Origin of the sequence: Paenibacillus sp. FSL K6-1096, assembly GCF_037977055.1 — a bacterium.
Classification (GTDB): Bacteria; Bacillota; Bacilli; order Paenibacillales; family Paenibacillaceae; genus Paenibacillus_AQ.
Window position 1 is genome coordinate 5,075,092 of record NZ_CP150274.1, and the last position, 56,665, is coordinate 5,131,756.

61 protein-coding genes and 5 tRNA genes (2 of these 66 running past the window's edge) are annotated in these 56,665 nt (G+C 53.5%); 52 read left to right on the plus strand and 14 right to left on the minus strand.

Going from position 1 to position 56,665, the window contains the following annotated elements; genetic code table 11:
* Positions 1-4 carry the final stretch of a hypothetical protein gene (locus MHI24_RS22475; protein WP_340021750.1) on the plus strand. 167 nt of this gene lie to the left of the window's left edge, so 4 of the gene's 171 nt are visible here — the last part of the coding sequence; the start codon falls outside the window, past its left edge; it ends in the stop codon at positions 2-4.
* Between the two features lie 189 nt (positions 5-193).
* Here the strand turns inward: MHI24_RS22475 and cmpA are convergent, their stop codons facing one another.
* Positions 194-331 carry a cortex morphogenetic protein CmpA gene (gene cmpA, locus MHI24_RS22480; RefSeq protein WP_340021751.1) on the minus strand — a complete coding sequence of 46 codons (138 nt, stop codon included), beginning with the start codon at positions 329-331 and terminating at the stop codon, positions 194-196.
* A gap of 121 nt (positions 332-452) precedes the next feature.
* The gene (locus tag MHI24_RS22485) at positions 453-812 is read right to left on the minus strand and encodes a hydrolase/acyltransferase (protein ID WP_340021752.1); all 360 of its coding nucleotides are present in this window, start codon (positions 810-812) and stop codon (positions 453-455) included.
* Positions 813-931: 119 nt separating this feature from the next.
* Here MHI24_RS22485 and MHI24_RS22490 point away from each other — a divergent pair, with 119 nt between their 5' ends.
* Positions 932-1,417 (plus strand): SprT family protein, encoded by a 486-nt coding sequence (locus MHI24_RS22490; RefSeq protein WP_340026757.1) that lies wholly within the window; start codon positions 932-934, stop codon positions 1,415-1,417.
* Here the strand turns inward: MHI24_RS22490 and MHI24_RS22495 are convergent.
* Positions 1,410-2,048: a pentapeptide repeat-containing protein gene (locus tag MHI24_RS22495; RefSeq protein WP_340021753.1), complete on the minus strand. Its 639-nt coding sequence runs from the start codon at positions 2,046-2,048 to the stop codon at positions 1,410-1,412. The genes MHI24_RS22490 and MHI24_RS22495 overlap by 8 nt on opposite strands.
* 10 nt (positions 2,049-2,058) lie before the next feature.
* Complete coding sequence (locus MHI24_RS22500; protein WP_340021754.1) at positions 2,059-2,487, minus strand: Lrp/AsnC family transcriptional regulator; 429 nt, start codon at positions 2,485-2,487, stop codon at positions 2,059-2,061.
* A 139-nt stretch (positions 2,488-2,626) separates the two neighbouring features.
* Between MHI24_RS22500 and MHI24_RS22505 the strand changes: the two genes are divergently transcribed.
* The 15 genes from MHI24_RS22505 (at position 2,627) to MHI24_RS22575 (ending at position 14,423) form a co-directional block, all read left to right on the plus strand.
* Positions 2,627-3,379, plus strand: a complete 753-nt coding sequence (locus MHI24_RS22505; RefSeq protein WP_340026758.1) for an MBL fold metallo-hydrolase — start codon at positions 2,627-2,629, stop codon at positions 3,377-3,379.
* Between the two features lie 114 nt (positions 3,380-3,493).
* Positions 3,494-3,569, plus strand: a tRNA-Asn gene (locus MHI24_RS22510).
* Between the two features lie 6 nt (positions 3,570-3,575).
* Positions 3,576-3,664 (plus strand) — tRNA-Ser (locus MHI24_RS22515).
* A 311-nt stretch (positions 3,665-3,975) separates the two neighbouring features.
* A complete protein-coding gene (locus tag MHI24_RS22520) occupies positions 3,976-4,980 on the plus strand; it encodes a Gfo/Idh/MocA family oxidoreductase (protein WP_340021756.1) in 1,005 nt (334 codons plus the stop codon).
* A gap of 42 nt (positions 4,981-5,022) precedes the next feature.
* Positions 5,023-5,946, plus strand: coding sequence for a helix-turn-helix domain-containing protein (locus MHI24_RS22525; protein WP_340021757.1), 924 nt, complete (start codon positions 5,023-5,025; stop codon positions 5,944-5,946).
* Between the two features lie 13 nt (positions 5,947-5,959).
* Positions 5,960-7,042 carry a Gfo/Idh/MocA family oxidoreductase gene (locus MHI24_RS22530; RefSeq protein WP_340021758.1) on the plus strand — a complete coding sequence of 361 codons (1,083 nt, stop codon included), beginning with the start codon at positions 5,960-5,962 and terminating at the stop codon, positions 7,040-7,042.
* A gap of 440 nt (positions 7,043-7,482) precedes the next feature.
* A complete protein-coding gene (locus tag MHI24_RS22535; protein WP_340026759.1) occupies positions 7,483-8,388 on the plus strand; it encodes a branched-chain amino acid ABC transporter permease in 906 nt (301 codons plus the stop codon).
* A gap of 12 nt (positions 8,389-8,400) precedes the next feature.
* Positions 8,401-9,369 (plus strand): branched-chain amino acid ABC transporter permease, encoded by a 969-nt coding sequence (locus MHI24_RS22540; protein WP_340021759.1) that lies wholly within the window; start codon positions 8,401-8,403, stop codon positions 9,367-9,369.
* A complete protein-coding gene (locus MHI24_RS22545) occupies positions 9,338-10,120 on the plus strand; it encodes an ABC transporter ATP-binding protein (protein ID WP_340021760.1) in 783 nt (260 codons plus the stop codon). The genes MHI24_RS22540 and MHI24_RS22545 overlap by 32 nt, the downstream gene beginning before the upstream one ends.
* Before the next feature lie 4 nt (positions 10,121-10,124).
* Entirely contained in the window at positions 10,125-10,826 is a 702-nt protein-coding gene (locus MHI24_RS22550) for an ABC transporter ATP-binding protein (RefSeq protein ID WP_340021761.1), read from the plus strand.
* A gap of 76 nt (positions 10,827-10,902) precedes the next feature.
* Positions 10,903-12,099 carry an ABC transporter substrate-binding protein gene (locus MHI24_RS22555; RefSeq protein WP_340021762.1) on the plus strand — a complete coding sequence of 399 codons (1,197 nt, stop codon included), beginning with the start codon at positions 10,903-10,905 and terminating at the stop codon, positions 12,097-12,099.
* Between the two features lie 50 nt (positions 12,100-12,149).
* A complete protein-coding gene (ald, locus tag MHI24_RS22560) occupies positions 12,150-13,283 on the plus strand; it encodes an alanine dehydrogenase (RefSeq protein WP_340021763.1) in 1,134 nt (377 codons plus the stop codon).
* A gap of 175 nt (positions 13,284-13,458) precedes the next feature.
* Positions 13,459-13,533, plus strand: a tRNA-Glu gene (locus MHI24_RS22565).
* A gap of 57 nt (positions 13,534-13,590) precedes the next feature.
* Positions 13,591-13,673: transfer RNA gene (locus MHI24_RS22570), tRNA-Leu, on the plus strand.
* Positions 13,674-14,150: 477 nt separating this feature from the next.
* Complete coding sequence (locus MHI24_RS22575; protein ID WP_340021764.1) at positions 14,151-14,423, plus strand: hypothetical protein; 273 nt, start codon at positions 14,151-14,153, stop codon at positions 14,421-14,423.
* Between the two features lie 125 nt (positions 14,424-14,548).
* Here the strand turns inward: MHI24_RS22575 and MHI24_RS22580 are convergent, their stop codons facing one another.
* Positions 14,549-14,746, minus strand: a complete 198-nt coding sequence (locus tag MHI24_RS22580) for an XRE family transcriptional regulator (RefSeq protein WP_340026760.1) — start codon at positions 14,744-14,746, stop codon at positions 14,549-14,551.
* Between the two features lie 145 nt (positions 14,747-14,891).
* Here MHI24_RS22580 and MHI24_RS22585 point away from each other — a divergent pair, with 145 nt between their 5' ends.
* The 3 genes from MHI24_RS22585 (at position 14,892) to MHI24_RS22595 (ending at position 15,903) form a co-directional block, all read left to right on the plus strand.
* Entirely contained in the window at positions 14,892-15,290 is a 399-nt protein-coding gene (locus tag MHI24_RS22585; protein WP_340021765.1) for a helix-turn-helix transcriptional regulator, read from the plus strand.
* A 29-nt stretch (positions 15,291-15,319) separates the two neighbouring features.
* Positions 15,320-15,736 carry a helix-turn-helix transcriptional regulator gene (locus tag MHI24_RS22590; protein WP_340021766.1) on the plus strand — a complete coding sequence of 139 codons (417 nt, stop codon included), beginning with the start codon at positions 15,320-15,322 and terminating at the stop codon, positions 15,734-15,736.
* 84 nt (positions 15,737-15,820) lie between these two features.
* A tRNA-Leu gene (locus MHI24_RS22595) sits at positions 15,821-15,903 on the plus strand.
* A gap of 132 nt (positions 15,904-16,035) precedes the next feature.
* Here the strand turns inward: MHI24_RS22595 and MHI24_RS22600 are convergent.
* Complete coding sequence (locus MHI24_RS22600) at positions 16,036-16,515, minus strand: glutathione peroxidase (RefSeq protein WP_340021767.1); 480 nt, start codon at positions 16,513-16,515, stop codon at positions 16,036-16,038.
* A gap of 187 nt (positions 16,516-16,702) precedes the next feature.
* Between MHI24_RS22600 and MHI24_RS22605 the strand changes: the two genes are divergently transcribed.
* The 13 genes from MHI24_RS22605 to MHI24_RS22665 all read left to right on the plus strand — a co-directional run bounded on the left by MHI24_RS22605 (position 16,703) and on the right by MHI24_RS22665 (position 28,925).
* Positions 16,703-17,122 (plus strand): organic hydroperoxide resistance protein, encoded by a 420-nt coding sequence (locus MHI24_RS22605; RefSeq protein ID WP_340026761.1) that lies wholly within the window; start codon positions 16,703-16,705, stop codon positions 17,120-17,122.
* Positions 17,123-17,290: 168 nt separating this feature from the next.
* A complete protein-coding gene (locus MHI24_RS22610) occupies positions 17,291-17,569 on the plus strand; it encodes a hypothetical protein (protein ID WP_340021768.1) in 279 nt (92 codons plus the stop codon).
* A 76-nt stretch (positions 17,570-17,645) separates the two neighbouring features.
* On the plus strand, positions 17,646-18,065 hold the full coding sequence (locus tag MHI24_RS22615) for a thiol-disulfide oxidoreductase DCC family protein (protein WP_340021769.1): 420 nt from the start codon (positions 17,646-17,648) through the stop codon (positions 18,063-18,065).
* A 197-nt stretch (positions 18,066-18,262) separates the two neighbouring features.
* Positions 18,263-19,426, plus strand: a complete 1,164-nt coding sequence (locus MHI24_RS22620; protein ID WP_340021770.1) for a hypothetical protein — start codon at positions 18,263-18,265, stop codon at positions 19,424-19,426.
* The gene (locus MHI24_RS22625) at positions 19,423-20,694 is read left to right on the plus strand and encodes a CpaF family protein (RefSeq protein WP_340021771.1); all 1,272 of its coding nucleotides are present in this window, start codon (positions 19,423-19,425) and stop codon (positions 20,692-20,694) included. Before MHI24_RS22620 ends, MHI24_RS22625 begins: the two co-directional genes overlap by 4 nt.
* Before the next feature lie 56 nt (positions 20,695-20,750).
* The gene (locus MHI24_RS22630; RefSeq protein ID WP_340021772.1) at positions 20,751-21,551 is read left to right on the plus strand and encodes a type II secretion system F family protein; all 801 of its coding nucleotides are present in this window, start codon (positions 20,751-20,753) and stop codon (positions 21,549-21,551) included.
* Between the two features lie 18 nt (positions 21,552-21,569).
* Entirely contained in the window at positions 21,570-22,442 is an 873-nt protein-coding gene (locus MHI24_RS22635; RefSeq protein ID WP_340021773.1) for a type II secretion system F family protein, read from the plus strand.
* 12 nt (positions 22,443-22,454) lie between these two features.
* Positions 22,455-22,643 (plus strand): Flp1 family type IVb pilin, encoded by a 189-nt coding sequence (locus MHI24_RS22640; RefSeq protein ID WP_340021774.1) that lies wholly within the window; start codon positions 22,455-22,457, stop codon positions 22,641-22,643.
* Positions 22,640-23,305 (plus strand): TadE family protein, encoded by a 666-nt coding sequence (locus tag MHI24_RS22645; protein ID WP_340021775.1) that lies wholly within the window; start codon positions 22,640-22,642, stop codon positions 23,303-23,305. The genes MHI24_RS22640 and MHI24_RS22645 overlap by 4 nt, the downstream gene beginning before the upstream one ends.
* Before the next feature lie 71 nt (positions 23,306-23,376).
* Entirely contained in the window at positions 23,377-25,626 is a 2,250-nt protein-coding gene (locus MHI24_RS22650) for a hypothetical protein (protein WP_340021776.1), read from the plus strand.
* A 12-nt stretch (positions 25,627-25,638) separates the two neighbouring features.
* Positions 25,639-26,634 (plus strand): TadE/TadG family type IV pilus assembly protein, encoded by a 996-nt coding sequence (locus MHI24_RS22655; RefSeq protein WP_340021777.1) that lies wholly within the window; start codon positions 25,639-25,641, stop codon positions 26,632-26,634.
* Between the two features lie 25 nt (positions 26,635-26,659).
* On the plus strand, positions 26,660-27,172 hold the full coding sequence (locus tag MHI24_RS22660; RefSeq protein WP_340021778.1) for an A24 family peptidase: 513 nt from the start codon (positions 26,660-26,662) through the stop codon (positions 27,170-27,172).
* A 40-nt stretch (positions 27,173-27,212) separates the two neighbouring features.
* The gene (locus MHI24_RS22665; RefSeq protein WP_340021779.1) at positions 27,213-28,925 is read left to right on the plus strand and encodes a DUF6382 domain-containing protein; all 1,713 of its coding nucleotides are present in this window, start codon (positions 27,213-27,215) and stop codon (positions 28,923-28,925) included.
* A 1-nt stretch (position 28,926) separates the two neighbouring features.
* On the opposite strand, the gene MHI24_RS22670 is transcribed toward MHI24_RS22665, so the two are convergent.
* Together MHI24_RS22670 and MHI24_RS22675 are read right to left on the minus strand one after the other, a co-directional pair.
* Positions 28,927-29,829, minus strand: coding sequence for a TIGR01777 family oxidoreductase (locus MHI24_RS22670; protein ID WP_340021780.1), 903 nt, complete (start codon positions 29,827-29,829; stop codon positions 28,927-28,929).
* Positions 29,830-29,874: 45 nt separating this feature from the next.
* Positions 29,875-30,339, minus strand: coding sequence for a DUF2621 domain-containing protein (locus MHI24_RS22675; protein ID WP_340026762.1), 465 nt, complete (start codon positions 30,337-30,339; stop codon positions 29,875-29,877).
* Positions 30,340-30,510: 171 nt separating this feature from the next.
* Between MHI24_RS22675 and MHI24_RS22680 the strand changes: the two genes are divergently transcribed.
* From MHI24_RS22680 to MHI24_RS22745, 14 genes are all read left to right on the plus strand, one after another.
* On the plus strand, positions 30,511-31,638 hold the full coding sequence (locus MHI24_RS22680) for a deoxyribonuclease IV (RefSeq protein WP_340021781.1): 1,128 nt from the start codon (positions 30,511-30,513) through the stop codon (positions 31,636-31,638).
* 51 nt (positions 31,639-31,689) lie between these two features.
* Positions 31,690-32,586, plus strand: coding sequence for a formyltetrahydrofolate deformylase (gene purU / locus MHI24_RS22685; RefSeq protein WP_340021782.1), 897 nt, complete (start codon positions 31,690-31,692; stop codon positions 32,584-32,586).
* Between the two features lie 250 nt (positions 32,587-32,836).
* Positions 32,837-33,553 carry a hypothetical protein gene (locus MHI24_RS22690; RefSeq protein WP_340021783.1) on the plus strand — a complete coding sequence of 239 codons (717 nt, stop codon included), beginning with the start codon at positions 32,837-32,839 and terminating at the stop codon, positions 33,551-33,553.
* A 30-nt stretch (positions 33,554-33,583) separates the two neighbouring features.
* The gene (locus MHI24_RS22695; RefSeq protein WP_340021784.1) at positions 33,584-34,648 is read left to right on the plus strand and encodes a hypothetical protein; all 1,065 of its coding nucleotides are present in this window, start codon (positions 33,584-33,586) and stop codon (positions 34,646-34,648) included.
* Positions 34,645-36,096 carry an ATPase, T2SS/T4P/T4SS family gene (locus MHI24_RS22700; protein ID WP_340021785.1) on the plus strand — a complete coding sequence of 484 codons (1,452 nt, stop codon included), beginning with the start codon at positions 34,645-34,647 and terminating at the stop codon, positions 36,094-36,096. Before MHI24_RS22695 ends, MHI24_RS22700 begins: the two co-directional genes overlap by 4 nt.
* A 12-nt stretch (positions 36,097-36,108) precedes the next feature.
* Positions 36,109-37,158, plus strand: a complete 1,050-nt coding sequence (locus MHI24_RS22705) for a hypothetical protein (protein ID WP_340021786.1) — start codon at positions 36,109-36,111, stop codon at positions 37,156-37,158.
* An 11-nt stretch (positions 37,159-37,169) separates the two neighbouring features.
* The gene (locus tag MHI24_RS22710) at positions 37,170-38,039 is read left to right on the plus strand and encodes a hypothetical protein (protein ID WP_340021787.1); all 870 of its coding nucleotides are present in this window, start codon (positions 37,170-37,172) and stop codon (positions 38,037-38,039) included.
* A gap of 79 nt (positions 38,040-38,118) precedes the next feature.
* A complete protein-coding gene (locus tag MHI24_RS22715) occupies positions 38,119-38,328 on the plus strand; it encodes a hypothetical protein (protein WP_340021788.1) in 210 nt (69 codons plus the stop codon).
* Positions 38,329-38,333: 5 nt separating this feature from the next.
* Positions 38,334-38,477, plus strand: coding sequence for a hypothetical protein (locus MHI24_RS22720; protein WP_238652520.1), 144 nt, complete (start codon positions 38,334-38,336; stop codon positions 38,475-38,477).
* A 15-nt stretch (positions 38,478-38,492) separates the two neighbouring features.
* Positions 38,493-38,873 (plus strand): hypothetical protein, encoded by a 381-nt coding sequence (locus MHI24_RS22725; protein ID WP_340021789.1) that lies wholly within the window; start codon positions 38,493-38,495, stop codon positions 38,871-38,873.
* A gap of 20 nt (positions 38,874-38,893) precedes the next feature.
* The gene (locus MHI24_RS22730; protein ID WP_340021790.1) at positions 38,894-39,391 is read left to right on the plus strand and encodes a hypothetical protein; all 498 of its coding nucleotides are present in this window, start codon (positions 38,894-38,896) and stop codon (positions 39,389-39,391) included.
* Between the two features lie 96 nt (positions 39,392-39,487).
* Complete coding sequence (locus tag MHI24_RS22735) at positions 39,488-40,126, plus strand: hypothetical protein (RefSeq protein WP_340021792.1); 639 nt, start codon at positions 39,488-39,490, stop codon at positions 40,124-40,126.
* A 680-nt stretch (positions 40,127-40,806) separates the two neighbouring features.
* Positions 40,807-42,420 (plus strand): hypothetical protein, encoded by a 1,614-nt coding sequence (locus tag MHI24_RS22740; RefSeq protein WP_340021793.1) that lies wholly within the window; start codon positions 40,807-40,809, stop codon positions 42,418-42,420.
* Between the two features lie 748 nt (positions 42,421-43,168).
* Positions 43,169-46,321 (plus strand): hypothetical protein, encoded by a 3,153-nt coding sequence (locus MHI24_RS22745; protein WP_340021794.1) that lies wholly within the window; start codon positions 43,169-43,171, stop codon positions 46,319-46,321.
* A 24-nt stretch (positions 46,322-46,345) separates the two neighbouring features.
* On the opposite strand, the gene MHI24_RS22750 is transcribed toward MHI24_RS22745, so the two are convergent.
* Positions 46,346-46,987, minus strand: coding sequence for a hypothetical protein (locus MHI24_RS22750; protein WP_340021795.1), 642 nt, complete (start codon positions 46,985-46,987; stop codon positions 46,346-46,348).
* 236 nt (positions 46,988-47,223) lie between these two features.
* On the opposite strand from MHI24_RS22750, the gene tkt reads away from it, so the two are divergent.
* Complete coding sequence (tkt, locus tag MHI24_RS22755; RefSeq protein WP_340021796.1) at positions 47,224-49,272, plus strand: transketolase; 2,049 nt, start codon at positions 47,224-47,226, stop codon at positions 49,270-49,272.
* Between the two features lie 34 nt (positions 49,273-49,306).
* Positions 49,307-49,624, plus strand: coding sequence for a pyrimidine/purine nucleoside phosphorylase (locus MHI24_RS22760; protein ID WP_238652528.1), 318 nt, complete (start codon positions 49,307-49,309; stop codon positions 49,622-49,624).
* 83 nt (positions 49,625-49,707) lie between these two features.
* Here MHI24_RS22760 and MHI24_RS22765 read toward each other — a convergent pair whose 3' ends face one another.
* The 5 genes from MHI24_RS22765 to MHI24_RS22785 all read right to left on the minus strand — a co-directional run bounded on the left by MHI24_RS22765 (position 49,708) and on the right by MHI24_RS22785 (position 54,032).
* Positions 49,708-50,499: an ABC-2 family transporter protein gene (locus tag MHI24_RS22765; protein WP_340021797.1), complete on the minus strand. Its 792-nt coding sequence runs from the start codon at positions 50,497-50,499 to the stop codon at positions 49,708-49,710.
* A gap of 9 nt (positions 50,500-50,508) precedes the next feature.
* Positions 50,509-51,339, minus strand: a complete 831-nt coding sequence (locus MHI24_RS22770) for a hypothetical protein (protein ID WP_340021798.1) — start codon at positions 51,337-51,339, stop codon at positions 50,509-50,511.
* 27 nt (positions 51,340-51,366) lie between these two features.
* Positions 51,367-52,182, minus strand: coding sequence for an ATP-binding cassette domain-containing protein (locus MHI24_RS22775; protein ID WP_340021799.1), 816 nt, complete (start codon positions 52,180-52,182; stop codon positions 51,367-51,369).
* 407 nt (positions 52,183-52,589) lie between these two features.
* Entirely contained in the window at positions 52,590-53,066 is a 477-nt protein-coding gene (locus tag MHI24_RS22780; protein WP_340021800.1) for a GNAT family N-acetyltransferase, read from the minus strand.
* A 72-nt stretch (positions 53,067-53,138) separates the two neighbouring features.
* Positions 53,139-54,032, minus strand: coding sequence for an NAD(P)-dependent oxidoreductase (locus tag MHI24_RS22785; protein WP_340021801.1), 894 nt, complete (start codon positions 54,030-54,032; stop codon positions 53,139-53,141).
* A 274-nt stretch (positions 54,033-54,306) separates the two neighbouring features.
* Between MHI24_RS22785 and MHI24_RS22790 the strand changes: the two genes are divergently transcribed.
* From MHI24_RS22790 to MHI24_RS22800, 3 genes are all read left to right on the plus strand, one after another.
* The gene (locus tag MHI24_RS22790; protein WP_340021802.1) at positions 54,307-55,662 is read left to right on the plus strand and encodes a glucose-6-phosphate isomerase; all 1,356 of its coding nucleotides are present in this window, start codon (positions 54,307-54,309) and stop codon (positions 55,660-55,662) included.
* A 128-nt stretch (positions 55,663-55,790) separates the two neighbouring features.
* Entirely contained in the window at positions 55,791-56,423 is a 633-nt protein-coding gene (locus MHI24_RS22795; protein ID WP_340021803.1) for a YigZ family protein, read from the plus strand.
* A 3-nt stretch (positions 56,424-56,426) separates the two neighbouring features.
* Positions 56,427-56,665, plus strand: the 5' portion of a protein-coding gene (locus MHI24_RS22800; protein WP_340021804.1) for a TetR/AcrR family transcriptional regulator. It continues 343 nt past the right edge of the window; only the first 239 of its 582 coding nucleotides appear in the window; the start codon lies at positions 56,427-56,429; the stop codon falls past the right edge of the window.

Sequence of the window (56,665 nt, forward strand, 5' to 3'; positions counted from 1 at the left end):
GTAACGCCGAAGTCAAGCACGGACCAGAGACGGATGCCATGCCAAAAGCCACGATCCCTGAAGGGAATCGCGGCTTTTTTTGAAATATAAGAATGTATATGTTCCACACGATAATTTATCCTTATATTTCTCGCTGAAATGATACCGCCCTTAAAAAGGACGGCATAGCCGTTTCCACTTGAAACCACCCGGGTTATACGTTCTTCCGGATCATCTCATGGGAATCTGAGGTATTCCGGTAAAAGAACCAGCATTCGTTGAGCAGTTTGATCTGACGGCGGTCTTTTTTGAGATAGGCCTTCATGAGCTGTTGACGAAGCCACTGTGGCAAGGCGATCCCTCCTCTTACATACTACCTGTGTATAGATAGCATATGGGGAAAATCGCCCAAAGGTGCGTCATCGGCAATAGTTGTGCAAGCTGTAATTGATGATGGCTGTCCTATCCTGGCGTTACTGCACCCGTTCTTCCTCTTCTTCGTACCATTGTTCGAGCTGGGCCTGGAGCGCCCGGATTTCGGTCAGCAGTGAGATCAGCGGGTAATGCTCCTCCTTAATGGAGGCAAAAGCCTGCTCCAGCCGGTTAATATACGCCAGCCCCGACTCCAGGTGATGCTCTTCGCGCAGTAGCTCCAGCGCCTCACATTCGGCCACCGCCCGCGGCAGACCGGGTACATTCTCGGCTGTCAGCTTGTCGATTTCTTTGTTCAGGCGGAGATTCAGGGCACTTAACTGGTAAGCATACTCCTCCGGCATCTCCACGAATTGAAGCTCCTGCTCCTGCTGCATAATGACGTACCGCATTCTTGGCATAACACATTCTCCCTCCGGACTTGTCTTTCTTCTTGACAGTGTAGCGTATGGGCAAGTTACAATTCAAGTAGTGATCTAAATTCAGGCAGAGAGGACCGTGAAGGAACGCTATGACCAGTATGAGCAACGAAGAGCTGCAGCAATGGATTGAGCAGGTGTCGCTGAACAGCTTCGGCGTGCCTTTCCGGCATACGGCCAGCTTCAACAGCAGACTCACGACCACAGGCGGACGGTATTTCACCAAAAGCCATAATATAGAGATTAACCCCCGGCAGCTTGCCACCTACGGGCGGGAGGAGACGGAGAAAATCATCAAGCATGAGCTCTGCCACTACCACCTGCATCTGGCGAAGCGGGGGTATATGCACCGGGATGCCGATTTCAAAGCACTGCTCGCCCGCGTCGGCGGCAGCCGTTACTGCCAGACTCTGCCGGGCGCCCAGGCCCGCAAGCCGCAGCCGTACCGCTATAAGCTGGTGTGCATCACCTGTGCCAACGAGTACCTGCGCAAGCGCAGAGCCGATCCGGGACGTTACCGCTGCGGCCGCTGCTCCGGCAAGCTGAAGCTGGTTACCCTGGAGGCCGGCAAGGGGTCCGCTACTTAATAACAAGTCCAAGCAATCCGGCAAAAGAAGCCGCCTGCTCCGCAGAGATGATGCAGCCGTCCAGATCCTCAAGATCCACCAGGAGGCCGGTGAATTCGCAGTCGCTTAAATCGACACCTTTTAGCTTACAGCCCGCCAGCGTGGCCTGCTCCAGATTGCATTCCGCGAAGGTCAGGCCCTTAAGGCTGGACTGGTAATAATCCGCACTGACCAGCGAGCAGCGCTCGAAGGAGGCTCCCTTGAACTGGGCGAAGCGGAACACCGCATACTCCCCAATGCAGTCCGTTACCGCAACATTCTGAAACCGCGCCCCCGTGAAGTCCGTGCCGGTCAGCCGGCAATCCCTGAACACCGTCCGGTGCATGAAGGCATCGCTGAAATCTACGTTCGAGAGGTCGCAATGATCGAAGATCACATCGGTAAGCTCAATACGCTGCAGCGAGGATTCGGTAATGGTCACATTTTTGAATACCACTTGGTCAAAAGCTACCCGCTCCGCCTCCTGATATTCAATCAGCGCCCCTTCGATCAGGCAGCGGCTGTATTCATCTTTGGAGGCTAGAGCGTGAATAGACAGCGGCGGTAACAGTTCTGGTTCGGAGAGTCTCGGTGGTTCAATGATATCGCTCATCTTAGCCTCCTTATTTGATCTGGCCCATGTCCAGATTGACCCGGTAATTGCCATATTTCAATAGCTCGTCCAGAAAAGCGGTCAGCGCCTCCTGATCCACCGTGCGCACCCGCATCCAGTAACAGCCTTCCCCGCTGATGCGGTACAGCTCAGTGACACTTTCATGGGCCTTCGCAAAGGCTTGGAATGGCAGATGGGCATTATTGCTGCTGAGAAAAACGGTGATAAAGGCATGAATGTTCTGACCAATACGCAGCGGGTTCCACCGGATGGTGTAGCCTTCGATGATGCCAAGCTCCCGCATTCTGCGTATGCGTGCACCCACCGCCTGGCCGGTCAGATGGACCGCCGCCCCGATATCCTTGTGACTTAAGGTGGAGTCCCCGATAAGGAGCTGAAGGATGCGGTAATCGGTATTGTCGATGAGATGAGAGGTCATTTCCTTGAATTCCTTTCCGGCTGAAAGCAGAACGTAAGAATCTCTTTCGCGGCACAATGTCTTCTGTTCTTGCCTTAATCTATACTTATTGTATCAGAAGTTGAACATAAGGTAGACATCCAAGGAAGAGGTGCATATGATGAAAATCCAATTGATCCGCCACGCCACCCTGTGGCTGGAATACGGCGGTGCAACGTTTCTGATCGATCCGATGCTGAGTGCGCAGGGCGTGAATCCGCCGATTATGAATTCAGGCGATGACCGCCGGAATCCGCTGGTGCCTCTGCCGGGCCCTGTTCAGGAGTGGCTGGAGCCGGATGTGGTGCTGGTCACGCATTTGCATCCCGATCACTGGGATGCAGCAGCGGCAGAGCAGTTGTCCAAGGAACTGCCGGTGTATTGCCAGGAAGGCAACGGAGAGACCCTAACAGCCCAAGGATTTGAGCGTGTTACAGAGATTAAGGATAGCGGTTCTGCATCGTTCAGCGGTGTGACCCTGACACGTACAGGCGGGCGGCACGGAACAGGGGAGATTGGCGAGCTGATGGGCAAGGTCTCCGGCTTCGTGTTCCGGGCGGAAGGCGAGCCTGTGCTGTACCTGGCGGGGGATACGATCTGGTGTGAAGAGGTGCAGCAGGTGATAGACGAGCAGGCACCTGAAGTGATTATCGTTAATGCCGGAGGGGCACAGTTCCTGAGCGGAGGACCGATCACGATGAACGAACAGGATATTGTGGAGGTCTGCCATGCCGCTCCGTCCGCCTCTGTGATTGCCGTGCACATGGATACGATCAATCACTGTCACGTAACCCGGGAGCTGCTGAAGCAGCGCCTGGAACAGGAAGGCTTGTCCGGCCGTGTTGCCGTGCCGCTGGATGGGGAGTGGATCTAATTCTGAAGAGCCAGGCGGGATGTGGAGGAATTGTAAACGATCTCACAATCTCTCGTTTCCCGCTTGACTAACCTGAAGAATCATGATAAATTAGTCCTTAGTTCATGTGAATGTTCCCTGATAGCTCAGTTGGTAGAGCACTCGACTGTTAATCGAGTTGTCACAGGTTCGAGTCCTGTTCGGGGAGCCATTACTTGGAGAGATACCCAAGTGGCTATAAGGGGACCCTCTGCTAAGGGGTTAGACTGCGTAAGCGGTGCGAGGGTTCGAATCCCTCTCTCTCCGTTTGATATTACTTCCTTGTTAGGGATGAGAATCCTCAGTGGTTCGTTGGAGCATAAGCTTCGTTAGCAATGGCATCGCAATCTCTCGCGCAGCGAGAGTATCCCTCTCTCTCCCTTATAAAAGGAGCTCATATTGAGCTCCTTTTTTTACGTTCTTTTTGATGAAAACGGCTGAACCTCTGAACGATACTGCTTTCCTTGCAGATGTCGTAATTCCATATAATTGATGTCGCATTTATCTACTAAAAATCCTGCTTATTATATGATACTTTATAAGTGATGTCAGAATAATGTATATGGAGGTGCAGGTGAGTGAGCATTAGGATTGGCAAGATTAGCTATTGGCATGTACATGCCTGGGATTATACGAAGCAGGCTCAGGAGCATGGCGATACGGAAATCGCTGCGGTATGGGACGAGGACGCGGAGCGGGGCAGGAAGGCGGCAGAGAGCTTGAATGTCCCGTTTTATGATTCTTTGGAGGAGATGCTGGCCCAGAAGGATATCGATGCCGTGATTGTCGACGCGCCAACCCGGATGCATCGGGAGGTCATGATTGCGGCAGCCAGAGCCGGCAAGCACATTTTCACCGAAAAGGTTGTAGCTGCAACGCTGAGTGAGGTTAACGAAATTCTCTCAGCGGTCGAGGCTCATGGAGTGAAGCTAACCGTGTCCCTGCCGCGGCTAAATGACGGTTATACATTATCGGTTACAGACATTCTAAGCCAGGGACTGCTTGGAGAGATCACTTATGTCAGAGTCCGCTTATCCCATAACGGCGCAACGGCCAACTGGCTTCCTGAGCATTTCTATAGCCTTGAGCAATGCCAGGGCGGGGCTTTGATTGATCTGGGATGTCATCCCATGTACCTGACCAGACTGTTTCTGGGTCAAGAGGTGACCGGGGTAAGCGCGAGCTTCGGATATGTGACGGGCAAGGAAGTGGAGGACAATGCGGTAGCGACGCTCTATACGGATTCGGGAGCGATTGGTGTGGTGGAAGCCGGCTTCGTAAACAGCTACTCGCCTTTTACCATTGAAGTGCATGGAACGGAAGGAACTCTACTCTATGGAACGCCTGAAGCGAAGCTGCTCGTCAGAAGCAATAAAGCGGCAGATCAAGGGGCTTCCTGGAACGATACGCCTGTGCTGGCCAATCGTGATAGCGCTTTTAAGCAGTGGGTTGCCCACATCCGGGATAACACGGTTGCTTCTGACAATATTCAAGCGGCAACGGAGCTTACCCGGTTAATGGAGGCGGCGAATCTCTCGGCAAAGGCAGGACGGGTGGTCCGGTTAGCCGAGCTGAAGTCCTAATCGCTTATTTGGTACAGAGTGTAGCTTAAGCAGGAGGTTAATATGAGCCCTTTTCCCTTCGAGATCATGTTTGAGAAGATGGATCTGCTGGAAAGACTGGATATTTCCATCCTGTGGGGACATTATGAAATTTCCGTGCTCCGGTTTCATTTGACCTCTTTTCCGCCGGGGAAGGTCATTGATTTCCATAACCATGCTGAATTTGAATTTCATTTCATACCGCGGGGCAAGGGAACGGTCATTCTTGGCGATCAGCGGTTTCCTTTATCGGAGGGAATGCTCTATTTGACCGGACCGGGAGTCATGCACCGCCAAGAAGCGGATGCAGATGAGTCGATGGAGGAGCTGTGTCTGCATGTCAATATTGCGGAGAAGCAGAGAGACGATGCAGATCCATGGGAGGTTGCGGAAGCGGAGGAATGTGTGGAGAAGCTGAGGAGGCTGCCGCTTATCCCTGCGCAGGATTATCACAGGGCGATGAAGTGTTTTCTGGAAGCCTATGAGGCCTGTGACGGCAAGCTCGCGGGATATTACACCTCCATTAAGCATCTCGTGATCAGCATTTTGCTGAAAGTAACCAGAGCTTATGATGCAGGCGGAATGGGAGCCGCGGCACCCGTACGGGATATGGTGACCTACCGCTATCAATATGCCGTTCAATACATGGAAGCGAATTATTCAGCAGCCGTGACGCTGGAGAATGTGGCGGAGAAGCTGAATATCAGCTCCAGGCAGCTGCAGCGGATTTTTAAGCAGATTCATCCGGAGCAAACCTTCAGCCGCATTCTTGAAGAGATCCGGTTGCAGGCGGTGTGCAGCAAGCTGGAAGCCAGTAACCTGTCCATCGAACAGATCGCGGAATCCGAAGGATTCACCAATGCGACCTACCTGCATTCGGTATTCCGCAAGCGGCTGGGCATGACCCCGGCGGCATACCGCAAGGCCCGAAAACTACATGAACAGTGAGGATGAGATGGCGATGAGCAAAGTGTATCGTGTTGGCGTGATCGGCTGTGGAGGAATTGCGAACGGGAAGCATCTGCCTGCCTTAAGCAGACAGGATAAGGTTCAAGTGGTGGCTTTTTGCGATATTATCAAGGAACGGGCTGAGGCGGCTGCTGAACAATACGGCAGTGCGGATGCTGCTGTCTATACGGATTACAAGGAATTATTGAAGGATGCTTCCATTGATATTGTTCATGTACTTACTCCTAATGACGCGCATGCGGAAATATCCATTGCGGGCTTGGAAGCGGGCAAGCATGTAATGTGTGAGAAGCCCATGGCCAAAACTGCGGCAGACGCCAAACGTATGGCTGAAGCAGCGAAGCGTACAGGGAAGAAGTTAACCATTGGGTATGACAACCGTTTCAGACAAGACAGCTTGTATCTGAAAAAAGTCTGCGAAGCAGGCGAGCTTGGCCATATCTATTATGCGAAAGCCCATGCCATCCGGCGCAGAGCGGTTCCAACCTGGGGCGTATTCCTGGATGAGGAGAAGCAGGGAGGTGGCCCGCTGATTGATATCGGAACCCATGCGCTCGATCTGACGCTCTGGATGATGGATAACTACAAACCGAAGGTTGTACTGGGGACCAAATACCATGAGCTCTCCCAAAAAGAAGACGCTGCCAACGCCTGGGGACCCTGGGACCCGAAGAAATTCACCGTGGAAGACTCTGCGTTCGGGATGATAGTGATGGAGAACGGCGCAACGATTACGCTGGAGGCGAGCTGGGCGCTAAATTCGCTGGAGGTGGATGAAGCCAAGTGTAGCTTAAGCGGAACCGAAGCGGGTGCGGACATGAAGGACGGTCTCCGGATTAACGGGGAGAAGCATAGCAAGCTATACACGAATAAAGTTGAGCTTGGTGCCGGGGGAGTAGCCTTCTATGACGGCAAAGAAGAGAAAGCTACGGATATCGAATTAAGAAAGTGGATTGAAGCGATCGAACAGGATAAAGATCCGGTCGTCACTCCTGAACAGGCGTATGTGGTTTCCCGGATTCTGGAGGCAATCTATGAATCGGCCCGGACGGGTAAGGCCGTATATTTGGACTAACGTTACACGGCCCAGCAGACTATATCTTACAATAAGCCGTACCTCCGATGCTGGGGGGCGGCTTATTTGCCCGTTCAACCCGTTACCCCTTTAATAAATTGAAGGAATGATGCTGTAAAGAGACAAATGTTATATTAATTCCGCAGAAAAGAAGTATTGTATAAGAAAAGGAAGCAACTTCTAAAACATCCCTTCTCCAAAATCCTCGGTTTTTCTCCTGTTTTCTGCATGATTTTCAATAACCTACAGAAGTCTATTTAATCCTACATATATCATGTTATGTAATATAACACCAACTATTGAAATTTGTTTTAATTAGTGCAAAAAATAGTGACGATTCGTAGGCCTTGTGTTAATATAAATGACATCATAATCCAAGAAACAAGAAGCACCACAGAGAAAGGGGTTATTACAATGAATATGAGGAAAAGGGGATGGCGATGGAGTACTTCATTCAGCAGCTCATTAACGGAATCTCGGTAGGCAGTATTTACGCTCTGATCGCCCTTGGCTACACGATGGTGTATGGAATTATCAAGCTGATCAATTTCGCACATGGCGATGTGTTTATGGTCGGGTCCTTCATTGGACTGTACAGTGCCAAATATCTGGCCAGCGCCGGATTGCCGCCGATACTGGTTCTGCTTCTGTCGCTTATGATCTCGATGACGATCAGTGCATTGCTGGGGATCAGCATCGAACGTCTGGCCTACAAGCCGCTGCGCAAGTCCACCCGGATTGCCGCACTGATTACAGCCATCGGGGTGTCCTTCCTGCTCGAATATACCGGGGTACTGATTCTCGGGCCGCAGGCCAAGGGCTTCCCGGATATTATGGATAAGAAGCAATATCACCTGTTCGGTTCCTCCATTCAGGTCGAATCCAATCAGATCATGATTCTGCTAACAACGATAATTCTTATGCTTGTACTGCAATATATCGTCCGGTACACCCGGACAGGCAAAGCCATGCGGGCCGTATCCTTCGATGTGGAAGCCGCGCGGCTGATGGGCATCAACGTGGACCGCACCATTTCAGCGACCTTCGCCATCGGTTCGGCACTTGCCGCTGCAGCCGGCGTGATTTTCGGCATGACGTACAATTCGGTGGACCCGCTGATGGGGGTTATGCCGGGGCTGAAGGCTTTTGTCGCAGCGGTGCTGGGCGGGATCGGAAGTATCCCTGGTGCGCTGGTCGGCGGGCTGCTGCTCGGAACGGTAGAGACGGAGATTTCTTCCCTCGGGTTCTCCTCCTGGCGTGACGGAGTGGCGTTCGCAGTACTGATTCTAATCCTGATCTTCAAACCATCCGGGCTGTTCGGCAAGAATGTCCGGGAGAAAGTGTAGGTGGAGGGGGCCATGAACAAGCTCAATAAAAAATTCTGGCTGGGCATTGTCGCCGCCTTCGCATTCTATGGAATTGTCAAAGTTCTTCTAACAACGGGTGTACTTAGCGATGTGAATCAGTCCATGCTGCTGCTGATTGGTGTCAACATCATGCTGGCCGTATCGCTTAACCTGATTACCGGGATTACCGGGCAATTCTCCATCGGGCACGCCGGATTCATGTCTGTCGGTGCGTACACCTCGGCGATCCTGACCCTGGATTATAATGTGCCGTTCGTTCCGGCGATTCTGGCGGGCGGACTGCTGGCTGCGGTCTTCGGCGTACTGATCGGAATGCCGACACTGCGGCTCAACGGGGACTATCTGGCGATTGCCACACTGGGCTTCGGCGAGATTATCCGCATTATTATGCTGAATACAGAATATGTCGGCGGGGCTTCGGGGCTGAGCGGCATTCCGGCCAAAACCACCTGGACCATGCTGTTCCTGTTCACCCTGATCTCGGTCGTATTGATTCATAACTTTATCCGTTCCACCCACGGCCGGGCTTGTATTGCAATCCGCGAGAATGAGATAGCCGCTGAGGCGATGGGCATTAACACGACACGCTACAAGATTATTGCTTTTACCATCGGGGCATTGTTTGCCGGTATGGCGGGCGGCTTGTCGGCGCACACCTTCTATGTCATTACTCCGGGCAGCTTCAACTTCCTGAAGTCGTTCGAGATCATCGTTATGGTGGTGCTCGGGGGGCTGGGCAGCACGGCAGGCGCGATTGTCGGCGCGGTGTTTGTGACCCTGCTGTATACCTTCCTGCGCGAATTCCCGGAATGGCGCATGATTATTTACTCAATTGTGCTTATTCTGATGATGATTTTCCGTCCAAGCGGCCTGCTTGGCGTAAGCAAGTTCTCATTCGGCAAGTTCGGCAAAAAGGAGGCGAAGGCGCATGACGCAATCAAAACCAGCAGTACTCCTTGAAGTGAAGGAGGCCAGCCGGTCCTTCGGCGGACTTAAGGCAGTCAGTGAGGTTTCCCTTCATATTGATAAAGGCGAGCTGATCGGCCTGATCGGACCCAACGGTGCGGGCAAAACGACACTGTTTAACCTGCTGACCGGCGTATACCCGCCATCCTCCGGCAGAATCATGCTCAACAATGAGTCGATCGGCGGGATGAAGCCTTACAAGATTAATCATAAAGGGGCTGCGCGCACTTTTCAGAATATCCGCTTATTCACTGCCATGACGGTCCTGGAGAATGTCAAAATCGCCTTCCACCAGCACGCCCGGCACTCGTTGTTCTCTTCGATGCTACGCCTGCCGAAGCACTTCAAGGGGGAGGACGAGATTACCCGCAAGGCGATGGATATCCTCAAAATCTTCAGCCTGGCTGACCAGTGTGATGAGGTGGCGAGCAACCTGAGCTACGGGAATCAGCGGCGGCTGGAGATTGCCCGGGCGCTTGCGGCCGGACCAAAGCTGCTGCTGCTCGATGAGCCGGCAGCCGGGATGAACCCGAATGAGACGCGTGATCTGATGAATCTGATCGCCTGGATCCGGGAGGAATTCGACCTGACCATTCTGCTGATTGAGCATGATATGTCGCTGGTAATGGGCGTCTGCAACCGGATCTACGTTCTGGACCGCGGAATCCTGATTGCTGACGGCACTCCGGCGGAGATCCGCAACAATCCGAAGGTCATCGAAGCGTATCTGGGACAGGAGGCGTAGCGCCATGCTTACAGTAGAAGGAATCAACGTATATTACGGAGCGATTCATGCCTTGAAGGATCTTAGCATCACCGTGAAGCAGGGGGAGATCGTGACGCTCATCGGGGCCAATGGCGCCGGCAAGTCTACGCTGCTCAAGACTCTCTCGGGGCTGCTGAAGCCGAAGACGGGCAGTATTGCTTTTCTGGATAAATCCATTGTGAATCAAAGCGTTCAGGCGATTGTCAAAGAAGGGCTGATCCATTGCCCGGAGGGCCGGCGCGTATTCGCCAATATGTCGGTCGAAGAAAACCTGGAATTAGGCGCTTATCTGCAGGATGGAAGCAGCCTGGCTGCTGACTTCGAGCATGTCTACCGCACCTTCCCGCGTCTCCTGGAGCGCAAGAAGCAGCAGGCCGGGACACTGTCCGGCGGGGAGCAGCAGATGCTGGCGATGGGGCGCGCCCTGATGGGCCACCCGAAGCTGCTGCTGCTGGATGAGCCTTCGATGGGACTGGCGCCGCTGCTGGTCCAGGATATTTTCCGGATCATCAAAGAGGTTAATGACGCCGGAACCACCGTGCTGCTGGTCGAGCAGAATGCCCATCAGGCACTCAAAATCGCAGACCGGGCTTACGTACTGGAGACAGGCAGGGTCGTCCTTGAAGGGGATGCCCAGGCGCTGGCCGACTCTGACGAGATCAAAATGGCTTATCTGGGGCACTAGCAGATTACGCCGCTCTTACAGCAGCATCACAGAAACATCAAATATAAACTAATCAATCGGGAGGCTGGGAGAAACTATGAAGAAAATTGGGGCCATTATCTTGTCAACAGTATTGACTGCGGTATTAGCATCCGGCTGCGGCAACAACACAGAGAACAGCGGGAATTCTGCAAGCGGCGGGAACTCGGCCGGAGGCACCATCAAAATCGGGGCTGACCTGGAGCTTACAGGCGGTCAGGCTTCTTTCGGCGACTCCGCCTCCAAGGGCGCGAAGCTGGCGGTGGACCAGATCAATGCGGCAGGCGGTGTACTCGGCAAGCAGCTTGAACTGGTAGTGGCCGACAATGCGTCGAAGTCCGAAGAAGCTACCCAGGCGGCGCAGAAGCTGATCACCAATGACAAGGTTGTGACCATCATCGGCGCATCGACTTCGACCAACACGCTGGGGATCGTTCCGGTAGCTACGGAGAAGAAGATTCCGCTGGTCTCGGTAGGCGCTACGAATCCGAAGGTAACCGTGGATGAGCGCAGCGGCAATGTGAATGAATATGTGTTCCGCGCGGCATTCATCGATCCGTTCCAGGGTGAGGTAATGGCTAACTTTGCACTCGATTCCCTGAAGGCGAAGACGGCGGTTATCTATACCGATACTTCTTCCGACTACTCCAAGGGTCTGCAGAAGTTCTTCGAAGAGACCTTCAAGGCCAAAGGCGGCGAGGTGCTGAGCCAGGAGTCCTACCAGCAGAAGGATTCGGACTTCAAAGCAGTTCTGACCCGCATCAAAGCAGCGAACCCGGATGTTATCTACCTGCCTGGTTATTATGAAGAAGTAGGTAAAATTGTGAAGCAGGCCCGTGAAATGGGCATCACCGTTCCGTTCCTCGGCGGCGACGGCTGGGATTCCCCGCAGCTGGCGGAAATCGCCGGTGCCAAGGCGCTGGAGAACACGTTCATGTCCAATCACTACTCGCCTGAAGATACAGCTCCTGAAGTAACCAGCTTCGTGGATGCCTACAAAGCGGCTAACGGCGGAGCAGTTCCCGACGGGATGGCGGCCCTGGGTTACGATGCGCTGAAGCTGGTAGCCGATGCGATTGGCCGCGCCGGTGAAGCTGATCCGGCCAAGATTACTGAAGCACTGGCTGCCACCAAGGATCTGCAGCTCGCTACAGGCAAGATTACGCTGAACGACAAGCATGACCCGGTCAAAGCGGCTGTTGTCCTGAAATTCGTTGACGGCAAACAGACCTTTGAGACCAAAGTTAACCCTTAAGAGGCTCATTCGCATATAATAGGAGTGAGATGACCTAGGGAGGAATCCGCATGATTGTTGGCATACCCGCAGAAATCAAGAATAACGAGAACCGTGTCGCCATCACTCCAGCCGGGGTAGAAGCGCTGAGGAAGGCAGGGCATGAGGTGCTGCTGCAGTGCTCTGCCGGTACCGGCAGCGGCTTCGAGGACCAGGAATATTCGGATAAGGGTGCAGTCATTCTGGACAGCGCTGCTGAGGTCTGGAGCCGGGCAGAGATGATTATCAAGGTGAAGGAGCCGCTGCCGGAGGAATATACTTTTTTCCGCCAGGGTCTGATCCTGTTCACCTATCTGCATCTCGCGCCTGAAGCCGCTCTGACCCGGGCGCTGGTGGAGAGCGGGGTAACCGCAGTCGGGTATGAGACCATCCAACTGGAGGACGGCTCGCTGCCGCTGCTGATTCCGATGAGTGAGGTTGCCGGACGCATGGCAGTGCAGATCGGAGCCTCGCTGCTGGAGAAGCCGCATGGAGGCAAAGGGGTTCTGCTCAGCGGGGTGCCGGGAGTACAGCCTGGAGAAGTCGTGATTGTCGGGGGCGGCATTGTCGGCACCAATGCGGCGAAGATTGCCCTCGGCATGGGGGCTCGTGTGACGGTGCTGGATCTGAATGCGGACCGGCTGCGGGCGCTGGATGATATTTTTGGCGGGCGGCTGGTGACGGTGATGTCGGATTCCTACCATCTGGAGCAGGCGGTCCGCCGGGCCGATCTGCTGATCGGGGCGGTGCTGATTCCCGGAGCCCGTGCGCCGAAGATCGTCAAGGAGTACATGGTGCAGCAGATGGCCGAAGGTTCAGTGATTGTAGATGTCGCGATAGACCAGGGCGGGTCCGTGGAGACGATCGACCGGATTACGACCCATGAGAATCCTACGTATGTGAAGCATGGCGTGGTTCATTACGCTGTCGCTAACATGCCGGGTGCGGTCGCCCGGACCTCCACTCTGGCGCTGACCAATGTGACGATGCCCTACGCGCTCCAGATTGCCAATCTGGGCATCCGCGAAGCAGCGGTGAATAACGCGGCGCTTGCGCGCGGCCTGAATGTGGTCGCCGGGCAGGTCACCAATGCTGCGGTGGCGGAGAGTCTGGGGTATGAGTATGCGGATGGAGTTGCGGCGCTGGCGGGTGTTAGCGGGGAGTAGTGAGCGGCGGAGAAGAGCCTTGTTGCCCTGCGGGAAGGCATGGCAATTATGGGGAAGAATCAGGGGCTAATCGCCTACGGTTCTCCCCGCTTTTTTTGTCAGAAATAATGCTTGTCAAATCGGACAAGGTTTGATATACTCATTTTTGTTGTGACAAACACATAAATGACAATATGGCTCGTTGGTCAAGGGGTTAAGACACCTCCCTTTCACGGAGGTAACATGGGTTCGAATCCCATACGAGTCACCAATCTCTTCTTCGGCAGATGGGATGAGAATTCCCTGGGTTCGTTGAAGCATACAATATGCGGTAGTGGTGGAATGGCAGACACGCTATCTTGAGGGGGTAGTGGGTGTATACCCGTGGAGGTTCGAGTCCTCTCTACCGCATAACATGGAATGAGCAGAGACCTTTGGTGATCCAAGGGTTTCTGCTTTTTTTGTATTAACTGCTGCGTCGAGGGAAGGACCTCATGCCCCACAGCCAGTAACATTAATAGAGGAATCTTGCACAAAATGCAACAATACTGCTCAATAAAGGGCGGTCTATGCTGAAATCCAGCACAAAATGCAACAAATCCAGCACAAACTTGCTCTCCACACCGGAATTTGTGCAATTAATGCAACAATCTACTTCAGCTAGTAATAGATATAGAGGAATCCTGCAAGAAGTGCAACAATTCCTCAGAGAAGTGGCCGGTGAGAGAAGGCATCAGCATCCTTCAGAAGCACAGATGATGGTCAGCCCGTATGGCATGATGCCTATCAATATGCGATTTTAAATGAAGAGTGGAGTTCTACCGTATAATCCTATCAATCTTGGAGACAATACTAGTTAACGCCTTACTTGGGAGGTAGTCTACGGTAATGAATTACTCCGAGGTCTATGAGCTTCATCTTCAGCTGCTCAGGGCATATAGTGCGCTTAACAATGAAGAATACTCGGCTTATCAAGGTGAAATCGATTATTACACGAATCAGTTGAGGTTTGCGGAGGATATGGTGCAGCGGATTTTTATCTTGAACCAGTTGGTTAAGATTCATGAGAAAGAGCGGGACGACCTGATCAGGTGGTGCTCAGAAACGTATTTTAATCGAAAACGCGAATTAAGCGGCTCACAGGATGAGGTTACCGGATAACCCCGCCTGTGAGCTTGTATTATGTATACAGTGATCCGCCGGAAAAGAAGGAAATTGCTAAGAGCAGGTGGAATAAATGCTATTCAGGCAAAAATCTACCGCTCCTTCTGTGCGTGTGTCCGGGATTATGATGGAGGCAGGTCCAGCAATTCAGCAACTAAGCGGCGGTAACGGTCGGCTTTGCGGGTGCCGTGAATCAGGTTGGACAGCCGATAGGGTGGAATATCGTGCAGCTCACAGAATTTCTTCTGATCCAAGTGCAGTTCTGCCAGACGTTTCTTGATGGCCCAGCCAAAGGAAGTTATGGGGCGTTTGCTGTTCAGATTGCTCACCTCGTATCGACTATCCAGCCGTTATGATATAAAATAGGTAAAGATATAATAATAGTTAATTATATACTTTTTTACGTCATTTTACAATAAAAAATAACGTTTTTACGTGCTTATTTTCGGGGAAGGCGGTTTGCGGATGCAATCAATCTACGAACGAATTGAATTTCTGATCAAAAAGCAAGGCATGACCAAGAAATCCTTCTGTGCACAGCTCGGAATCAGCACCGGGAATATGGGAGATTGGAAGCGCGGCAAATCAACGCCGGGTACGCATAAACTGATTGAGATTGCAGGATTCTTCCAGGTCAGCCTCGATTGGCTGGTTCTTGGCAAGCAGACACTGACTGTGCAAGAAAGCGGCGGGGATTATTTTTTTGACGAAATACGGCAACTGAGTTGCCACACCGCAGAGCTGCTGCCGGAAGAGAAGCATTTCATTAAAGAATATCTGGCGTTCACCGATTACCGGAAACGGCTAAACAAGAACCGGGACGATGTGCCAAAAGAGGACCAAAATGAGGATGAGAATACATAGTTAATTTCCAGAGGAAGGCGGTTTGCTAGATGCAATCTATCTACGATCGTATTGAATTTCTGATTAAGCGGCAGGGAATGACCAAGAAATCCTTCTGCAAGCAGCTAGGAATCAGCACGGGGAACCTGGGGGACTGGAAGCGCGGCAAATCGACTCCGGGTACACATAAACTGATCGAGATTGCCGGATTTTTTCAGGTAACCCTTGATTGGCTGGTGCTTGGCAAGCAGACGTTAACGGTGCAGGAAAGCGGCGAGGATTATTTTTTTGAGGAAATACGGCAATTGAATTGCCACACCGGGGAGCTGCTGCCGGAAGAGAAGCATTTCATTAAGGAATATCTGGCGTTCACCGATTACCGGAAACGGATGGACAAGAACCGGGCTGTGGAACAGAATGAGAAGCAGGAAGAGGACCTGGATGAAGATGCGGATGAGAATTCTTAAGCGGCCATCTTTACTTTTGAGCGGAACCGATTTATAATATTGAATGTTGGCCTCAAACAACGCATTAACCATGAAGTACACCGCGCGGTAGTGGTGGAATGGCAGACACGCTATCTTGAGGGGGTAGTGGGTGTATACCCGTGGAGGTTCGAGTCCTCTCTACCGCATCATATTGGATTGGCCGGAACCCTTGATGATTCAAGGGTTTTTGTTTTGTGCTGTTACGCTAAAAAACCCTTCACCCGCAAATCGGGGCATGAAGGGTTTTGTTTTTTTATGGAAAGAATTATGGCACGCTTCTAATCCAGCAGCTTCGCAATATCCTTCTCAATCTGCTCCGGCGTGGTCTGCGGGGAGAAGCGCTTGAGAACACGGCCCTCCTTGTCGACCAGGAACTTGGTGAAGTTCCATTTCACACTTTTTGAACCGAGAACGCCTGGTGCCTCATTGGACAGATACTGGAACAGAGGATGGGCGTCGCTGCCTTTTACATTAATCTTCTCGTACATCGGGAAGGTGACCCCGTAATTAATCTCGCAGAACTCCGCAATATCCTCGCTGTCTCCCGGCTCCTGCCCGGCAAACTGGTTGCTCGGGAATCCCAGTACCTCAAACCCGCGGTCCTTGAATTTATCGTACACCTCTTGGAGACCCTTATACTGCGGGGTAAATCCGCACTTGCTGGCCGTGTTGACAACGAGCAGTACCTTGCCTTTGTGCTTGGAGAGCGATTCTTTCTCGCCCCGCAGGGTGTTGGCTTCATAGTCATAGACACTCATGGATAATCCCTCCCGTACATTGATTTAACACAATTTAATTGTACAACATTTACCGCCAGAAGCAAGCCCCAGAAGGTGTACAGCTGCGGTTCATCGTTTCAAATATCCGGGGTTGTTTAAGTTAAGGGTAGATGTCTTTACAAAATTTGTTTGAAAAAGGAGTAGATCAAAGATGACTGCATTGAAACTGAAGGCGCTATATACGGCAACAGCCAAGGTCCGCGGAGGCCGTGAAGGCTCGGTGGAATCGTCGGACGGGGCGTTGAAGCATGATCTGAAAATCCCGAAGGAGCTGGGAGGCCCCGGGGGTGCCGGCACGAATCCGGAGCAATTGTTCGCAGCGGGCTATGGTGCCTGCTATGAGAGTGCCCTTGCCAATATTGCCCGTAAAGAGGGCGTGAAGCTGCAGGATGTGGAAATTACCTCGAATGTCCTGATCGGAAAAGATGAGAGTGACGGCGGATTCAAGCTGGCCGTGAAGCTGGATGTGCACCTGCCGGGCATCGAGCGTTCTGTTGCCGAGGATCTGGCGAAGAAGGCTCATGATTTCTGCCCTTATTCCAAGGCGACACGCGGAAATATTGAGGTTGAACTGAACGTACTGTAAGTTAAAAATGCTTAGGGCCGGGCAGCAGATGTCCGGTCTTAAGCTGCGAGGACTCATGCAACACATGCTTTGGTTGACATCACCCGGGAAATTCTTTAATATGTCTAAGTATCTGTTAATGTCGCGCGTGCAATTAACTACCAAAAATTTAAATAATGGGTGATGAAGATGTCCTACAGACCGAATATTACGAATGTAACCAAAGCCAGCAGCAATGATAAGGAAGGCTTGTACGAGTTCATTATTAAGCTTGCTGACGGAACGGAGTGCCGCGCGTTCTACAATCGGTTTCCGGAATGGAAAATGACCAACATCAGCCGCCTGCTCAAGACGCCTTGTCCGGTATGCCGCAAGGATTTCATCTGCAAATGCATGGAATCGTTCACTGCTGATTTTGAGGAGCAAATGGTCGGGGACGAGTGGATTAACAAGGCAGTAGCGGAATAAATAGACGAACGGACCATTGTAGGCGCGGGAGCAATCCCGCGTTTTTTATATTTCGGATAAGAGAGGGGATGGCGGGATGACTGGAGCGGACGAGGGAAAGCAGAAGGAGGCGATCGTGCTGATTGATGGGGTCTGCCATCTGTGCCAGGGGCTGGTCCGGTTCATCATTCCCCGCGATCCCCAGGCGAATTTCAAATTTGCTTCGCTGCAGAGCGAGGCGGGCCAGGCATTGCTGAGAGCCGGAGGATTGCCGGAGCATCAGTTGAATACAGTAGTGCTGGTAGAGGACGGCAAGTATTATACTGAATCGGCTGCTGCGCTGCGGATTGCCCGCCGGCTGCGGTTTCCGTGGCCTGCTCTCTATGCGTTCATCCTCATCCCCAGGCCGCTGCGCAACGCGGTGTACAGGTTTGTAGCCAGGAACCGCTACCGCTGGTTCGGCAAGGATGAACAGTGTCTGGTGCCTACACCCGAGCTGAAGCGGAGGTTCTTATAGACATAGCCCTGGAAGGCGGATTCTGGGAGGATCAGTCGAATTATGGAAAAAAGCTATTGCTGAGCGTTTATATATATGCTACTATAGCAATAAATTAAGGAACAGTAACGGAAGCACCGTTCAATGACCGTATTCACGGTTATTGGCGGTGCTTTTTTGCTGTTCTTTGTTGTGTATTCCGGGAGGAGGATGAGTTCATGACGGCAAGAATTGTGCTTGCGGTCCGGGAGAGTGAGTACATAGAGCCGCTGTTGCATTATCTGCACCACAGTGAGTATGGAGAGCTGATGCGGATCACGGCTTTCAGCAAATTAGAGGCCTTCATGGAATTTATGACAGGCGATGAGCTGCCGGATGCGGTGGCCGGAGACCGGTCCTTCATTGAAGCCTGGCTGGTTGAAGGACGGGCCTCTATTCCGTGGGCAGTGTTAAGCGGAGACGGTGAGCTGCCGGGCGGAGGCGGCCTTGCAGGGGGCCGGAGAATCGCCAAATATCAGGCGTTGCCCTCCCTGCTGGAGGCGATGCTTCAACTGGGTGATCTGAAGCGGGTCAGAACTGCCGCACTGCCTAAGGAAGAGGCGCTGCTGCTCGGGATCGTCTCGGCCAGCGGCGGCAGCGGCAAGACGACGGTTGCGCTGAATATGGCGAAGCAGCTTGGAGCCCTTGGGCTGTCCGTATTCTACCTCAACCTGGAGAGTGTGGACAGCAGCGGACTTTACCTGCGGATGCCAGGAGGGAATGTTCCCGGGCTGGAGCGGCTGCTCTACGAGCTCAAGGCTGGAAGTGCAGGGGGCAAGGGGGAGAAGGTGCAGCCGGACTGGGGCAAATATGTGTTCAGACATGACAGCTTGCGCTGCGATGCCTTCCGGCCCGTTGAGAACTTCAAGGAGAAGCTGCAGATGTCGCGGCAGGACACGCTGGATATACTGGAGGGTCTGGCCCGCTCCGGCAGCTATGATGCCGTTATTGTGGATACCGGCTCCTTAGAGGAGGAGCGGATGCAGGCTGTTCTGCACAGATGCGGAGCTCTGCTATGGGTGATGAAGCAGGAGCAGGTCAGTCTCATGAAGACGGAGCGCTGGATGGATTATATGGCAAGCCCGCATTCGGACATGCCGCAGGAGCTTGCGGGCCGGAGCAGAATCGTGATGAACGGCTGGGCCGGGGCGGAGAGTGAACCGCTGCTGGCAGCGGCCGGACTCCGGCTGGATGCCGTTCTTCCGTCTATTCCTTCCTGGGGGACGCAGCATGGCGGAGAACTCTGCCTGAGCTCTCCGCCGTTCATTGCCGCAGTCCAGCAGCTCTGCCGGACGGTAGTAGGGCCGGTATTGCCCGGAGTGTTCACCGGAACGCCGGTATGAATGATGATCTGTTCAGGGCGCTGCGCAGCGATATCCGGGCGGGGCTGGATGTAACTTCGGTTATAGGGAATCAGGAGTTGGCCGCTTTCATCGAGCGGACGATCCTGGAGCGGGAACAGCTGCGTCTCCTTACCGCCCAGGAGAAGCATGAGCTGGTGAAGAGGCTGTTCGACTCCTTCCGCGGGCTGGATATTCTGCAGCCGCTGGTGGACAATCCGGCCATTACGGAGATTATGATCAACAGTCATGAGGAGATTTTTATTGAGGAGGAGGGGATGATCCGCAGGCTGCCGCTGGCTTTTGAATCGGGGAGCAGGCTGGAGGATATTATCCAGGTGATCGTCTCCGGGGTGAACCGGGTGGTCAATGAATCCTCGCCGATTGTCGATGCGCGCCTGCCGGACGGCTCGCGTGTCAATATCGTCCTGCCGCCGGCGGCGCTCAAAGGCCCGGCCATGACAATCCGCAAATTCCCTGAGACGCCGATGACAATGGAGGAACTGGTGAAGCGCGAAGCTCTCAGCGGGGAAGCGGCTGAGCTGCTCCAGCTGCTGGTCGCCGCCAAATACAATATCTTCATCAGCGGCGGCACCGGCTCGGGTAAGACGACCTTTCTGAACGCCTTATCCCAGTTCATTCCGCCGCAGGAGCGTGTCATTACGATAGAGGACTCCGCAGAGCTGCAGATTGTCACGGTGCCGAATCTGGTCTCGCTGGAGACCCGAAACGCCAATACCGAGGGACGGGGCGAGATTACGATCCGGGATTTAATCCGCACTTCTCTGCGGATGCGTCCGAACCGAATCGTGGTCGGCGAGGTGCGGGGGGCCGAATGCCTGGATATGCTCCAGGCGATGAACACTGGACACGATGGAAGTCTATCGACAGGACATTCCAACAGTGCGCTGGACATGCTCAGCCGCCTGGAGACGATGGTGCTTAGCGGGGCAGACTTGCCAGTTGCGGTTGTCCGCCAGCAGATCGGCTCGGCGATCGATATCTTCGTGCATCTCTCCCGGCTGCGTGACCGCTCGCGGCGGGTGATGGAGATCAGCGAAGTAGCTGGTATCCAGGGCGGTGAGGTCATCCTGAATCCGCTCTATGAATTCCGGGAGGCGGGGGAGCAGGACGGCAGGATACAAGGCAGGCTTATAGCCTGCGGCAACCCGCTGCGGCATACGGACAAGCTGCGGATGGCAGGCATCCGTGATTATCCACTCCGCAGGTATGAACAGGCCAGCGCCGGGAAGGAGGTGATTGTACCCTGAATATTTTGCAGAAGAGGGAGAAGCGTTCTCCGGCAGAAGAGCGGGCTAGAGGCTCTGTGAAGAGATCACCGCCAGTTCGGACGGCAGGGGCGGCGGGAGCGGGAGAACAAGCGCTTTTGCCGGATTATACCGTATACGAATTGACCTCTCTGCAGAGAGTGACAGTCATCCTGTGTGCGGGACTCGTGCTGCTGGGCATTGGTTACTTGTTCTATCACCGGCTGCTGCTGGCTGTATTGCTGGTCCCCGGCAGTGCCTACGGGCCCCGGCTGCTGCGGCAGTATTTGTTGCAGCGCCGCCGGGCCGCACTGAACCTCCAGTTCAAGCAAATGCTGTTCTCGCTCTCCTCATCGCTCTCGGCCGGACGGTCGGTGGAGAACGCGTTCCGGGAGGCGGTGCAGGACCTGCGGATGCTGGACCCGGAGGGGGCCAGTGACATGATCTCTGAGCTGAATATTATCTGTGCCCGCATGGAGAACGGCGAACCGATAGAAGATGCGCTGTATGATTTCAGCTCAAGGGCAGGCATGGAGGATGTGGAACGCTTCGCAGATGTGTTCATGGTCTGCAAGCGGACGGGCGGCGATCTGGTTGAGATTGTGCGCCGCACATCGGGTATTATCGGCGAGAAGCTGGATATCCAGCAGGATATAGCGGTCAGCATTGCCCAGAAGAAATTTGAGGCCAAGGCGCTGCTGGTCTCCCCGCTGATGATGGTAATGTTTATGAGCCTGAGTGCCGGAGATTATATGCAGCCCATGTACACTGGTGCAGGCATTGCGGTCTCAACACTGGCGCTGATCGCCCTGTTCCTCTGTTACCTCTGGACCAACAAGATTATGGATATTCCGCTGTAACGGAGGGGGAGTGAGGAAATGTCATTCATCTGCGGGGTGATTCTGCTCCTGTGCGCCGGGAGTTGGCTATTCCTGCGTATCAAATGCGGAGGCCGCTATACTGCACTGCGGGAGCTGCCCATGGAAGGACTGCGGCTGCGGCGGCTGGGTGAGCCTCTGCTGCTGCTCGCAGAGAGAGGCAGAATCGCCAGCTATCTTCCGGCAGTGATGTTCAGAATTCAGCGCTCGGTACAGCGGATCTATGGAATGCGCTACAGTGCAGAACGCACCTTGCTTTTTATGGGGGAGATGCTCAGCTTCAGCTGGCTGCTGATGGCAGGCGGCAGCGCATTGACTATGGCGACAGGGGAGCAGGCAGGCATCATTATCGGCGGGGGGCTTGCCGTGGCCGTTCCGGTGGCGATGGTCAGCGACCTGCACAAGAAGGTGCGTGTGCGGGAGCAGAACATAATGCTTGAGCTGCCTGAGCTGCTGAACAGCATCGTGCTGCTGGTTGGCGCGGGGGAGACGGTGCAGCGGGCCATTATCCGCTGTGTGAACAGCCGGCAAAAGGATGCTGCCCACCCGCTATACGCTGAGCTGCTGAAGATGACGGCCGAATGGGAAGGGGGCTACTCCTTCCAGCAGGCCTTCGAGAACTTCAGCAAGCGCTGTGCGGTGCAGGAGGTATCGATTTTCACAACTACAGTACTGCTGAATTACCGCAGAGGCGGAGCCGACTTCGTTCTGTCCTTGCGTGACCTGTCACGGATGCTCTGGGAGAAGCGGAAGGCGATCAGCCGCACACGCGGGGAGCAGGCCTCGTCGAAGCTGGTGTTTCCGATGGTTGTAATCTTTCTGATTGTGATTGTGCTGGTGGGAACACCTGCGCTTATGATGCTAAAAATGTAGGAGGAGATAGGTATGGTAACGCAGATTGCTGAGGGTGCAAGAGGCTTATGGAAGGATGAGGAGGGTCTTGGCACGCTGGAGATGATTCTGATCATCGCTGTGCTGATTGCGGTGGTTCTTGTATTCCGCGAGGAGATTGTGAAGGTGGTCAAGAGCCTGATCAGCACTGCCGGGGATAAGAGCCAGGAAGTCTTTGAGTGATTCCGTTATATGAGGACGAAGGGAGCTTCACGGTTGAGGCTTCACTGCTGCTGCCGGTCATTATGGGCATCACCATGCTGCTGCTGTTCTTCACCTTGTACAGCTACCAGAAGTCGATGCTATTGCAGATTGCGTCAGCTGCCACGGAGCGTGCCGCCTACAATTGGGAGAACAGCAACCGGGCAACGAACGGTGAGTTTCCGGCCGGCAATTACGATCCGCTGTATTGGCGAATCAGTGAGGATGGCCTGCTGTCTTCGATGTTTGGCACTGGAGCAGAGAATGGAAGTACAAGGATCAACCTGCCTGGTGATGCCAATAGCGGCGGGCCATTGCCGGCGGTGAAGCTGAAGCGTGCTTCACAGATGGTCCCGGCCGGACTGCAGGGTGAGATGAACTATGCTTATGGCCTAACAGGCCGCAGGATCAGCATGGAGCTGAACAAAATGCTGCGCCTGCCGGTGCTGGATCACATGCTTGCTGATGGAGCAGCCCCAGAGGTTTCAGCCCGTTCCTTCGTTACAGAGCCTATTGAATTCATCAGGACAGTGGATCTGATGCGGTACTATGGGGCCAAGTTCAAGCAGGTCACAACCGGCAGCAAGGAAGGCGCGGGCATGAAGAAGAAGAATGCGGCGTATATGCTGGAGAAGCTGCACTGAAGGCTTCAGGCAGCAACCGATTGGGCTGGAGACCGGCCGGGATCACGCAGGAAGAGGGAGCTCAGATACGTATGTTCAAGCATAGCACGTTCTTAAGGAGGCGGCTTACCCGGAGCCGGTACGTGGATTGCGCCGAAGGTTCGGTATCCATTTTTCTGATTATGGTGTTGGCGTTTGTCTTTCTGTTTACATCAGTGCTGATTGATTATGCAAGGATTGCCGCAGTGAATGTACAGGAGGAACGGCTGGTGAGGGCCGGTATCCGCTCTGTTATGTCTGCTTATGATATTGAACTGCGGGAGAACTACGGATTATTCGCTTACGGCGGCGGTGACGGGAACCAGCTGTTATCCAAGGTGCTGAACGATAATCTGTACGAGAGCGGACGGGGGGATGCGTTTAATCTGCTGCCCTTGAAGATCGATGCTTCATCCCTGAACTGGAGCCGTCCGCTGGGCAGATATGACATCTTCCGGCGGCAGATTATTGAGGAGATGAAGTACAAAGCGCCGGTCGATTTCGCGCTGGAGCTGGCGGGCAAGCTTAAGCCGTTATCGGCAGCGATGGGAGAGGCCTCGCGGACTACGGAGATACTGGGAGACCTCCAGCCCTTATATGACCAGCGTGAGGAAGCGCTGGACCTGATGCTGAAGAAGCGGATGGAAGCGGCTGACAGTGCACAGAAGCTGGGGCAGCTTCTGATGAATCCGCCTGGGGATCATATTCCTTCGCTTCCGCTGGGTACGCTGGCCTCCAGCTCTGATATTCCGGCAATGTACGCGGATTATTTAAATAAATATTATGCGGACTATTACCGTGGTCCCAAGCAATGGCCCATGTATACCGTTGCTCTATCCCGTTACAGGAGCCAGGTTGAAGAACTGACAGGCCGGATTCCGGCAGCGCTGGCGGAGTTTCAAGCCGGGAATAGCCGTCTGCTGGATGAAGCTGCGGCAGCGCTTGAGCAGGCCAAGGCAGTGAATCTCCAGATGAGGAGTGTGCTGGATCAGGCGGCGGCTGAAGCGGGGGGAGCCGAGACTGACCCTGCAAGCGGCTGGGATATCCCGGGGACAGCGGGAGAGCTTAGCTCAGAGCCTCTTCAGAAGCTGCGGGAGCAGGCCCAGGGACTTATCCTTCCTGAGGCAGAGCTTGATGAGATGGCGAATCATATCAATGGACAGCGGACTGCTGCGCTCTCTGTGGAGCCGCTGGTCTCCAGTCTTTCGGATCTATTAATCACGGCAACCGGGCTGAACGCAGATTACTCTCAGATGAGTAATGGGGTGCTTAACGCCTCTCAGGCAGTTACCGGCTATATAAGAGGTTATGGGCAACAGGGCAGTGTGATCGCTGCCGAAGCTGCACAGATTGAGAGCCGCCGCACTGCTGACGGCCAGCGCAGGCAGACAGAACAGCAGGCGAAGGCGAAGCTTGGCGATGCGATGAAGCTGCTGGATCAGATCCGGGAGTTAGGAAGCAGCGCACAGGAGGCGATGGAGCAGTACCGTATTCTGCGTCAGTACTACCGGGAGAATGTCTCCTTCAATGAAGGTGCAGAACAGGAAGCGCCGGCTGCTGGAATCGACGACAACCAGTATACGGCCGGGAAATCTTCGATGAAGAATATGGACGGCATCTATGCGGCTGTCGGCAGTGTGCTGGAGGGGGCCAGAGACCGCCTGTATCAGACAGAGTATAGTGCCATGTATTTCCGGCATTTCGATCTGTCCGCGCTGGCGTCCATTGTATCGGGGAGTGGTGAGGGAGCCGGAGGCCAGCTTGGAGAGCAGCTCCAGCCGCAGGCGCAAGGGCTGGAATATATTCTGTACGGCTTCAATAATCCGGCGGGGAACGTGGCAGCGGCTTACGGGGAGATTTTTGCCATACGGCTGGCTGTGCGGACGATGGAGGGCATGATTGAGAAGGCCGGGCTGGGCAATCCGCTCGCTGTTCTGGCAGCCGCCTTGCTCTACGGAATCGAGCAGGCGGTCCAGGATATGATCCTGCTCTGCACGAAGGGGGAGATTCCCTTATCCAAGTACATGACGGCACAGCTTACCTACCGTGACTATCTGCGGCTGTTTCTTCTGCTTCATGGAGCGGGCGATGAGCAGCTGGCCCGGATGCTTGCGCTGATCCGCCTGCATACCGGCAGTAATCCGGCAGAGAAATATACATATGCATCAGCGGAGCTTACGGCGGGCATGCCGCTGTGGTTCCTTCCGGGTGTAGTGAAGCTGGTGGATTACAGTGCGGGACTCTCCGGCGATGTAAGGGGCAAGTATTATTTCAGACAAGTCAGGGCTGACTTTGCTTATTGAGGGGGCGGGAGAATGAAGCGCTGGCTGAGGACACCGCCGGGCACGCGGGATGAGGGCAGCATGGTGGTGGAAGCGGCCCTGGTCCTGCCCGTGTTCCTGTTATTTATCTTGTTCCTCATCTTCATTGTACAAATGACACTATATTCTACAGCGCTCCAGAGCACGGCATCTGACGCCGTCAAAATGATCTCCACCCATATGTATCCGGCGGCTCTGGCTGCGCAGCAGCAGGGTGCTTCAAGCGGGAGCGATGATGCTGGACAAGCTGAGGCGGAGGGTGGCGCCGGGGAGTCTGCTTCCCGCAGTGTGTGGAGCATTCCCAGGCTATCGCTGGTTGAATGGAGCGAGGCCTATGTGGAGAAGCTTCCACAGCCGATGGAGACCTGGGTCAGGGCTGCTGTCCGCGAAGGAGAAGGGCCTCTGCAGAAGCTGCAGGCTGAAGCTTCCGAAGCCGCGCTCGATCTGGTGCTTAAGCCGATGCTGCGGCCGTATGTATCCTCGGATTGGCTTGAATATAGCCGGATTCATGTGTCCAATGTGACGGTGCCGGATCTGAAGAAGGGAGCTCATCCATATTTCGGCCTGGTCGTCAGCTATGATCTGCCGATGCGGGTCCCGTTCCTGAATCAAAAGATTGTACTGGAAGCCAGTGCGGTTGAACGTCTATGGATCGGCAACACCGATGATTCCGGGGAAGGCGGTCCGGCTGAACCAGGTGAGGAGGAGGGGAACATCTTAATCCTAGAGAAGCCGAACCCCGGAGTAGCGAACCGCCAGGGCATTATCAAGGTCAAGGTGCCTCCCGGAGCATCGGCGAATCTCTCGATCTTCTACAAGACCGGCCAGAGCACGGCCAAGTATCTGGGCTGGAAGCAGGCGGATGAGAACGGGTTGATCGAATGGGAATGGAAAATCGGCGTCAATACGACCCCGGGAACCTGGCCGTTTGTTGTTGCGCTGGCGGATGGCACTTCAATTGAGGCGACCTTTACGGTAGTGAAAAAATAACAGGCTGGAGAAAGGAGGGACATGGATGACAGAATGGGGTTTGTGGGGCTGCCTGCTGTTTCTGACCGCGGCATTATTCACAGATGTACGCTGGATGCGGATTCCTAACTGGATTACACTGCCTGCATTCCTAGCGGGAATAACCTTGCAGACAGTCATCAACGGCTGGCAGGGGCTGCTGTTCTCGCTGTACGGCAGCGGAGCGGGATTCTTGCTGCTGCTGATCATGTATTTTATTGGAGCGGTGGGGGCTGGTGATGTGAAGCTGTTTGCCGCCATTGGAGCCTGGACCGGGGTGCTGTTCTCCCTTCAGGTGATTGTATATTCCGTGCTGTTAGGAGCGGTAGTAGGCTTGCTGCTTATTCTCTCCCGGCGGGACACGGGCCGCAGGCTGCGCAGCACGATCAGCAGAACAGCAGGCTTCCTGCTGCTCCGCAGGATGGGCTTATCGGCGGTCAGGCAGAATGGTGAGCTGCTGCGGTTTCCTTTTATGCTGGCGGTGTTCCCGGGGTTCCTCTGTGCATATTACTATTTCTGATGCAAAGCTTATTACTACGCAGCTTAGGAGGTGAAGAAATTTGTTCGGATTAGAACGGGATTTCATTCAGCAGGACGGAATAACGATGCTGCTGGGCAGAGCCGGGGGACTAACCGCTGGGGAGCTTAATATGGTGCAGGTTCGGATGCTGATGAACAGCGGTATTCCGCATCATCTGCGGCTGTTGCTCAGAGAGATAGATCTGCAGGTAACACTGGAATATACCGTTTCTAAGCGTAAGATGCTGGGGATGCTGCTCAAGAGCGGGAAGCTGAGTATGACTGAATTCCTTGGGCTGCTGCTGCAGATTGCTGCCGGGATGGAGGAAGGGAGACTGTATATGCTGCGCCCCGAGCAGTATGCGCTGCATCAGGACTACATCTTCATTGAAGGTCCACTTAGCAGCGGCAGGGTCTTCCTGACCTGTATTCCGCTGCAATGCATTGAACCAGCCCTTAAGCCGGGCGAGTCGATGAAATCGCTGATTATGGTCTGCATGGCTGCGATCCGCGAATTGTCGGGTGACGGGATACAGAGGCTCCTGCAATATTGCGATGAAGAGAATTTCAATCCTGCCGGACTCAAGGAGCTGCTGGCCGAATTGCTGACGGGTGGAGACAGCCAGACGGTCTATGCGGAAGCAGTGGAAACAGAGCATGCAAAACCGAGCCAGGCGGCGGATGCAGAGGGCTCTGCTGTTAATAAGGTAAGCCAGAATCCCGGATCAGGCCAGATGCCGCCTCCGCTACGTAACGTGACTGAACCGGCCCTGAGACCACCGGCGGTTGCAGCCAACCCCTGGGGTCAGGGGGAGCGGGAGATAGAGTCTCACGGCTCTATCCTTGATAAGACTCCCTGGATGAAGCCTGTACCAGGGCTGAGGCAGCCGGACAAGCTTGGAGGAGCACAGCCGCTAAAGGAAATGCCGCAAGAATCCATGCAGGCTTCGGACGGGCCTGGTCCATACCGGACCTATGTATTGCTTGGCGCAGTGCTGGGTGATGCCTTGCTGTGGAAGTTCCTTTATCTGGATGATCCAAGGAAGCTGTGGCTCGCCGTCTGCGGAGCAGCTACCGTTGGGCTTGCAGTCTTAAGCTGGCTTATCTTAAGCGGAAGGCTGTTTCAGGGCGAAGCTGAGGCCGGGGAGGAAGCACTGGAAGAGGAGATCGCGGACCGGAGAAGTACAGCCTGGAACCGGAGGATTAGAAGTGAAGCCGATTGGGATTTCAGCAGGAATCCGGTGGTTCCGTCCCGGCCGGTACCTTCAGAGCAAGAATCTTCAGCTGGTGCGGGCGGCTTTACGGGGAGCTCTGCTAAGAGAGCACAGGCACCTATGGGCATGACCGGAAGCACCCCGCAGACGATGGAGCCGGTCAAGCCAACAGCGCTGCTTACACGGGACCCGGCTCAGGAGGCAGGGGGAAGAGCGTCCGAACCCGGCCGGACCACGCCTTATCTTGAGCGAAGCAGCCCGGATCACAGCGGAGCCCCCGAGCGGATTGAACTGAACCGCCCCAGCTTCATCATCGGGCGCTCCGCTGAGGTGGCCCAATATGTTGAGGCTTCCGAAGGGGCCTCGCGGGTGCATGTTGAAATCTCCAGAGGCTCCGGCGGATATATCTTGAAGGACCTGGATTCCAGGAATGGTACGCTGCTTGCGGGCGAGACTATGGTTCCTTATAAAGAGTATCCGTTGACTGAAGGGGCTGTGTTCACGATTGTTAAGGGCACTTATACCTTCCGCAGTGCTTAAGCTATTCCGACTTCAACTGTTCCAGCGCCGGCTGCAGGGTAGGATAGGTGAAGGTGAAGCCATGGTTGACCGCTTTGGAGGGCAGCACGCGTTGACCCTTCAGCAGAATTTCTGACAGCTCGCCGACAGCAGTCTTCAGCACAAACGCCGGGACAGGGAACCAATGCGGGCGGTGGTAGACCTTGCCGACCATCTTGCCGAACTGCTCATTCGTGACCGGCTGCGGAGCTGTGGCATTGACGGGACCATCGATCTCAGGCTGCAAAACGCAGAATTCAATCAGCCGGACGATATCCGCAAGATGAATCCAGGACAGCCATTGCTTCCCGCTGCCGATTCTGCCGCCGAAGCCAAGTGAGTAAGGCAGCTTCATCTTGGGAAAAGCGCCGCTCTCATTGCCCAGCACCACACCCGTGCGCAGCTTGATCAGCCGGAAGCCCTGATAAGCTTCATCCGCAGCCTCTTCCCAGGTCTTGACGACTTCTGACGGGAAATCGACTACCCGGACCGGGGAGGTCTCATCATAAGTATCCTGCTCAGAAGTACCGTAGATAGCGACAGCGGAGGACTGGACGACTACAGGGGGCTTATGCTTAAGGGATTGCAGCAGCTTCCCGGCAGAGTCAACCGTAACCAGCCGGGATTCCATGATGGCCCGCTTACCCCCGGGAGTCCAGCGCTGGCTGAGTGAAGCTCCGGCAAGATTAATCAGCGCATCTGCGCCCTCCGCCGCTTCGGGGTTTGCTTCCAGGCTGTTCCAGGTTAGATAGCTGAGATTCGGATGTCCGGGCTTGCCTTCGGGAAGCTTCCGCCCGACACTGAGCACCTGGTGGCCGCTGCGCAGCAGATACCCGGTCAGCTCCCTGCCGATGAAGCCGCTGCCTCCGCAAATGATATATTTCATAGGGATTCTCCTGTTCTGGATAACTTATATTACTGTGACGGTATGTTATTTCACCAGATGCTTGTAGGGGGCATAGTCGATGCCGTTCTTTTCCAGAAAATTAATCAGGAAGCGGTTATCACGCCGGGGCGTGGCGAGAATATATCCTTGGATACAGTGATCACGGGTTACTTCTGCGGCCCCGCTCTCCACGGCAAGCCGGCCGATCTCGGCAGCGATGGAATGCTTGGCGATATCACGGAAGGGACCGGGCACCGGCTGGACAAGCTGGTCCAGGAACGCCTTCATCTCGTTGCTCCACAGCGGACGGCTGCGCTCGACCCAGTAGTTCTGCCAGTCCAGCTTAGATTTGCCGTCTGCCTTGGGCAGCACCTTCAGAAATTTGCGGAACATGAAAAAGCCGCCGATGCACATGCAGCCCAGCAGGACAAACGTCCAGAATGCAATCGAATTCATAAACCAGTTGCTTGGCGCCGTGGATAATAAGCTTGAGGATAATTGGTAATGCATTGATACACCGCCTTTGACAATGATGATTGTCACTTTCCTTTTGCTCCTCTTGAGTATATCGCATTTGCCGGGTTTTGCGAAGCGGAAGCGGCCCTCCCGGACCTGCCTAGATTTATTCTCCCGATCACGGTAGAATAAGGGTTAATTCGTGAGGGAAAGAGGGAAATAAACATGCTGAAAATAGGTTCTCATGTGTCCTGCGCGGACAAGGGGCTGCTGAGCGCAGCCAATGAAGCCAATGAATACGGATCTACCTCGTTTATGATATATACGGGAGCGCCGCAGAATACGCGCCGGAAGCCGATTGAGTCGATGTTCCCCGAGGAAGGGAAGCTGGCGATGCGGGAGAACGGCGTCAGCGAGATTGTAGTGCATGCCCCCTACATTATTAACCTGGGCTCCTACAAGGAGAACACCTACCAGCTCGCCGTAGACTTCCTGCAGGAGGAGATCCGCCGCACCCATGCGCTGGAGGTGAAGCATATTGTTCTCCATCCGGGTGCCTACACCGATAAGGATGCTGCATTCGGGGTTCAGCGCATTGCCGACGGCTTGAACGAGGTGCTGGGCGGAACAGATGAGACCGAAGTCCATATCGCACTGGAGACGATGGCCGGCAAGGGAACAGAGGTTGGCCGCAGCTTCGAGGAGATTGCCTCTATTATAGATAAAGTGGAATTTAATCAACGGCTGTCCGTTTGTCTTGATACCTGCCACATTCATGATGCGGGCTATGACATCGTGAACGATCTGGACGGGGTGCTACAGCAATTCGATGATATTATCGGTCTTAAGCGGCTGGGCGTCATTCACATCAATGACAGCAAGAACCCGCGCGGAGCGGGCAAAGACCGCCATACCCCGATTGGTTCCGGCTATATCGGATATGAGGCTATCCATAATGTCGTGCATCATGAAGCACTGGCCGGGCTGCCGTTCATCCTGGAGACCCCATGGATCGGCAAGGATGCCAAGAAGGTTCGTCCGATGTACGAGATAGAGATTGCGCTGCTGCGCGGCAATGTGGCGGAGCGCTTTGGAGCGGAATTCCTCCAGGAGCTGGAAGAGCTGCACGCCTTCATGGACAAGCAGGAGCTGGATTCCCGCCGTTATGTACTGGATGTATGGGAGCTGCTGAAGAACGACGCCAAGGCCAAAAAAGCAGATCCCCGCGAGCCTATGGAGCGTCTGTACGACCAGGTTATAGCTGCCGGATTGTTCCCTCAGCTTAGTGAGGAAGCCGTTAACCACCGGCTGATCGCCTGGATGGCCGGCAAGCAACTGCTCCAGAACGCGTAGTCTTACCCGATAACCGATTGCTTAAGCAGATGAGAGGATGGACAGAGGATTATGGAATTACATGTGAAAAGAGATCATTCATCAGGCACCCATCACCCGGACAGGGCACGTATGCTTATCTCCTGTCCTGACGGTCCGGGGATTGTGGCGGCGGTATCGCATTTTCTGTACCAGCACGGGGCCAATATAGTGCAGTCCGATCAATATACGATGGACCCGGACGGCGGGATGTTCTTCATGCGGGTAGAGTTTGACCTGCCTAATCTGGATCAGCGGATTGAAGAAGTGCGTACCATCTTCGGCGGGGTTGCCGAACGCTTCAAGATGGAATGGCAGATTTTCAGCGTAAGCCACAAGAAGCGGCTGGCGATCTTCGTCTCTAAGGAGGACCATTGCCTGGTCGAACTCCTCTGGCAGTGGCAGGCCGGGGATCTGGATGCGGATATCGCCCTTGTCGTCAGCAACCATACCGATATGCAGGCTTATGTGGAGTCTTTCGGGATTCCATTCCATCATATTCCGGTTACGGCCGAGACGAAGGCTGAAGCGGAAGCGCGTCAGCTCGGGGTAATCGGTGATGATATCGATGTTATCATTCTGGCCCGGTACATGCAGATTATTTCTCCATCGTTCATTGAGCATTACCGCCACCGGATTATCAATATCCACCATTCGTTTCTGCCCGCATTCGTTGGCGGCAAGCCGTATGCCCAGGCGTATCAGCGCGGGGTCAAGATCATTGGTGCGACTGCCCACTATGTGACAGAGGAACTGGACGGCGGCCCGATTATTGAGCAGGACGTGCAGCGTGTCAGCCACAGCGATGATGTGAACGAACTGAAGCGCATCGGACGTACGATTGAACGGGTGGTTCTGGCCCGGGCCGTGAAATGGCATATCGAGGACCGTATCCTCGTACACCACAATAAGACCGTTGTGTTTAATTAATACCACTCCGGCAGAAGTCAGGGATCAGGCGATATGCAGATAATAACAGCAGCTTGCCCGCCTGACTTTTGCCGGAATCCTTCTTCAGCCGGGAGTGCCTCCCGCAGCCTCATGCAAAACAACCTCACAATGATAATCTAATACACTTCTCAACACGACAGGTAAAAAAGCATTTTACCGGACATTTTGGCTCTTAGGCCAAGATGTATTTTGCTATGTGCAGAAATCACATTCAAAGGGGGTAAAAGGCTTGGCAACGCAACACGGACGACTGTTAAAACGCAATTATCTCTTTGCCTTTCTCATCCTGATCATCGGCTTCGGCGGACTGCTGGGCTATGATCTTTACTTCAAGCCTTATGTATTGTCGCAGACCGTGGTCAAAATCAAGGTTGATGACGGTGGCATTCTGCCGAAGAATCATGAACTGACTGCGGATCATCTCTATCTGGATTCCGTGCAGACCAAAGACGTTCCGGCCGGGTTCATCCGCAGCGTGGATCAGGTAAAGCATAAGATTACGAACGTGAATCTGACCGATGGCAGCATTCTGACGGAAGCTCTGGTCGATGTAAATGAACTGGAGCCGCAGCAGGATGAAGGCATTTTCCCCATTCCCAAGGATGCCATCTATGCCATTAACGGCTCTCTGCGCAGCAGGGATAAGGTCGATATTTATCTGGTTGATGAACCGGCCGGTTCCGGGCCTGCAGCCACGGCAGACGAGGAGACTCCGCAGGAGATTCCGGCCCGTAAGGTCTTCTTAAGCGGCGTGACCGTGAACTATGTGCGCACAGAAGATAATAATGATGTGCTCGATTCAGAGAACGGCAACAACAATAACCGGTTTACCTCAACCGGGAAAGTAGCTGCCCCCGAGCTGAAGCTGAAGAAAAGCGACGGCGAGCTGCTGGGCACATACCTGGAGCAGGGCAAAAAGCTGTGGATTGTCAGGGTGGTTGAATAGGACCTCATATGAAAGGAGGAAGGATAAGACGTGAAAATATTCAGTCTGGGTGTGGATCAGCTGACGAATAATGAGATCAAGCTTACCGGCTTCACTGTGATTGCGCAACATGTGCTGCCGGAGCCTGAACATGCCGGAGGACATCTCCTGATGGTCACCAGCGAGCAGGTCCCGGTGCAGGATTTAAATGAGCTGCGTACGAGATACCCTAATTCCCTGATCCTGTACATCTACCAGCACAAAGGGGTGAGAAGTTATCAGGCGGTTCATATGAAATGTGAAAGCTTGGGCGTCTTCTTCATGCCCCCGCGTTCAACCTCAGCCGCGATCATAGACAAGCTGCGCTATATGCTGGAGGACGAGTGTAAGGAGAGCAGTAATCTGGTCGGCTTCTTCGGCTCCGGGCCAGGCATCGGCTGCACCAGTATAGCCAAGCTGTTCGCCAGAAGGATAGCCGCTTCAGGGCTGCGGGTGATCCTGCTGGGACTTGATCTGTATGATCCCGGTTATGACCGGCGGACGGCAGTCAGCCTGGACAAGCTGCGCCCGCGGATTACCGGCAAGATGCTGCATAATGAGGATTTTGACGGATGGGTCAAGCAGGAAGGCTACATCTATCTGCCCGGTAACTTCGATTATCTTAGCGCGCAGGATTATCAGGAAGAGGAGATGGAGTACCTTCTGGCCAGAGCGGGCAGCAGCGCCGATGTAGTGATTGCGGACTTCGGATCAATTCCCGAGAGCGCCGCCTGGTATGTAGGCATGCAGAAATCCGCGCTGCGCATGATGGTCACGCATCCAAGGCACGAGTACAGGCTGCAGCCCCTGATGGAGCTGGCCGGGCATATGGATCTGCAGCCGCAGGATTTCCAGTGGATCGTTAACCGCAGCAATGTGGAGGAAGTGACTTCACCGAAGAATCTGGCCCTGCGCTTTGGCAGTGAGCTGCTGCTGGAGCTGCCGTACTATCCGTCTTTCCCGGAGAATCTCCCGCTCGGCAAAAAAGAGCTTCAGCAGGTGGACAGTAAGGTTCACGCGCTGCTGGTATCGCTGGGCCTTGCCCTGGAAGTCCGAAAGAAGGGGATATTTCTATGATAAGCAGTAATGCGGCAGTAGACATCCGGCTGTTCTCACTGAAGGAGAGCGTGCTGCGCACCAGCAAGCCGGGCAAGGAGGACTTCTACAGCTTCCTGCACACCATGAAAAGCGAAATGAACACCGGACTGGACCGGGAGGAAGACAGCTATTTCGAGTTGAATGCCAAGGCGCTCATTGGAGACCCGCAGGCGGTCAGCTTTTTCATGAACGAGATTGAGAAATACTTACGCCGCACCCCGTTCACCGGGCAGGTGCCGGAGGCTTACCGGACAGCAGCCGAAGCGCTGTTTCATGAATGGAAGGGCTTTGGCCCCGCGTACCGCTGGTTCACGGACAGGGCTTATAGTGAATCCACCGGGATGCAGATTATCGGGCGGCAGATTTTTTATAACCATCAAGGCAGGTTTGTGGCGTATCCCTATGAGATGCCTTCGCTGGACCGGGTAGAGCAGCTGAAGCGCTCGCTTCTAAAGAGTGATCCGGGCAAGAAGCTGAACAAGGATAATCCTTCGGTAGAATTTAAAATGGATGACCCCCTGTGGCCGGGCCGCTTCATCCGTCTGGCGATCTGGGTCTCCCCGCGGGTCTGGGAGGGCTTCACCACCATCTCGCTGCGGCGGCAGGTCTTTGAATTTCTGGATCTGGATGACCAGGCGGGTACAGAATGCATTCCTGCGGAAGCGATTGATCTGATCCGTGCGCTGACCGGTACGTTCCGCAATACGATCATTGCCGGTGCCGTAGGATCGGGCAAAACCACGTTCGCCAATACCATTGTCGGGGAGCAGCTGCTTGGCTCATCCTCCTGTATGGGTGTCGTAATGATCGAGAAGCACCCGGAGTCGATTCTGCCTTACCAGATCAAGGGTCACCGGATTATCCCGATCCAGGCCTCCAATGAGGAGCTCATGGAGGTTGGGGTGGAATCGCTGCGGCATGACCCGAACATTCTGTACATGACGGAAATGCGTTATCACGAGTGGGAGTTCTACCTGTGGAGCGGTGAGAAGGGGTATGACGGCATTACTGGGACTTTTCATACGGTGGATGCGGAGGACATCCCTTATCAGGGGGCGTTTGCCGTATCCACGCGGATTGGCGGCAGCTTGAAGGGGCATCTCATCTCGGCGCTGAAATCGTGCGAGCTGGTGTTCATTCTGGAGAGTGTGCCGGAGGGCAAAAAGCGGCTTGCGCGAATCTCCGAGGTCTACTATGAGGAGTCCACCAACTCGGTATTTGCGAATGATCTGATGCGCTGGGAGCCGGAGCAGTCGGGCTGGAGCTATAATGACAGGCTGACCGAAGGGCTGATGCTGAAGATGAAGAAGAAAAACGCCAGAGCCGCGCGGGTATTTCTGCAGGAGCTTGGCCATCTCGCCGCGCAGAAGCCGATGACGGGTCCGCTGAAGGAGAGTCTGAAATCCAAAATGGTGTTGAACGAATAGGAGGGGAAACCTGTGGAGCTTCTGCTGTATATCATCCGGTTTATCCTTCATTTACTCGTAGCGGGCGGACTCTGGCTATTGGTGAGGCCGCTGATCGAGCGGCATTTGCAGCAATGGGGCTACAAGCTGGATTCACGGATGAATCTGCGGATGAGCCGGTTTGGCCAGAAGGTCAGTACGGTCAGGCAAACGATGTGGCTGTACCGCCATCTGGATAAGCTGCTGTACTTTGCCGCGAAGAGATACGAGCCGGGAATCAGTGTGCTGCGTTTTGCCGCGCGCTCAGGAATGCTGTTCCTGGGGGTGTATCTGTCGAGTCTGTTGACGCTTAAGGAGCTGCCGGGGCAGCTTAGCTTCAGCAATCCTTTTCTGGAGGGAATGGTGTTAAACGATGGCGCGCCGGTTCAGCACGCTTGGCGGCTGCCGCTGTTCCTGGCGGTTCTCGCGGCCTCTATCCCTTATCTGCGGATGAGATATACCTATGCCCAGCGTAAGGTGCGGGGAAGCTACGATCTGCTCGATGTGATTCAGATTGCCACCAAATTTACGCATCTGTCTGCGGATTCGATTTTGCAGAGAACCAGTGATTTGCTGCCGGCAGACAATGTGCTGAAGACCCCTCTGAAGCTGCTGGGGGCGGCGTTCGCCAATTACAGCCATGAGCGGGAGCTGAATGAGGAAGCGGAGCGTTTTGCCGGAGCGATTGGAACGACATTTGCGGTTGAATTCGTATCGGATCTTCTGTATTGCGAGAAGGAAGGGACACGTTATCTCAAAAGCTCCCTCATGGCGCTAAGCCGCACCATGGAGCTGCAGCGGGAGACGATTCTGACGGTCAAGGCAAGCAGCCGGGATGCGATCAGCCTGGGGCTGTACGGAAATCTGATCGTGCTGGTGTCTTCGGTGGGAACATTCATGTACATGCTGAAGCCTGATGTTTATTTCAAACTACAATTCGAGACGTCCATTGGACTGGCGTTCATGATGGTGATTATTGCGGGCTTGTTCATCTCGTTCATGATCAGTACCATTCTGGCCAGGCCCAAGCTGGACTACCACTAAGGTGATGACTTATGGAGCGAGTACTACTATTAATAGCTGTAGCAGGGATTGTATATCTCGCCTTACTGGTGTTTGTTAGCAGCAGCAGCCGGCAGGAGCGTTATATGCTTCGACTGGGAGTGAAATGGAGAGCCTTCGGCGAACGCCTGCACAATGAGCGGCTGCAGCAGCTGCTGAACCGGAGCGGACTGACGATTTCAGCCGGTAAAATCATGCTGTTTCGTTATTCGGCGGCACTGCTCTATCTGCTTGTCCAGGCAACGGGGGATTTCATCCGCTCTGAGTCTATGTCGGTCTATGATCCGCTGATTGCCTTGCTGATTCTGCTGGTTACCAGTCCGCAGCGTGTGCTCCCACTGGGCTGGCTGCTGGCCTGGCTGCATCAGAGAACCCTGATTCAGCAGGACGGGGAGCTGATCTCCTTCATCCGCCTCTACGAGAATAACCGGCTGCGTAAGCGCGGGTATGTGGAGTTTGGTGCTTTTTGCGCCGGGACAGCCAGTCATTTCAATTATATCCGCCAGGAGCTGTATGAGCTCTCCGAGCGGGCGGTGGATGAGGGGACGGAGCGGGCGATTGAATGGTTCTGCGGCAGATTTCCCGGGAATCACGCGTTCATCAACGACATCCGTTCGATTCTGCTGGCGACAGAAGGGATGGACGATGACCATGAGGCGGCAAAATATTTGCGCGAGCAGGGCAAAATTATTACCAAGATTTCTAGCGATCAATATCTGAAGAAATGGTCTTTTATCGGGGATATTTCGACAATCATCAATGTGATTCCCTCTATCGCTACCTTCCTTATGATCGTCTCGCTGGCGATGCAGTACATTATGCTGATCAAAGGCAATTTCAACGGCGTTGGCATGTTTCAGTGAGCAGAAAGTACCGAAGGTGAAATTTTTGTTATATTCAAGCAGGCTTTTAAAATATACAATCAAAAGGGAGATATTAACAATGAAAAAAGATGCTATTTCGACTGGTTTGTTCATCGCGATCGGATTCCTGTGCGTGGCTATCGTAATTGCGATCCTGATTCCTGTGGTCCGGGACGTGATTGATAAGGCGGATGACAACAGACCGGAGATTCCCAAGGTGAGCTATGTGCAGCCGGGAGAATCCGGGAAAACGGAAGTAACATATACGCTTGCTCAACCTCTGGTTTAACAGAGATGAAGAAGGATTCGATTTCCGTTGCGCTGTTTCTGGCGATTGGCTTTGTGATTGCGGGGATTTTTATCGCTGGGGCTGTGAGCATCATCGGCGGCAGCCAGGATGAGATCATTACCCATGTCAAAGCGGTTGAACAGTACTAAAAGGAGGCGCTGCGCTTGAAGGCAACCGTCCTCCGGGCCTTGTTCATGTGGCTGGTGCTGTTCATTATTCTGCAGCCGATTTTTTCGTATATCGATTATTTGCTCGATCTGCAGGTCAAGGCCAACACCTCGTATATCACGCAAAAAGCAGCGACAGAAGGTAGAGTCACACCCTCTATGAAAGCTGAAGTCGTTGCTAACCTGAAGGCTGTCGGATTCCCGGAGAATTCAATTAAAATCACAAGTGGAACAGAAGTAATTCTGGAGCGCAAGCAGCGGATTGATGTGTTCGTGACCGCGCCCAGGGTGAACCTGTTTCCGTATAATTTCTCCGGCGTATCCCAGCCGACCCTGTACTATGGACATAGCACGATCATGAGTGAATATCTCGATTGATTAAGGGATGAAACAAACCTATGGATTATGTGATTAAGCTGGCGTTTGTGCTGCTGATTTTTATCTATTCTTGGTTTTTTCAGATTCAGAACCAGGAGTGGGACACGGTCCGCAGTATGCTTAAGGATGCCAACAACATGGCTGTCCATGACGCCTCCCAGGAGTTGAACGAAGCTGCGCGGGCACAGGGCCGTCTGGTCATTGCCCCCGCTGAGGCGTATGCCGCCTTCCGCCAAACCCTGCAGCGCAATCTCGGACTGGATGACGGCTTATCCCCCTTAGCGGGGAGCCGGCTTCAGGCGCAGGTGAAGATCGTCAAGTTCGACATTGTGGACGAAGCCACGGGAGCTACGTTTCCCATGCTCTATGAAGACCCTGCTTATGGTATCACCAAATACATACAAGGCCCTTCGGTCATTGCCGTCATTCAGACGCAGCATCCGGTTCTTATCTCAAGAGACAAGGTGCAGGAAGCGATCACAGTCCCGGCGGTTCAGGAATATAGGATGAATCGGTGAGGGGTCGGCGAAGACGAGTGAGATCTAACAGCGTAAGGCGAACGAAATTCAAATAGCGAAGGAATTATGATTATAAAACTAAGGGAGAGATAGATTATGATGAACAGGAAGATTAGCAAGGGGAAAGCAGGAGTGAAATTTTTTTTGGCGGCAGCTCTGCTCGCGGGTTCGGTTGTTCAGGGCGGGGCGGTTAGTGCGGCGGGGGCACAGTCTGTTCAGCCTACAGCAAAGGCTGCGGCTACGCCGATTATGAGGGACAACCTGTCTAAATACGGGTTGGTGAAGGATGTGGAGCTGCCGGTTACGGTTACGGCCGGTGGGCTGAGTTATACGTTGGAGAAGATTATGATTTATGATGCGAAGTCGAAGGATGCTCAGGGGCTGGCTAAACAATATGGATATGATCTGGATGGTGCCCAGTATTTTATTTGGACAAAGATTACGGTAGAGAATAAGGGAACAACAGTTGTCCAAAGAAACTTTAAAGATTTGAAAAATAAATGGCGTTTCAATTTTGGTGATCTATCTGAAGGTGAGGCATTCAATATCATGCCAAGTAAATTTGTCAATATAGAAAATAGCAAAAGTGCTTTATGGACATGGGTATTGAAACCGGGGGAAAAGTTAAGTTCTTATCAAGGCTTTTTATACAGTGGTAAGTTCAACTATTTTGAGATTTGGTTAGATAGCAAAGGGACATCTGCCACAAAGTACATTGTGAACGAGAAGAAGTAGAGGATGAAGGAATGAAAACTAAACAATTTTGGATTACCGCAATGGTTATCCTGTTAGTTTTTGGGTTGCTTTCGCCAACTCTCATCTATTCTGCAGAGAGTACAGGGGCTAAGCAAGGCAAAGTCAGCATACCGGTGACAACCGGGTTAATCGGCTCAGGGAATAGTGCCAAGACATTTTATCTGGATCTGCCCAGCGGGGTCACCGGCCCCGCAATTAAGACAGGGACACTTGAATATTCAGGAAACAACAGTGTTGTAGGAGCTCTCACTGTCGAGAACGGGAAGATCAAGGTTACGCTGAAGGGTAACGTGAGGGAGGAGACTTTTCCCGTATTAGGGAAAGATGGACTGTTTACCAAGCCTTTTGTGAGCACTCCCGGAAACTCCATCTGGCGCTATGCCGATGGACGGCGCTGGCAAATCAACGATTACAAAGAAGACAAGGGGTACAACGTAAGTTACAACAAAAATGCAGACGATTACGGAGTACCATCTGCAGTACCACCTAAAACAACGGTTTCAACGAAGTCAGACCCCGTGAATCCTAGTGCAGCAACTTGGTATAAGCTGGATCAAACTCCGGTTCCATATAGTAGTGTGATTCAATCTAGTATTAAGCTTAATGCTGGTGATCTTATGAAAGATAATGGGACTACCAGTGTTAAGAATGGGAAGTTTGTGATTACTTATACAGTACCCTCTAAAAATTATGCTCCAGAGAAAGTATCCGACAGTTTTGATAAAGGACAATGGGTAGAAGGTCGACTCTATTACGTTGAGTTGCCGTACTACTTCACTGCCCAAGCCAAACTCACATCCTACAGCTACGCCGGTACAGTCACCTTCGACTACTCCCCGCCCGACCAGGCTACGCTTAACGGAACGGCTACGCTGGAGAAACCAAGCCCGAACCCGGCCAAGCTGGAGGGCAGCAAGGTCGATGTGAAGATCAACGTCAAAGGCGAGCTGCTCGGTTACACAAATTCATCTAACATCGAAGAATGGGTGTTTTATGCCCGTGAAAAGGACGGTACAGCCAAGGCTGATATGAAGAAGGAATACAGCAAAGTGCTGACCGCATCCAAAAGCTTTGACTTTCAGATCCCGGCCAGCCGGGTGACCAGTGACAGCTTCAAGCAGGATTATGCGCTGACGGTGGTCATTCGATTCAAGAATCCGGTCATTACGAAGACCGGCACGATAACGTCCCTGGAGCAGAAAATGGAAGTCTCGGCCGGAGTGTACAAGAAGGACAATCCGGTCAGCTATCCATCCGTACCGAACAAGCCAACCAAGCCCGAGGGCAAGCCGCCGATTGCCCGCATCAGTGCACCCAAGTATGTTAAAGCGGGTTCAGACATGATGGTGTACGGTGGAGCTTCTTCCGATCCGGACGGATATATCACCGACTATGCCTGGGGAACTCCAGGAGCAGAGGGCGGGATTGAAAATGCGGCTAGAGGTTACGTCTGGTATACCCGGGATAAGGTCGGCCAGACATTCCCCATCTCCCTTACCGTTGTTGATAATGACGGGCTGATCGGGAGTACCAGCACCGAGGTAACGGTCATTGAACCAACCCCATCCGCCAGCCTGGAGATCACCGGGGCGCTGAAGCAGAACCGGAAAACCACGCTCACCAACAGCAGTACAAGTCCGGAACGGTTCCCGATCATCAAGTCCAAGACCCAGGTCACCATTAGCGCAGTCAGCGGCGGAACCCAAGCGGACATCAAGTACAGCGGCAGTCTGGCCGAGTTGGAGAGCAAGGATGTACTATTCCGCAAGCCAGGCAAATACAAAGCGACCATTCATGTAGAGAATACTGCCGGCTATGGTGCAGATGGGGATATCACGTTTGATATTGCACCGGATGAAGTCCCAAGTGTGTATTTTGACGTTGCCCAAAAAATGTACCGCGACCCGGAGAAGGGAAATAAAGCAATCTTCCAAGTCATGGATAGATCCTTCTCCACGGACAAGGACGTCCTGAACCGGCGGATCTGGGAATACCGGTATGACTCCAATAATAACGGTAATTTTACCGATGAGAAGTGGGAGATCTTCAGCAATGAAAATGAGATTGCTCCCAAACTGGAATTAAGCCAGGTGGGCAGATATGAGATCCGGCTGACAGTCTTTGAAGAGTTTGGCCAGCCGACCATAGAGGATTACGTGACGGAGGCGGACCGGCGGATTGCAGACTCATATACCGATCCGATCAGGCAAGCATTGGTGGAGCGGACAGTAGAAATCGATAACCGCGCACCAGAAGTCGATTGGGATTTGTAAGGGAGGCACGTAGACTATGAAGGGAATCCGTCTTTTTCAGAAAAGTATCATTTTGCTTATGGCCTATTTGCTGCTGATTCCCGCACTGCCTCAGCCAGTTGTCGAAGTGACGAGACTGGCCAGTACGGTGCAGGCGGCAGAGGACAATTTCATTTATTACCGGGATATTGTCTTTGAAGCCGGACGGGGGGGACACGGCAATCAGGATGACAGGGTTGTCATTGATTTCCCTGCCATCAAGGTCACCAATCTTAAATTTAATAAAACTACCAAAAGAATGACCTATGATATTGTTCCAGGCTCTAACTTGCATGTTACCTATAACACGGGGAGACGCGAATGGCAAGGATATACGGAACCAATGGAAATTGAAATGTGTAGTAGCGTGTATACCAAAGAGGCGTACCAGTATGAAAAATATAGGCAGGATGGTCGTGACGAATGGTGGAGCTGCAATGATCCTAGAACACCCGACTATTATGGTATGTACTATAATTGGTCAGCAGATTGGGGAAGATTATTTATAAATGCGGTGGCACCACCACCTCAAGGAGATTATTTTCCCGCCACTCTGGATATAGATATGTCCAACATACGAAGCTTAATGGCGAACACCTCTCCTAATGAATATGCACAAGGATATAACTATTATCAGCCAAGTGATTATACTCCAGGACTAGAGAAAGATCCGGAAATGCTCCGGTTTAGAGTGCTGGCTCGGACAAACACGTACTGGTGGTCACCGTACATGACTAGATTAGCGGAATTGATACCCAACTATGCTCCTAGCCTGTCCGTAGGAACAGCAAATGGGATTACCCTGGTTAATGCCGCCGGCCTAAGCGGAATCAATATTGAGGGGTATGTCAGTGATCCTGATAACGAGGATGTTACGGTAACAGCCGAGATTCCGAATGTCTTCTACAAGAAGACGGTGGTGCCTCAAGCCAAGCTGTCCAAAATATTTAATATCCCACTGGATGTCTTGCAAGACTCGATACCGCCAGGAACCTACACTGTGAACATCACGGCGTCCGACCCGTCGGGAATGACCGCAAAGGCTGCACTTACAATCAATGTCAGACAACAGATGAGGAACAAGTCGTTTGTCCTGGTCAATACACCGGTAGAAACAAGGACGAAATTCTCTGACTCAGAATGGGATCCTAAACGGGAAGAGCGATACCGGTTCGATCACGACCCGTACTTCTTTGATAATTCGATGGGTATTATTTGGGATTCCGGATTATGGCGGAATTCACCCTACACGACTTTCCCGTATAGCGGATCCTACGTGGCCACATTCCAGGGTCGCGACAATCCCAAGGATGATGACCGGTTTGATGTGTACCGCAAGTGGAGCCGGAATAACCTGTCTTCAATGACCTTCCATGTACACCGCAAGCCAATCGCGCTATTCAGTGCCAGGCTGTCAGGCGGATGGATGCAGATCACCGACAGCTCCTACGATTTGGATCATGTCACCGCCTCCAATAAAGGGATTATGGACTGGCAATGGCAATATAAGAAGACGGAGGGGCAAGTCTGGACGGATGGATATCCGCCGGGGCAGCTGCCAACGAATGACCAGTATGATATCCGGCTGAGAGTACGGGACATCGATGGTGAGAACGGGGTGGGTGTCTGGAGTGACTGGTCACAGCAAACGGTGGGAGCCGCAAGCAACCTGCCGCCGGTAGCTCTGTTTACTGTTGAGCCCAACATCGTATCGTACCGTAAGGCTACCACGATCACGGACAAGTCTTACGACCCTGACAATGATCCACTCGATGTGTACAGCTGGACAGTGATAAAAGATGGCTGGCAGCAGGTGTGGAGCCACTGGGGCGGGGCGGCCGTGCCGCCGAACATCGCAGCCTATGGCGTGGGGACGTATCAGCTGACCCTTCAGGTCCATGATAACCGCGGGCTATGGTCGCAGCCCTACAGCCAAACGGTACAAGTCCTGAATCACCCGCCGGCAGCCGCTTTCAATATGCCGGTGGAAGTGTACCGGGATACGGTCATTACCATGGACAATCTGACACCGGACCCGGATGAGGATGGCGATGGGCTAAGCTATGCCTGGAACGCCCGGATCAATAGCAGCCCTTATTATTATGCCGGCAGTAACCGAAACCAGGTGCTGACCATCCGGGACCTGATCGCGCGCAGCGGCATTTCACCACAGCAAGCCATTTCAGATGGCTGGGAAATGCGGCTGACTGCCTCGGACGGATTGCTTTCCTCGAATGCGACACGAACGTTCAAGGTCCTGAATCATGTCCCTACAGCCGCCATTAACGGGCCAGGGGCGGTGTATCAGTTTGATACGAAGCAGTATACATCGTCTGATTATGATGAAGATCCTTCGGATATTGCCAGTCTGCAATACTTTTGGAAGGTGACGGACAGCGATAGCACCACCAAGTTATATAAGACGCCAAGCATCGAAATCAATTTCCCGGAACCAGGGACGTACACTCTGGAACACTGGGCGGTGGACCAGATCGGAGCGAAGTCCAACATCGAGACGCTAAAAGTCAATGTAATCAAAAACGAAGCCCCGTCCATGACGCTCACTTCTCCTCCAGGTACAGCCGCGAGCCCTACGGTCCTGGATGCAGAGAAGCAGGGGGACCCGTTAATTCAGTGGACCTACTCTGACCCGGAGAGTGACCCTCAGGAAAAGTACAAGCTAGAATTTTTCACCATAAAAGGACTATTGGAGCAAACGGTAGAGAATACAGATAGCAGCGGCTTGATCCGCCAGTATCAAGTGCCCAACCTGACATTCAATCGCTTTGAGTACTTCACCGTATTGGGGCGGGCGTATTCCAAAGGCTCCTGGTCGGAGATCTCCAATGAAAAGATGTTCATCATCGACAATCCGCCGAAGCCTGGATTCACCTTAACTACGGATACTGGAAAAGATGCCGCTAAACAGCCCATCTACCGGACGGACGTTTTGAACATCACAAGCACAGCGACCGATACGGATATCCCGCAGGGGGACAGCATCAGCTACCAGTATTACTTGAAGCCGGCGGGAGGAACAGAGGCCCTTTTAAACACACAAAGCAGCTTCACCAAGCAGTTCACGACCAATGGAACCTTCGCTCTGCGGCAGGTAGTTACCGACTCATTAGGCCTTTACCGGGAACTAATTCAGAATATTACTGTAGTAAACCGGCTACCTGTGGTGAACATCACCTATCCTACAAGTACGGTGTTCAACAATCCGACCGTAGTGAGCACTCTTACGCCAGTCATCAAATGGGATTATCAGGATGAAGATGGGGACCAGCAGCAACGGTTTAAGGTTCGCCTCATCGACTCGACCAACGGTCAGGTGATTGGGTCTGGAGAGCAATACTCAAGCCATCATCAATGGCAGGTTCCGGCAGGCAGACTTGTTGAGAATGTAAAGTATGTTGTCGAAGTGGAGGCTTATGACGGTTTTGAATGGAGTAATGTGTCTCCAAGGAAATTCATGATGGTCAACCTGTTGTCTATCAAAGGGGCAGTTCAGCATACAGAGGCGTGGAACAGCAACCGTCAGGCTTATAATCTGAAGCAGAGCGGGGACCCGGAGACTCCGCGGGGGTATAATGTGTACTGGGCAGGCGAGAAGTTCGTGCTGAAGGGCACAGCGACCGGTCTGCCGGATACTGTTCAGGTCACCATGACCGGAGGGTACACTGCGCAGCTTAGTCCAACTGGCAGCGATAAGACGCTGTGGACCGGCGGGCTGTCTGATCCGTCCTTCGAGCATCTGGCGGATGGGCCGGTGAGCTTCACTTTTACTGCAACGAATGCGTACCACACCAAGACCGATACCGTTACAGTCACGATAGCGGGAGACTGGTCGGAGTATTATCAGAGCCACCGTATCAAATAAACTTCAAGGGCTGAGGGCAGCCGGTCAGACGACTCCCTCGGCCCGCTCTTCATTCAAATGCATTCTTGCAGCAACAGCGGCCGCCACAGAAGAATTGGTGTTATGTAGACTGGAGCTGAAGGCGGTTGTGCCATGGTTCCGGCGCATATAATAGGAAAGTTTGCCGCTGAAGATTTTGTGGGCGCACAGGGAGGAGGCGAAATCCTCCGGTGTGACGAAGCAGGAGGGCTTGGCTACCGGCTGTACCGCCGTTTCCTCCAGCACAGAGGCGACGAAATGGGAGCAGAAAAAAGCATTTTCCCGGTCGAACCGGATATTCAGCAGCACACCGATCAGGCCGAGCAGGTGATACTTATAACGCTCCTGATTCTGCATCATGCCCTGAACATGGTTATACATCTTCTCATACTGCTCTGCTGTTACTCTAAGCTGATAGATGGCACAGTCTGCGCTGCGGTAGAAGGGATGGATAAAGTTCTCATGGATGAGGCCGGCGATAAAAGGGTTGTGCACTTTTTTTCGTCCGAAGCTGTAGACTTCCCGCAGTTCATGGTCAAAGGCAATGGAGGCATGATTCAGCTCAGCCTTGGTGAACCACTTAATCAGTCCGCTGAAGGCAGTGCCTGTCCCGGTCAGTACAATATAAATATCTTTGTTTGCAGTCATCTTCCAATTTCCTTTCTCATGGAATTTATGGGATCATCCGGTTCCGCTTGCTGAGTTAATCTCATCTTACTGTATAAAACCGGCTTGCAAAACAAACTTTAGTCTTAAATAAAAACTAGACCTAAGGCTAAGTTCCCCGCTCTCCAGGCTTCCTGCAAAAACAATTGGAAATGCTTCCACTTCCGTGATACAATAATAGTCAAAATGACATTCTTGATTTGAGGAGGATTATTGTAATGACTGAACAAGCAAAAGATCAAGCCATTCATAAAGAAGAAAACTCCACGGTGGACAACCTGGCGATCACAACCATCCGTACGCTTGCCATCGATGCCATTGAAAAAGCAAACTCCGGACATCCGGGGATGCCGATGGGCTCCGCTCCAATGGGCTACCAGCTGTTCGCCAAGACAATGACGCATAACCCGGATCACCCGACGTGGATTAACCGTGACCGCTTCGTATTGTCTGCCGGACACGGCTCCATGCTGCTCTACAGCCTGCTGCACCTGAGCGGTTATGATCTTCCGATGGAAGAATTGAAGCAGTTCCGCCAATGGGGCAGCCTGACACCGGGACACCCGGAATTCGGCCACACCGCAGGTGTAGATGCGACAACCGGCCCGCTGGGACAGGGGATCGGGATGGCGGTAGGGATGGCAATGGCTGAAGCGCAGCTGGGTGCTACCTACAATAAAGGTGAACATAATGTGATTGACCACTATACGTACGCGATCTGCGGCGACGGTGACTTGATGGAAGGGATCTCTTCGGAATCCGCTTCGCTGGCCGGTCACCTGAAGCTCGGCAAGCTGATTGTAATGTACGATTCCAATGATATCTCCCTGGACGGCAAGCTGAATCTGGCGTTCTCCGAGAATGTGGCCAAGCGCTTTGAAGCTTACGGCTGGCAGGTGCTGCGCGTTGAAGACGGTAATGATCTTCCGGCACTGGCTAAGGCTCTGGAGGAAGCACAAGCAGACACCAGCAAGCCGACACTGATCGAAGTGAAGACTGTTATCGGCTACGGCAGCCCGAACAAGCAGGGTAAAGGCGGCCACGGCGGTACTCACGGCTCCCCGCTGGGTGCTGATGAAACGAAGCTGACGAAGGAATATTACAAATGGGTATATGAAGAGGATTTCTATGTACCGGATGAAGTCCGCGCCAGCTTCGCTGAAGTGAAAGCGAAAGGGATCGCTGCCAACAAAGCCTGGGATGAGAAATTCGCTGCTTACAAAAAAGCCTACCCAGAGCTGGCTGCCCAGCTCGAAACCGCACTGAACGGCGAGCTTCCTTCCGGCTGGGATGCTAATCTGCCATTTTACAAAGCAGAAGACAAAGCAGTGTCCACCCGTGTGGCTTCCGGTAATGCACTGAACGGCTTGACTGCCGGTGTTCCTCAGCTGGTAGGGGGGTCTGCTGACCTGGAGAGCTCGACTATGACTCACCTGAACGGTCTGGCCCAGTTCACCCCTGATTCTTATGACGGCCGCAATATTTACTTCGGTGTCCGTGAATTCGGTATGGCGGCTGCCATGAACGGGATTGCCCTGCACAGCGGTCTGAAGGTATTCGGCGGTACATTCTTCGTATTCACTGACTACCTGCGTCCGGCGGTCCGTCTGGCTTCGATCATGAAGCTTCCGGTGACTTACGTGCTGACCCACGACAGTATTGCTGTCGGTGAAGACGGTCCTACGCATGAGCCGATTGAACAGCTCGCTTCCCTGCGCATTATTCCAGGCCTGACAGTTATCCGTCCGGCAGATGCCAACGAGACTTCTGCTGCCTGGGCTTACGCTATGGAGAACACCTCGAATCCGGTAGCGCTGGTGCTGACCCGCCAGAACCTGCCGATCCTGGCAGGAACCGTGGAAGGTGTGCGCGATAACATTAAGCGCGGCGGTTATGTAATCTCTGACGCCAAGAACGGTACACCGCAGGCTCAGATTATCGCTACCGGCTCTGAAGTTCAGCTCGCGGTTAAGGCGCAGGCTGCACTTGCTGAAGAAGGCATCGATGTCCGTGTCATCAGCCTGCCAAGCTGGGATCTGTTCGAGAAGCAGGACAAGGCTTACCGCGATTCCGTCATCCTGCCTGAGGTGAAGGCCCGCCTGGCGATTGAAATGGCGCAGACCTTCGGCTGGGAACGTTATACCGGCGATCAGGGCGATATTCTGGGAATCACTACGTTCGGCGCTTCCGCCCCTGGCGACACCGTAATCAGAGAATATGGCTTCACTGTAGAAAATGTAGTCAAGCGCGTTAAAGCGCTGCTATAATAGACTGATCGACGAACAAAGGGGAGAATAAGTAATGAGTCAGTTCACCAACGCAACCGTGCAAAAAGCAGCAAACATCTATTACGATGGAAAAGTAACCAGCCGTACCGTTATTTTGGAGGACGGCACAAAGGTGACACTGGGCATTATGCTGCCTGGAGTGTACGAGTTCGGCACAGACGGCCCGGAGACGATGGAGATTCTCTCCGGCAAGCTCAAGGTGCTGCTGCCCGGCACTGAGGTATGGAAGGACATTGATGGAGCTGATACCTTCCATGTTCCCGGCAACTCCAAGTTTGCGCTGGAGGTCTTCGCATTAACTGATTATTGCTGTTCTTACCCGAAGCTGTAATGTAACAAGGTTATAGCAATGCAAATATCCCGTCAGCCTGTGCTGACGGGATATTTTTGCATCACCTGATAAGTGAACCGGACTCAGCTTCCGGTGCTCTTGTAATGCCTTACGCCTATGCGCCAGACCAGCAGGGAGGCTGCGAGGAATCCGGCTCCGGCGGGAAGGGAGAGGAAGCCCAGCCACCGGGGATAATCCCAGCCGCACACGGTGGCCGCCGGATAGAAGCTGATGAACAGCATCGGGAGTATGAAGCTGAACACGGATTTCAGGACCCGCGGCATGTACGGCTCCGGGCAGCGGGTGATCTGGTAGCTGGCATTGGTGAGCAGATAGATCCAGTCCAGCCCTTTGATGGTGAAGAAAGCAAGCCCGGAGGTCAGCACGAATACTCCACAGTACATCAGGCAGCCTCCGGCCAGCGCCATTGCCAGAATGCCGAGCCTGCCGGGCGTTAGGGGGACGCCTAGCTGTCCCAGCGCCCAGCCCGCCGCACAGATCCCGGTAACCGGCCGCACCAGCCGGTGCAGGTGGAATCTGGAGGCGGCGACCTGGACGAACAGGGACCGCGGGCGGAGCAGCAGCCGGTCGAAATCGCCGGAGCGCAGCAGATGCCACGGAAAATAATCAAAGCCGCGGCATAGACTCTCGGCGAGTCCGAAGGACGCTACAGCCAGCGAGTAGACCAGAATGATATGGGCGACAGTCCATTCACCGATATTGCCGAAGCGGGAGAACAGCAGGACGGTGGCTATGGGATCTGAGACCACCACGGTCAGCACCTGAATCAGCATCAGCCACCAGCCCTTATATTCCAGACCGGACAGCAGATGCATCCGTATATATTTGCAGTAGATTTTACCTTCAGCAAGCATTTGTTGATCTCACCCTCCCTGGACGATAATGCTGTGCAGTCTGCGTTGCATGATGAACCGGCCCGCTGCGATGAAGATGAGGCTCCAGAGGAGCTGTAAGCCGATGCCTGGAAGTGCGGCGGCAGGAGCCACGCTTCCTATATAGAGCTGCAGGGGGATGTCGGCGAATCCGCCAAACGGCTGCAGGTACAGGAAGGTCTGCATGGATTCCGGCCAGAGCCTCAGGGGAAGATAGGTGCCGGACAACACCCCGCTCACCAGCAGCAGCATATAGGTCGGCCCGTCACCCCACGTAATGTTCAGACGGATCGCGGTCACCAGCATGGCGAAGGACGAGCACAGCACAAACGCCATAACCACCGACAGCAGAAAACAGAACAGTGCCGGCAGGGAGGCCGGCCCGCCCAGGGCATAACCGGCAGGCATCAGCAGACCAATGAGCACGGTGGACAGTCCCCGCATCCAACTGGTGCCTAGCTTACCGGCCGAGCTTTTGACGAACCAGTGGGTGTACAGGTTCATAGGGCGGCATAGCTCGATACCGACGTCGCCGTTGTTGATTTTGCCCATAATCTCGCTGTCGATGTTCATACTCTGGAGCACAAACAGTCCCTGGGCCAGCCAGACATAGGATATGGCCTGCGGAAGGCTGAGCCCGTTATTGTTCCAGGAGCCGTTCTCGCTGTATGTATAGAACACGGTGAACAGCACACATTCTATAAGCGCCCAGAACACACCGACCATTGTACCTGATATGGCGGATACGCGGTATTGAAGCCCTTCGGCCATTCGAATCCGGAAGAGGGAGCGGCAGGCCCGGCATGTATTTCTAAAGTTCATCGTGCACCTCCTGGTAGGCTGATGGGCTTAACCCAAAGCCAAGTCATTGTACATAGCCGCAATCATCGCATCCGTATTCACTTTCATAACGACCTCTGGAGCATACCTCTTCTGCAGGCCCGAGAGCTGTCCGTCATAGAGCAGTTGGCCGTGCCCGATCACCATGACCCGCTGGCATAATGCCTCAATGTCATCCATATCATGAGTGGTCAGCAGCATCGTAATCCCGTGCTTCCGGTTCTCCTCCTTCAGGAAATTGCGCAGCGCCAGCTTGGATACCGCATCGAGTCCGATGGTCGGCTCATCCAGAAAAAGAAGCTTCGGCCGGTGCAGCAGCGCCGCCACCAGTTCACATCGCATCCGCTGCCCGAGCGACAGCTGTCTTACCGGCGTCCTTAAGAGCGCTTCCACACCAAGCGTTGCCGATAACTCCGATAGTCTTAATCTGTAGTCGCCTGGGGGAATGGCATAGATATCCTTCAGTACGTCAAAAGAGTCAGCCACCGGCACATCCCACCATAGCTGTGAACGCTGGCCAAACACGACGCCGATCTTGGAGACATGCTCTACACGGTGCTTCCACGGAACCTTACCCAGGATGGTGCATTCTCCGCTGTCCGGTGTCAGGATGCCGCTCATCACCTTGACGGAGGTGGATTTGCCGGCACCGTTCGGGCCAATGTAACCTACCAGTTCACCCTCCTCAATATCAAAGCTGATGCCTCCGAGTGCATCCACCCGGGTAACATTCCGCATAAACGCGCCTCTCAGCAGCCCCCATTTTCCTTCGGGCCGTTTGTACACCCTGAAGCTTTTGCGGATCTCTCTCAGTCTGATTTGCATGTCAGTCGCCTCCTTCGTGCAGAAGATCATATCATCAGGGGAGGCGTGGGCGACAGCAGCACCAGGAGGCTTCTTGATCCTTGCTGCCAGGCTGGCGGGGGGGGGAATCATTTATTTTCTTCGTTTTCCATAAAAATGCTTGTTATGTTGACATTTCTGTGCTATATTAATTTTATAGTTAACGCAAGGAAATCATATGTTTTTTTGTATACGTACTGTAAAATAATCTTCTATTACCGGTGATGAAATCACCGGTATTTTTGCGTTCTCACCCTAATTAGACATCCATGCGTATGAATGCAAAGAAAGGTGCCCTGGAATTCCAGGGCACCTTATCTATGGTTGCGGGCAGAGTGTATGCGAAAAACCGAACATAATCGAATTAAGGATATCTATGCTACACTTCGTTAATCTGGACGTATCCGCTCATACTCCCAGATGCTCTGGCTGCTCTCGGCATCATAGATCTCTCCGGTACGGACGAAGCCGTGCTTCTCATAGAAGTGATGATTCCGGACGGCCCACGAAGGGGTGTCCAGCGTCCAGCGCTTGGCCGCAGGGTATTTGGCCAATAAGAAGTGCATCGCTTCATGCCCAAAGCCTTGATTCTGGTAGAGCGGATCGATGAAGATGCGGCCGAGATGGCATTCTTCTTCTGAGGGCGACGGGAAAATGATCATTCCCCCGATAATCTTCCCATTATCCAGAAGCTTGTAATAATGGCCTTGCTGCATTTGCTCCGCCTGCCAGGACACCGAATCATAACCCGGAGGGCCGTCCTCATCTTTATTCTGATAACGGCGGGCATCGTCATTGAAGGTTCTTTTCTGTACGTCTGCCAACACGGCAGCATCCTGTGGCTCGGCGAATTCAAAGGTCAGCATTGAAATTTCCTCCCCTGTTTACATTAGTGTGTAACACCATAGTAAACAGATTCTGAAAAAATTGCCGTTACATTAGTTACCTTCGCCGATTTTCTTGCCGATCCAATCCTCGTAGGTCTTGACTACAGCGGACAGATCCTCGTCGCCGTAGCCGTGATTGAAGCCGGCCTGGAACAGGCTTTTGGCTACGCCCAGCATAGGCGCAGGGACGCCGGTGGCATCGCTGAGCGAGGAGGCCAGCTTAAGATCCTTGAGCATCAGCGCAAGGGAGAACTGGTTGCTGAAGTCGCTGTCGATAATCTTCTGGCCCTTCAGCTCGGCCTGTTTGCTGCCGGCTGATCCGTTCTTCACCAGCTCAAGGAACTTGTCGGCGGGAACGCCGGACTTCACTGCGATCGAGAAGCCTTCCGCGAGCGCGGCATTATGAATGCCGACCATGGCATTGTGAGCCAGCTTGGCAACAGCGCCGCTGCCGTTCCCGCCCATATGCAGCAGCAGTCTGCCCATAGAGTCGAAGAGGTCACGGTGCTGTTCAATCACCTCGGCATGACCGCCGACCATGAAGACCAGGGTGCCGTCAATCGCCGCCGGCTTGCTGCCGGTTACCGGCGCATCAAGGAAGCTGCTGCCCCTCGCTTCAATGGCAGCGGCCAGCTCCTTGGCCAAGCCGGGGGAGATGGTGCTGGAATCGATGACGGTAACGCCCGGCTGGAGGACAGCAAGGATGCCGTTATCACCGTAGAACACCTCACGGATCGAATCGTCATTGCTGATCATGGTAATAATAACATCCTTGCCTGCAGCGGCCGCCTGCGGAGTTGCAGCAGTCTTCGCGCCTTCCTGCTCCAGCGGCTTACACTTGTCTGCTGTGCGGTTGTACACGGTAACGTCAAAGCCGCTGCGCAGCAGGTTAGAGGCCATTGGCGCGCCCATTGTTCCGAGTCCGATAAAGCCGATTTGCTTCATTTCATTTGTCCACCTTTGCTCTTTGGAATCGTGCTATAGTAACCAAGTTTGTCTTTCATTCTAACAGATGGTTCCGGCCGCTTCCACAGCTCTGGACTGAACAATTGCAGGGCGTATCGGGTAACCGTTTCCATGTGATGAATCTTAACATGTGCTTCAGGCGGGGATGTGCCCTAAGACCTTGCCAGTCAAGGGAAATTAAAGTATCCTAGAGTATAATGTTGCATCAAACGGTGTCAAATCTAAAGAGATACACAGGAGGCTACCATTACCGATGTCCAAGAAGATTAAGTTTGACTACACCAAAGCCCTTTCCTTCTTCAGCCAGACCGAGATTGACTACTTCGCCGCTCCGGTGAAGCTGGCCCACGAGCAGCTGCATAACAAGAGCGGAGCCGGCTCCGATTACCTGGGCTGGATTGATCTCCCGACAGCGTATGACAAGGAAGAATTCGCCCGCATCCAGCAGGCGGCCAAGAAGATTCAGAATGATTCCGAGGTGCTGATCGTTATCGGCATCGGCGGCTCCTACCTGGGAGCACGGGCTGCGATTGAAGCACTGTCGCACTCCTTCTACAACAACCTGTCCAAAGACAAGCGCAAGACGCCTGAGATTTATTTTGCCGGCAACAACATCAGCTCGACCTACATCACGCACCTGCTTGATCTGGTAGAAGGCAAGGACTTCTCCGTGAACGTCATCTCCAAATCCGGTACGACGACTGAACCGGCGATTGCCTTCCGTATCTTCCGCGCAGCGCTGGAGAAGAAGTACGGCAAGGAAGAAGCCCGCAAGCGTATCTACGCAACTACAGACAAGGAGAAGGGCGCACTCAAGAAGCTGGCCAATGAAGAAGGCTATGAGTCGTTCATCATCCCGGATGATGTAGGCGGACGTTATTCCGTACTGACACCGGTAGGCCTCCTGCCGATTGCTGTTGCCGGAATTAACATTGAAGAAATGATGCAGGGAGCGGCTGCCGCAGCCGATGACTTCAACAACCCTGATGTAGCGACCAATGAGAGCTACCAATATGCAGCAGTGCGCAACGCGCTCTACCGCAAAGGCAAGACTACTGAGATTCTCGTGAACTACGAGCCTTCCCTGCACTTCGTCTCCGAATGGTGGAAGCAGCTCTACGGCGAGAGCGAAGGCAAGGACTTCAAGGGGATCTATCCTTCCTCCGTTGACTTCTCGACAGACCTGCACTCCATGGGGCAGTTCATTCAAGAGGGGAACCGCAATATCTTCGAGACCGTTATTCAGGTTGAGAATGTGCAGCACCATGTAACCATCGAGAATGATCCGGATGATCTGGACGGCCTCAACTTCCTGACCGGGCAGACGATGGATTTTGTTAACAAGAAGGCGTTCCAGGGCACAATGCTGGCGCACACCGACGGACAGGTGCCGAACCTGATTGTGACGATTCCTGACCAGACACCGTATACCTTCGGCTATCTGGTGTACTTCTTCGAGAAAGCCTGCGGCATCAGCGGATACCTGCTGGGCGTGAATCCATTTGACCAGCCGGGCGTTGAAGCGTACAAGAAGAATATGTTCGCATTGCTGGGCAAGCCGGGCTACGAGAAGGAGAAGGCTGAGCTGGAAGCCAGACTGACCGAGTAGTACCTGCTTTTACGCAGATTTTCTCAACCTAACTTTAGTCATCAGGAGCAGTCCATAGGTAGCCATTACCGGGGCTGCTCCTAGATATATATCAAGTCATCACTTGTATATTAAGGAATGGACAACAGATGCTGGAACAATACCGTACGGTGCGTGCTCCCGGCTCGCGGGAGGTCGTCATCCGTAAATCACGCTTCATCGGGCATGTCATGCCGGTGGAGAACGAAGAGGAAGCACTGCAGTTTATCGATACCATCAAGAAGCAGCACTGGAATGCTACACATAACTGTTCTGCTTATATGATTGGTGAGAGGGATGAGATCCAGAGACAGTCTGACGACGGGGAACCGGGTGGAACGGCCGGGAAACCGATTTTGGAGGTAATCCGCAGCCAACAGGTGAAGAATGTCGCTATTGTCGTTACCCGTTATTTCGGAGGCATTATGCTGGGCGCAGGCGGACTGATCCGGGCCTATACTGACGGTGCTGTGCTGGCGCTGGAAGCCGGAGAGGTCATCACACGCGTGCTGAGACGGGAGGTATTCGTGGAAATCGAGTACACCTGGCTGGGCAAGGTGGAGAATGCGCTGCGGGGCAGGAATATCCAGACAGGGGAGACTTTGTTCACGGATAAAGTTACACTGCTGTGTCTTCCGCGCAATGATGAAGGTGACGCATTTATCGCATGGATAACCGATCTTACCGGGGGGCAAGCCCGGGTTACAGAAGGGCGGCGGCTTTACTACAGCGAAGGGGAATAAGCGATGGCAAGAAGAGCAGTGGAACAGGAGTTGTCGAGAGAGAGAATATTGGAGGCGGCGAGGCATCTTTTCATCACCAAAGGGTACCGTGCCATTTCGATGCGCAGTATTGGCCAGCACCTGGGGTATAGCCACGGCTCTTTATATTACCATTTCAAAGAGAAGGCTGAACTATTCTACGCAATCGTTGTCGAGGATTTCAATTATGTGGCCTCCCTGCTGAATGAAGCCATGGAAGCTCC

Coding starts and splice junctions, on each gene's coding strand:
- MHI24_RS22795 (WP_340021803.1), top strand. CDS start 55,791: ATGCTGGAACAATACCGTACGGTGCGTGCTCCCGGCTCGCGGGAGGTC.
- MHI24_RS22535 (WP_340026759.1), top strand. CDS start 7,483: ATGGAGTACTTCATTCAGCAGCTCATTAACGGAATCTCGGTAGGCAGT.
- MHI24_RS22550 (WP_340021761.1), top strand. CDS start 10,125: ATGCTTACAGTAGAAGGAATCAACGTATATTACGGAGCGATTCATGCC.
- MHI24_RS22720 (WP_238652520.1), top strand. CDS start 38,334: ATGAAGAAGGATTCGATTTCCGTTGCGCTGTTTCTGGCGATTGGCTTT.
- MHI24_RS22530 (WP_340021758.1), top strand. CDS start 5,960: ATGAGCAAAGTGTATCGTGTTGGCGTGATCGGCTGTGGAGGAATTGCG.
- ald (WP_340021763.1), top strand. CDS start 12,150: ATGATTGTTGGCATACCCGCAGAAATCAAGAATAACGAGAACCGTGTC.
- MHI24_RS22500 (WP_340021754.1), bottom strand. CDS start 2,487: ATGACCTCTCATCTCATCGACAATACCGATTACCGCATCCTTCAGCTC.
- MHI24_RS22495 (WP_340021753.1), bottom strand. CDS start 2,048: ATGAGCGATATCATTGAACCACCGAGACTCTCCGAACCAGAACTGTTA.
- MHI24_RS22785 (WP_340021801.1), bottom strand. CDS start 54,032: ATGAAGCAAATCGGCTTTATCGGACTCGGAACAATGGGCGCGCCAATG.
- MHI24_RS22585 (WP_340021765.1), top strand. CDS start 14,892: ATGCAATCAATCTACGAACGAATTGAATTTCTGATCAAAAAGCAAGGC.
- MHI24_RS22660 (WP_340021778.1), top strand. CDS start 26,660: ATGACAGAATGGGGTTTGTGGGGCTGCCTGCTGTTTCTGACCGCGGCA.
- MHI24_RS22655 (WP_340021777.1), top strand. CDS start 25,639: ATGAAGCGCTGGCTGAGGACACCGCCGGGCACGCGGGATGAGGGCAGC.
- MHI24_RS22625 (WP_340021771.1), top strand. CDS start 19,423: ATGAATGATGATCTGTTCAGGGCGCTGCGCAGCGATATCCGGGCGGGG.
- MHI24_RS22750 (WP_340021795.1), bottom strand. CDS start 46,987: ATGACTGCAAACAAAGATATTTATATTGTACTGACCGGGACAGGCACT.
- MHI24_RS22545 (WP_340021760.1), top strand. CDS start 9,338: ATGACGCAATCAAAACCAGCAGTACTCCTTGAAGTGAAGGAGGCCAGC.
- MHI24_RS22490 (WP_340026757.1), top strand. CDS start 932: ATGAGCAACGAAGAGCTGCAGCAATGGATTGAGCAGGTGTCGCTGAAC.
- MHI24_RS22555 (WP_340021762.1), top strand. CDS start 10,903: ATGAAGAAAATTGGGGCCATTATCTTGTCAACAGTATTGACTGCGGTA.
- MHI24_RS22790 (WP_340021802.1), top strand. CDS start 54,307: ATGTCCAAGAAGATTAAGTTTGACTACACCAAAGCCCTTTCCTTCTTC.
- MHI24_RS22735 (WP_340021792.1), top strand. CDS start 39,488: ATGATGAACAGGAAGATTAGCAAGGGGAAAGCAGGAGTGAAATTTTTT.
- MHI24_RS22610 (WP_340021768.1), top strand. CDS start 17,291: ATGTCCTACAGACCGAATATTACGAATGTAACCAAAGCCAGCAGCAAT.
- MHI24_RS22675 (WP_340026762.1), bottom strand. CDS start 30,339: ATGCATTACCAATTATCCTCAAGCTTATTATCCACGGCGCCAAGCAAC.
- MHI24_RS22575 (WP_340021764.1), top strand. CDS start 14,151: ATGAATTACTCCGAGGTCTATGAGCTTCATCTTCAGCTGCTCAGGGCA.
- MHI24_RS22600 (WP_340021767.1), bottom strand. CDS start 16,515: ATGAGTGTCTATGACTATGAAGCCAACACCCTGCGGGGCGAGAAAGAA.
- MHI24_RS22775 (WP_340021799.1), bottom strand. CDS start 52,182: ATGCAAATCAGACTGAGAGAGATCCGCAAAAGCTTCAGGGTGTACAAA.
- MHI24_RS22745 (WP_340021794.1), top strand. CDS start 43,169: ATGACTAGATTAGCGGAATTGATACCCAACTATGCTCCTAGCCTGTCC.
- MHI24_RS22525 (WP_340021757.1), top strand. CDS start 5,023: ATGAGCCCTTTTCCCTTCGAGATCATGTTTGAGAAGATGGATCTGCTG.
- MHI24_RS22640 (WP_340021774.1), top strand. CDS start 22,455: ATGGTAACGCAGATTGCTGAGGGTGCAAGAGGCTTATGGAAGGATGAG.
- tkt (WP_340021796.1), top strand. CDS start 47,224: ATGACTGAACAAGCAAAAGATCAAGCCATTCATAAAGAAGAAAACTCC.
- MHI24_RS22485 (WP_340021752.1), bottom strand. CDS start 812: ATGCCAAGAATGCGGTACGTCATTATGCAGCAGGAGCAGGAGCTTCAA.
- MHI24_RS22765 (WP_340021797.1), bottom strand. CDS start 50,499: ATGCTTGCTGAAGGTAAAATCTACTGCAAATATATACGGATGCATCTG.
- MHI24_RS22620 (WP_340021770.1), top strand. CDS start 18,263: ATGACGGCAAGAATTGTGCTTGCGGTCCGGGAGAGTGAGTACATAGAG.
- MHI24_RS22760 (WP_238652528.1), top strand. CDS start 49,307: ATGAGTCAGTTCACCAACGCAACCGTGCAAAAAGCAGCAAACATCTAT.
- MHI24_RS22615 (WP_340021769.1), top strand. CDS start 17,646: ATGACTGGAGCGGACGAGGGAAAGCAGAAGGAGGCGATCGTGCTGATT.
- MHI24_RS22700 (WP_340021785.1), top strand. CDS start 34,645: ATGATAAGCAGTAATGCGGCAGTAGACATCCGGCTGTTCTCACTGAAG.
- MHI24_RS22680 (WP_340021781.1), top strand. CDS start 30,511: ATGCTGAAAATAGGTTCTCATGTGTCCTGCGCGGACAAGGGGCTGCTG.
- MHI24_RS22650 (WP_340021776.1), top strand. CDS start 23,377: ATGTTCAAGCATAGCACGTTCTTAAGGAGGCGGCTTACCCGGAGCCGG.
- MHI24_RS22505 (WP_340026758.1), top strand. CDS start 2,627: ATGAAAATCCAATTGATCCGCCACGCCACCCTGTGGCTGGAATACGGC.
- MHI24_RS22540 (WP_340021759.1), top strand. CDS start 8,401: ATGAACAAGCTCAATAAAAAATTCTGGCTGGGCATTGTCGCCGCCTTC.
- MHI24_RS22710 (WP_340021787.1), top strand. CDS start 37,170: ATGGAGCGAGTACTACTATTAATAGCTGTAGCAGGGATTGTATATCTC.
- MHI24_RS22770 (WP_340021798.1), bottom strand. CDS start 51,339: ATGAACTTTAGAAATACATGCCGGGCCTGCCGCTCCCTCTTCCGGATT.
- MHI24_RS22635 (WP_340021773.1), top strand. CDS start 21,570: ATGTCATTCATCTGCGGGGTGATTCTGCTCCTGTGCGCCGGGAGTTGG.
- MHI24_RS22715 (WP_340021788.1), top strand. CDS start 38,119: ATGAAAAAAGATGCTATTTCGACTGGTTTGTTCATCGCGATCGGATTC.
- MHI24_RS22670 (WP_340021780.1), bottom strand. CDS start 29,829: ATGAAATATATCATTTGCGGAGGCAGCGGCTTCATCGGCAGGGAGCTG.
- purU (WP_340021782.1), top strand. CDS start 31,690: ATGGAATTACATGTGAAAAGAGATCATTCATCAGGCACCCATCACCCG.
- MHI24_RS22730 (WP_340021790.1), top strand. CDS start 38,894: ATGGATTATGTGATTAAGCTGGCGTTTGTGCTGCTGATTTTTATCTAT.
- MHI24_RS22780 (WP_340021800.1), bottom strand. CDS start 53,066: ATGCTGACCTTTGAATTCGCCGAGCCACAGGATGCTGCCGTGTTGGCA.
- MHI24_RS22590 (WP_340021766.1), top strand. CDS start 15,320: ATGCAATCTATCTACGATCGTATTGAATTTCTGATTAAGCGGCAGGGA.